The 57,671-nt window shown below is 50.0% G+C and carries 50 protein-coding genes and 1 pseudogene (2 of these 51 only partly in view); 10 read left to right on the top strand and 41 right to left on the bottom strand.

What is annotated here, in order from left to right; all coding sequences use genetic code 11:
- From gltA to DWY63_RS02255, 9 genes are all read right to left on the bottom strand, one after another.
- On the bottom strand, positions 1–270 hold the 5' portion of the coding sequence (gltA, locus tag DWY63_RS02295) for an NADPH-dependent glutamate synthase (protein ID WP_022462566.1). Its footprint begins 1,125 nt before the window's first position; the window shows 270 of its 1,395 coding nt (coding positions 1–270); its start codon is at positions 268–270; its stop codon lies beyond the left edge, outside the window.
- Entirely contained in the window at positions 270–1,157 is an 888-nt protein-coding gene (locus tag DWY63_RS02290; RefSeq protein WP_055217977.1) for a sulfide/dihydroorotate dehydrogenase-like FAD/NAD-binding protein, read from the bottom strand. Before DWY63_RS02290 ends, gltA begins: the two co-directional genes overlap by 1 nt.
- 123 nt (positions 1,158–1,280) lie before the next feature.
- On the bottom strand, positions 1,281–3,821 hold the full coding sequence (locus tag DWY63_RS02285) for an FtsK/SpoIIIE family DNA translocase (RefSeq protein ID WP_117801099.1): 2,541 nt from the start codon (positions 3,819–3,821) through the stop codon (positions 1,281–1,283).
- A gap of 24 nt (positions 3,822–3,845) precedes the next feature.
- Positions 3,846–4,712, bottom strand: coding sequence for an undecaprenyl-diphosphate phosphatase (locus DWY63_RS02280; RefSeq protein ID WP_117801097.1), 867 nt, complete (start codon positions 4,710–4,712; stop codon positions 3,846–3,848).
- A gap of 121 nt (positions 4,713–4,833) precedes the next feature.
- Entirely contained in the window at positions 4,834–5,493 is a 660-nt protein-coding gene (locus tag DWY63_RS02275; protein WP_022462570.1) for a ClpP family protease, read from the bottom strand.
- An 83-nt stretch (positions 5,494–5,576) separates the two neighbouring features.
- Positions 5,577–6,305 carry a YebC/PmpR family DNA-binding transcriptional regulator gene (locus DWY63_RS02270; RefSeq protein ID WP_022462571.1) on the bottom strand — a complete coding sequence of 243 codons (729 nt, stop codon included), beginning with the start codon at positions 6,303–6,305 and terminating at the stop codon, positions 5,577–5,579.
- A 137-nt stretch (positions 6,306–6,442) separates the two neighbouring features.
- The gene (locus tag DWY63_RS02265) at positions 6,443–6,790 is read right to left on the bottom strand and encodes a type II toxin-antitoxin system PemK/MazF family toxin (protein WP_022462572.1); all 348 of its coding nucleotides are present in this window, start codon (positions 6,788–6,790) and stop codon (positions 6,443–6,445) included.
- Positions 6,791–6,982: 192 nt separating this feature from the next.
- Positions 6,983–8,491 carry a bifunctional ADP-dependent NAD(P)H-hydrate dehydratase/NAD(P)H-hydrate epimerase gene (locus tag DWY63_RS02260; RefSeq protein WP_022462573.1) on the bottom strand — a complete coding sequence of 503 codons (1,509 nt, stop codon included), beginning with the start codon at positions 8,489–8,491 and terminating at the stop codon, positions 6,983–6,985.
- Between the two features lie 89 nt (positions 8,492–8,580).
- Positions 8,581–9,237 carry a redox-sensing transcriptional repressor Rex gene (locus DWY63_RS02255; RefSeq protein WP_022462574.1) on the bottom strand — a complete coding sequence of 219 codons (657 nt, stop codon included), beginning with the start codon at positions 9,235–9,237 and terminating at the stop codon, positions 8,581–8,583.
- Positions 9,238–9,391: 154 nt separating this feature from the next.
- Here DWY63_RS02255 and DWY63_RS02250 point away from each other — a divergent pair, with 154 nt between their 5' ends.
- Entirely contained in the window at positions 9,392–11,317 is a 1,926-nt protein-coding gene (locus DWY63_RS02250; protein ID WP_117801095.1) for an ABC-F family ATP-binding cassette domain-containing protein, read from the top strand.
- A gap of 99 nt (positions 11,318–11,416) precedes the next feature.
- On the opposite strand, the gene DWY63_RS02245 is transcribed toward DWY63_RS02250, so the two are convergent.
- The 3 genes from DWY63_RS02245 to DWY63_RS02235 all read right to left on the bottom strand — a co-directional run bounded on the left by DWY63_RS02245 (position 11,417) and on the right by DWY63_RS02235 (position 15,128).
- A complete protein-coding gene (locus DWY63_RS02245; protein WP_055217983.1) occupies positions 11,417–12,619 on the bottom strand; it encodes an NADP-dependent isocitrate dehydrogenase in 1,203 nt (400 codons plus the stop codon).
- A 165-nt stretch (positions 12,620–12,784) separates the two neighbouring features.
- Positions 12,785–13,630: a S8 family peptidase gene (locus DWY63_RS02240; protein WP_055217985.1), complete on the bottom strand. Its 846-nt coding sequence runs from the start codon at positions 13,628–13,630 to the stop codon at positions 12,785–12,787.
- A gap of 112 nt (positions 13,631–13,742) precedes the next feature.
- Entirely contained in the window at positions 13,743–15,128 is a 1,386-nt protein-coding gene (locus DWY63_RS02235) for an MATE family efflux transporter (RefSeq protein WP_117801093.1), read from the bottom strand.
- Positions 15,129–15,255: 127 nt separating this feature from the next.
- On the opposite strand from DWY63_RS02235, the gene DWY63_RS02230 reads away from it, so the two are divergent.
- Positions 15,256–16,107 carry a LysR family transcriptional regulator gene (locus DWY63_RS02230; protein ID WP_117801090.1) on the top strand — a complete coding sequence of 284 codons (852 nt, stop codon included), beginning with the start codon at positions 15,256–15,258 and terminating at the stop codon, positions 16,105–16,107.
- Between the two features lie 346 nt (positions 16,108–16,453).
- The gene (locus DWY63_RS02225) at positions 16,454–18,190 is read left to right on the top strand and encodes a hypothetical protein (protein WP_117801087.1); all 1,737 of its coding nucleotides are present in this window, start codon (positions 16,454–16,456) and stop codon (positions 18,188–18,190) included.
- 4 nt (positions 18,191–18,194) lie between these two features.
- Here DWY63_RS02225 and DWY63_RS02220 read toward each other — a convergent pair whose 3' ends face one another.
- A complete protein-coding gene (locus DWY63_RS02220; protein ID WP_117801084.1) occupies positions 18,195–19,394 on the bottom strand; it encodes a hypothetical protein in 1,200 nt (399 codons plus the stop codon).
- Positions 19,395–19,566: 172 nt separating this feature from the next.
- On the opposite strand from DWY63_RS02220, the gene DWY63_RS02215 reads away from it, so the two are divergent.
- Positions 19,567–20,052 (top strand): hypothetical protein, encoded by a 486-nt coding sequence (locus DWY63_RS02215; protein ID WP_117801081.1) that lies wholly within the window; start codon positions 19,567–19,569, stop codon positions 20,050–20,052.
- Between the two features lie 6 nt (positions 20,053–20,058).
- On the top strand, positions 20,059–22,779 hold the full coding sequence (locus tag DWY63_RS02210) for a transglutaminase-like domain-containing protein (RefSeq protein WP_117801078.1): 2,721 nt from the start codon (positions 20,059–20,061) through the stop codon (positions 22,777–22,779).
- A gap of 113 nt (positions 22,780–22,892) precedes the next feature.
- On the opposite strand, the gene DWY63_RS02205 is transcribed toward DWY63_RS02210, so the two are convergent.
- The 5 genes from DWY63_RS02205 to pfkB all read right to left on the bottom strand — a co-directional run bounded on the left by DWY63_RS02205 (position 22,893) and on the right by pfkB (position 28,718).
- On the bottom strand, positions 22,893–23,648 hold the full coding sequence (locus DWY63_RS02205; protein ID WP_117801075.1) for a DeoR/GlpR family DNA-binding transcription regulator: 756 nt from the start codon (positions 23,646–23,648) through the stop codon (positions 22,893–22,895).
- A complete protein-coding gene (ptsP, locus tag DWY63_RS02200; protein WP_117801072.1) occupies positions 23,642–25,291 on the bottom strand; it encodes a phosphoenolpyruvate--protein phosphotransferase in 1,650 nt (549 codons plus the stop codon). The genes DWY63_RS02205 and ptsP overlap by 7 nt, the downstream gene beginning before the upstream one ends.
- Positions 25,292–25,554: 263 nt before the next feature.
- A complete protein-coding gene (locus DWY63_RS02195; RefSeq protein WP_022463097.1) occupies positions 25,555–25,812 on the bottom strand; it encodes an HPr family phosphocarrier protein in 258 nt (85 codons plus the stop codon).
- Positions 25,813–25,880: 68 nt separating this feature from the next.
- The gene (locus DWY63_RS02190) at positions 25,881–27,794 is read right to left on the bottom strand and encodes a PTS fructose transporter subunit IIABC (RefSeq protein ID WP_117801067.1); all 1,914 of its coding nucleotides are present in this window, start codon (positions 27,792–27,794) and stop codon (positions 25,881–25,883) included.
- A gap of 15 nt (positions 27,795–27,809) precedes the next feature.
- Positions 27,810–28,718: a 1-phosphofructokinase gene (gene pfkB / locus DWY63_RS02185; RefSeq protein WP_117801064.1), complete on the bottom strand. Its 909-nt coding sequence runs from the start codon at positions 28,716–28,718 to the stop codon at positions 27,810–27,812.
- 354 nt (positions 28,719–29,072) lie between these two features.
- Between pfkB and DWY63_RS02180 the strand changes: the two genes are divergently transcribed.
- Complete coding sequence (locus tag DWY63_RS02180; RefSeq protein ID WP_055226353.1) at positions 29,073–29,864, top strand: hypothetical protein; 792 nt, start codon at positions 29,073–29,075, stop codon at positions 29,862–29,864.
- A 96-nt stretch (positions 29,865–29,960) separates the two neighbouring features.
- Here DWY63_RS02180 and feoB read toward each other — a convergent pair whose 3' ends face one another.
- On the bottom strand, positions 29,961–32,306 hold the full coding sequence (gene feoB, locus DWY63_RS02175; RefSeq protein WP_117801061.1) for a ferrous iron transport protein B: 2,346 nt from the start codon (positions 32,304–32,306) through the stop codon (positions 29,961–29,963).
- An 80-nt stretch (positions 32,307–32,386) separates the two neighbouring features.
- Positions 32,387–33,910, bottom strand: a complete 1,524-nt coding sequence (locus DWY63_RS02170) for an ASKHA domain-containing protein (protein ID WP_117801057.1) — start codon at positions 33,908–33,910, stop codon at positions 32,387–32,389.
- A 213-nt stretch (positions 33,911–34,123) separates the two neighbouring features.
- Between DWY63_RS02170 and DWY63_RS02165 the strand changes: the two genes are divergently transcribed.
- Positions 34,124–35,602: a S1C family serine protease gene (locus DWY63_RS02165; protein ID WP_117801054.1), complete on the top strand. Its 1,479-nt coding sequence runs from the start codon at positions 34,124–34,126 to the stop codon at positions 35,600–35,602.
- A gap of 118 nt (positions 35,603–35,720) precedes the next feature.
- On the opposite strand, the gene DWY63_RS02160 is transcribed toward DWY63_RS02165, so the two are convergent.
- Positions 35,721–37,382 carry a Na/Pi cotransporter family protein gene (locus DWY63_RS02160; protein WP_117508987.1) on the bottom strand — a complete coding sequence of 554 codons (1,662 nt, stop codon included), beginning with the start codon at positions 37,380–37,382 and terminating at the stop codon, positions 35,721–35,723.
- A gap of 312 nt (positions 37,383–37,694) precedes the next feature.
- Between DWY63_RS02160 and DWY63_RS02155 the strand changes: the two genes are divergently transcribed.
- Entirely contained in the window at positions 37,695–39,110 is a 1,416-nt protein-coding gene (locus DWY63_RS02155; RefSeq protein ID WP_117509154.1) for an NCS2 family permease, read from the top strand.
- Positions 39,111–39,211: 101 nt separating this feature from the next.
- On the opposite strand, the pseudogene hisI reads toward DWY63_RS02155, so the two are convergent.
- The 14 genes and pseudogenes from hisI to DWY63_RS02085 all read right to left on the bottom strand — a co-directional run.
- Positions 39,212–39,523: pseudogene (hisI, locus tag DWY63_RS02150) on the bottom strand (phosphoribosyl-AMP cyclohydrolase); the annotation flags it as partial.
- A 55-nt stretch (positions 39,524–39,578) separates the two neighbouring features.
- Positions 39,579–40,115: an imidazoleglycerol-phosphate dehydratase HisB gene (hisB, locus tag DWY63_RS02145; protein ID WP_055218350.1), complete on the bottom strand. Its 537-nt coding sequence runs from the start codon at positions 40,113–40,115 to the stop codon at positions 39,579–39,581.
- A gap of 54 nt (positions 40,116–40,169) precedes the next feature.
- A complete protein-coding gene (gene hisD / locus DWY63_RS02140; protein WP_055226357.1) occupies positions 40,170–41,468 on the bottom strand; it encodes a histidinol dehydrogenase in 1,299 nt (432 codons plus the stop codon).
- A complete protein-coding gene (gene hisG, locus DWY63_RS02135; RefSeq protein ID WP_022461875.1) occupies positions 41,465–42,103 on the bottom strand; it encodes an ATP phosphoribosyltransferase in 639 nt (212 codons plus the stop codon). Before hisG ends, hisD begins: the two co-directional genes overlap by 4 nt.
- Positions 42,104–42,124: 21 nt before the next feature.
- Positions 42,125–43,366: an ATP phosphoribosyltransferase regulatory subunit gene (gene hisZ, locus DWY63_RS02130; RefSeq protein WP_117801051.1), complete on the bottom strand. Its 1,242-nt coding sequence runs from the start codon at positions 43,364–43,366 to the stop codon at positions 42,125–42,127.
- Positions 43,367–43,473: 107 nt separating this feature from the next.
- A complete protein-coding gene (locus DWY63_RS02125; RefSeq protein ID WP_117509155.1) occupies positions 43,474–44,022 on the bottom strand; it encodes a Holliday junction resolvase RecU in 549 nt (182 codons plus the stop codon).
- A 25-nt stretch (positions 44,023–44,047) separates the two neighbouring features.
- On the bottom strand, positions 44,048–44,626 hold the full coding sequence (gene lepB / locus DWY63_RS02120; protein WP_055265187.1) for a signal peptidase I: 579 nt from the start codon (positions 44,624–44,626) through the stop codon (positions 44,048–44,050).
- Entirely contained in the window at positions 44,623–45,609 is a 987-nt protein-coding gene (locus DWY63_RS02115) for an RluA family pseudouridine synthase (RefSeq protein ID WP_117801048.1), read from the bottom strand. Before DWY63_RS02115 ends, lepB begins: the two co-directional genes overlap by 4 nt.
- 12 nt (positions 45,610–45,621) lie before the next feature.
- On the bottom strand, positions 45,622–46,239 hold the full coding sequence (locus tag DWY63_RS02110) for a DUF4191 family protein (protein WP_022461880.1): 618 nt from the start codon (positions 46,237–46,239) through the stop codon (positions 45,622–45,624).
- A 51-nt stretch (positions 46,240–46,290) separates the two neighbouring features.
- Positions 46,291–48,234 (bottom strand): YgiQ family radical SAM protein, encoded by a 1,944-nt coding sequence (locus DWY63_RS02105; RefSeq protein WP_055226360.1) that lies wholly within the window; start codon positions 48,232–48,234, stop codon positions 46,291–46,293.
- A 3-nt stretch (positions 48,235–48,237) separates the two neighbouring features.
- Positions 48,238–48,996 (bottom strand): pseudouridine synthase, encoded by a 759-nt coding sequence (locus DWY63_RS02100; RefSeq protein ID WP_117801045.1) that lies wholly within the window; start codon positions 48,994–48,996, stop codon positions 48,238–48,240.
- Positions 48,993–50,366 (bottom strand): RsmB/NOP family class I SAM-dependent RNA methyltransferase, encoded by a 1,374-nt coding sequence (locus DWY63_RS02095; RefSeq protein ID WP_117509156.1) that lies wholly within the window; start codon positions 50,364–50,366, stop codon positions 48,993–48,995. Before DWY63_RS02095 ends, DWY63_RS02100 begins: the two co-directional genes overlap by 4 nt.
- A gap of 24 nt (positions 50,367–50,390) precedes the next feature.
- Complete coding sequence (locus DWY63_RS02090) at positions 50,391–51,203, bottom strand: GTP pyrophosphokinase (protein WP_055218019.1); 813 nt, start codon at positions 51,201–51,203, stop codon at positions 50,391–50,393.
- A gap of 158 nt (positions 51,204–51,361) precedes the next feature.
- The gene (locus tag DWY63_RS02085) at positions 51,362–52,822 is read right to left on the bottom strand and encodes an aminoacyl-histidine dipeptidase (protein WP_117801042.1); all 1,461 of its coding nucleotides are present in this window, start codon (positions 52,820–52,822) and stop codon (positions 51,362–51,364) included.
- Between the two features lie 76 nt (positions 52,823–52,898).
- Here DWY63_RS02085 and DWY63_RS02080 point away from each other — a divergent pair, with 76 nt between their 5' ends.
- Positions 52,899–53,849: a nucleoside recognition domain-containing protein gene (locus DWY63_RS02080; protein ID WP_117801039.1), complete on the top strand. Its 951-nt coding sequence runs from the start codon at positions 52,899–52,901 to the stop codon at positions 53,847–53,849.
- Here DWY63_RS02080 and DWY63_RS02075 read toward each other — a convergent pair.
- From DWY63_RS02075 to DWY63_RS02060, 4 genes are read right to left on the bottom strand one after another with little or no spacing between them, the layout of a single operon-like run.
- Positions 53,823–54,446 (bottom strand): ATPase, encoded by a 624-nt coding sequence (locus tag DWY63_RS02075; RefSeq protein WP_117801036.1) that lies wholly within the window; start codon positions 54,444–54,446, stop codon positions 53,823–53,825. The genes DWY63_RS02080 and DWY63_RS02075 overlap by 27 nt on opposite strands.
- A gap of 11 nt (positions 54,447–54,457) precedes the next feature.
- The gene (gene coaD, locus DWY63_RS02070; RefSeq protein WP_055265195.1) at positions 54,458–54,970 is read right to left on the bottom strand and encodes a pantetheine-phosphate adenylyltransferase; all 513 of its coding nucleotides are present in this window, start codon (positions 54,968–54,970) and stop codon (positions 54,458–54,460) included.
- Positions 54,967–55,545 carry a 16S rRNA (guanine(966)-N(2))-methyltransferase RsmD gene (rsmD, locus tag DWY63_RS02065; protein ID WP_022461889.1) on the bottom strand — a complete coding sequence of 193 codons (579 nt, stop codon included), beginning with the start codon at positions 55,543–55,545 and terminating at the stop codon, positions 54,967–54,969. Before rsmD ends, coaD begins: the two co-directional genes overlap by 4 nt.
- 40 nt (positions 55,546–55,585) lie before the next feature.
- Positions 55,586–55,987, bottom strand: coding sequence for a methylglyoxal synthase (locus DWY63_RS02060; protein ID WP_022461890.1), 402 nt, complete (start codon positions 55,985–55,987; stop codon positions 55,586–55,588).
- A gap of 296 nt (positions 55,988–56,283) precedes the next feature.
- On the opposite strand from DWY63_RS02060, the gene DWY63_RS02050 reads away from it, so the two are divergent.
- Positions 56,284–56,505 (top strand): alpha/beta-type small acid-soluble spore protein, encoded by a 222-nt coding sequence (locus DWY63_RS02050; protein ID WP_022461891.1) that lies wholly within the window; start codon positions 56,284–56,286, stop codon positions 56,503–56,505.
- 112 nt (positions 56,506–56,617) lie between these two features.
- Here the strand turns inward: DWY63_RS02050 and DWY63_RS02045 are convergent, their stop codons facing one another.
- Positions 56,618–57,136 (bottom strand): DUF6465 family protein, encoded by a 519-nt coding sequence (locus tag DWY63_RS02045; protein ID WP_055265199.1) that lies wholly within the window; start codon positions 57,134–57,136, stop codon positions 56,618–56,620.
- A 263-nt stretch (positions 57,137–57,399) separates the two neighbouring features.
- Positions 57,400–57,671: the 3' end of an ATP-dependent DNA helicase RecG gene (recG, locus tag DWY63_RS02040; RefSeq protein ID WP_117508994.1), read on the bottom strand. The gene runs 1,783 nt beyond the window's last position; the window shows 272 of its 2,055 coding nt (coding positions 1,784–2,055); its start codon lies beyond the right edge, outside the window — the gene reads right to left on this strand; the stop codon is at positions 57,400–57,402.

Raw genomic sequence — 57,671 nt, 5'->3', positions numbered from 1 at the left:
ACGGCCGCAGACTGCCGGGAGTGCACTGGACTCACCGATAATTTTGTATGCTTCCTCGAAGTTTCCTTCTTTTACCTGTGCAATGAATGCCGGAATGTTGATATTAACCGGGCATCCTGTGATACATTTTGCATTTTTACAGCCCAGGCAGCGCTGTGCTTCTTCTACTGCTTCGTCTTTGTTGTATCCAAGACATACCTCGTCAAAATTTGTGGCACGTACCTTCGGCTCCTGCTCACGTACCGGTACTCTGTTTAATCCCTTTGCCATTATTTGTCACCTCCGCACTGGCCGCATCCACCGTGATGGGTTGCGCCTTCCTGGTATCTTAAGAGAGCTCTTCCCTCTTCTGTCTTATACATCTGCTGACGTTTCATAGCCAGGTCGAAGTCTACCAGATGACCGTCAAACTCCGGTCCGTCTACGCAGGCAAATTTTACTTCATTACCTACCATCAGACGACAGGCACCGCACATACCGGTTCCGTCTACCATGATCGGGTTCATGCTGACAACGGTCGGGATGTTCAGTTCTTTTGTCAGAAGACATACGAATTTCATCATGATCATCGGTCCGATGGCAACACAGACATCATACTGTTTGCCCTGGTTCTGTACAAGGTCGCGGAGTACATCGGTACCCATACCTTTTCTTACGTAAGAACCATCGTCTGTGGTTATGTACAGATTGCTGACAGCAGACATTTCTTTCTCGAGAATAACGAGATCTTTTGTCTTTGCTCCGACAATGGCGTCAGCAGTGATTCCATGCTCATGCAGCCATTTTAACTGCGGGTAAACCGGTGCAGTTCCAACACCGCCGGCTACGAATACGATCCGTTTTTTCTTCAGTTCTTCGATATCTTCGCTGCAGAACTCGGACGGCTGCCCCAGAGGTCCTACGAAATCCATGAAAGCATCTCCCGCTTTGAGATCTTTCATTTTTTTGGTAGATTCTCCGATCGGCATGAATACGATGGTGATAGTTCCTGCTTCTCTATCGTAATCACAAATGGTCAGAGGAATTCTTTCTCCTTCTTCATCTGCCTTGACAATAACAAACTGTCCAGGGAGGCAGTGCTGTGCTACTCGCGGTGCTTCTACTACCATACGGTAGATGTTATTCGCGAGCATTTCCGCTTCTTGAATCTTGTACATAATATCCTCCTAATCTTGTTAGAAATATTTTAACAAAAGCACGACTTGGATTTTCGCGCATTTTATGTTAATACTTTATCACGTTTCCGGTTATTTGTAAACAACGGACAACATCTTTTCCCATCATCCGTGTTCCTCCAGATAATTTTCGAACTGTTCCATGGACATCAGAACTTTTCTCGGCTTAGTTCCTTCCTCCGGTCCTACGACACCGGCATCCGCGAGCTGGTCCATGATTCTGGCCGCGCGGTTGAAACCGATTTTCAGCACTCTCTGGAGCATGCCGATCGATGCCTTATCTTTTTCGATGATAAATTTTCCGGCTTCCACGAAGTAATTATCGCGGTTATCTCCGCCGCCTGCGGCAGAACCGCCATCCAGGCTTACGGTGTGAATCCGTTTTTCGATATCCGGATCATAAGCGTTCTCGCCGTAGTGATCTTTTAAGTAGGCAACGACATCGCTGACCTCTTTATCCGAAACAAAGGATCCCTGCAGACGGGCCGGTTTCTGGTAATCCTGCGGCTTGTAGAGCATATCGCCTTTTCCAAGCAGTTTTTCCGCACCTCCCATGTCGAGGATCGTACGGGAATCTACGCTGGAAGAAACCGAGAATGCAATACGGGACGGCATATTTGCCTTGATAAGACCAGTGATGACATTGACGGAAGGTCTCTGTGTTGCAATAATCAGATGGATGCCGGCCGCACGGGCAAGCTGTGCCAGACGGCAGATCGCATCCTCCACTTCTCCCGGCGCAACCATCATCAGGTCGGCAAGCTCATCCACGATAATGACGATCTGCGGCAGTTTTTCCGGTTTTTTGCCGTTTTCATCCGGCGGCAGCTCGGCAACTTTTGCATTGTAGCCTTTCATATCGCGCACGTTGAATTCCGCAAATTTGTTATAACGGTCTGTCATCTCCGCAACCGCCCAGTTCAGAGCTCCGGAAGCCTTTTTCGGGTCTGTGACAACAGGAATAAAAAGGTGCGGAATGCCGTTATAAACAGAAAGCTCAACGACCTTCGGGTCGATCATGATCAGTTTGACGTCTTCCGGTTTTGCCTTATAAATAATACTCATAATCAGTGTGTTGATGCAGACCGATTTACCGGAACCGGTCGCACCGGCGATCAGAAGATGAGGCATTTTCGCGATATCTGCGATGACCGGCTGACCGGAGATGTCTTTTCCGACAGCAAAGGCCAGATTCGAAGAAAAGTTCTTAAACTCCGGTGTTTCAAGAAGATCACGCAGCATCACGGCCGTGTTCGTCTTATTTGGAACCTCGATTCCGACTGCGGATTTTCCCGGGATCGGTGCCTCAATGCGGACATCTGCTGCTGCAAGACTCAGCTTGATATCGTCGGTCAATCCGACAATCCGGCTTACTTTCACGCCCTGTTCCGGCATCAGCTCATACCGTGTGACGGTCGGTCCGCAGCTTACGTTATTGACTGTAACTTTGACACCGAAGCTGTCCAGCGTCTCCTCCAGTTTCCGCGCTACTTCCCGCAGATGCGCATCGGAATCGCCCATGGCACCGCGCGTCCCTTTTTTCAGTAGATTCATCGGCGGTGTTTTGTACTCCGGCCGCTTTTCCTCTGCTTTTTTCCCGATTTCCTGACGAATGCCGTCTATATCCGCCTCGATCTCTTCACAGGAAGACCGCGGATTTCTCGTATGATCCGCAGACGTTTTCTCTTTTTTCGCCTCTTCTGCAGCTTGCCGTGTCATCTCCGGTTCTGTCTTTTCCGGCTCTTCAGCCGGCACAGAACCACGGTGAATCGAAAGCTCCGGCATCTCCATCTGATGGGTATCGTCGTTTTCGTTTAAATCAGCCTTCGATTCCACATGAGAAAGAAGGCGGGATTTCTTTTTCTTCCCGGCTTTTTTCGGTTCCTCCACTGGCTCAAGAATCAGCTCTTTTCCTTCCTCTTCCTCCATCGCAGCTTGGCGCGCCAGACGCTCCTGGCGGCGCTCCTCCGCCATCCGGCGGTGGTCATTCGTCTTTTCATGGATCGGCGCGAGAATCGGCTTCTGCGTCATCACGATCACGGAAATCACGATGGCGATCACAATAATCACCCACGCGCCGATCTGGCCGAATCCCATGCCGAGAATTTTCACGACAGACCCTCCTAAGATTCCTCCGCCGAGATGATCGTAGGCGCTGTCAAAATAGTAATCCAGAAATGTCGTATCTCTCGTATAGCCGGACGCCAGAAGCTGCATAAAAGCGCAGAAAAAGACGAAGCAGCTGATCGCTCCCCCGGTTTTCCGCACAATTAAAAAGTTCTGTCTGTTTGCTATGTAAAATGCTGTTCCAAAGAAGATCAGAACCGGTGCTGCCCACTCTGTCACGCCGAAAAGGCCGAAAAAGAAGTCGCAGACAGCCTGTCCGATCACGCCGCCCATACCGAAATTACTGAGCATCAGCAGAATCGAAACAGCAAGCACGGAAAGCAGAATAATTTCTGCGCGCACTCCCTCGTCCATCGGCTCACGGACTGTGTTTTTCCTTGTGCCGGAGGTACGTTTTGCGGTACTGCTCTTTTTCGCCGTTGTTTTTCTGGCCGTTGTTTGGGTCTGTTTCTTTTTTGCTGTTCCGGAAGCAGAAGTTTTTTTCTTTGTCTTCCCGCTTCCCTTTGTTGTATTTGCCATGCAGAACTTCTCCCCTTTCTCGTATTACAGCAGAAAATATCCTGCAATGGAGAATGTCCCGACAAGAAGACAGTACAAAGCAAAATATTTCAGTTTCCGTTTTTTCACCATACGCATCAGAATGCGGATCGTAAAGTAACCGGCAAGTGCCGCCATGAAAACGCCGACCAGATATACCGGATGAAAAACAATTTTATTTTTTCCCATGGTCGCAAGTTCAACGATCGTTGCCCCGATAATCGCCGGAACACTCACAATCAGAGAGTATTTCACAGCGTACGAACGGGTCATGCCGCCGATCACACACGCAGAAATAGTCGAACCAAGACGGGAAAGACCCGGAATCGTGGAAAAGCCTTGGAAGAATCCGGCAATCAGTGCATCTTTCGGCTTTAAATTTTTCTGCGTTTTTTCTCCCTCCGGAAGCATATCTGCCACCACAAGCAGAATCGCCGTCAGATACAGACCAACGCCAGGTGCCAGCAGATTCGAGGAGGTCAGTGTGACAAGGCTCTGAATCATGCCGCCGATTACAGCAGTCGGGATGGTGGTCAGAATCAGCAGGAAAGCAAGCATACGGTAGTTGCTGCCGAGCACCTTCCGGTACTGCTTTCCCTCCTGATGCTGACTGGAAAAGTGTTCTTTTAAATTATGAAACAGATCGATTATGATTCCGCACAACGCGAGGAAGAGACGTTTCCATTCCTTCGAAAATGTGAGCAGAATTGCAATCATGGAGCCAAAGTGCAAAAGCACATTGAAAAACACCGTCTGCGTATCTTCGATCTTCATAAAGTGACGGAAGATAATCAGATGTGCGGAGCTGCTGATCGGCAGGAATTCCGTGATTCCCTGGATCAGGCCCAGAAATAAAGCTTCTATTACTGTCATTTTTTTATCCTGTTCCCTTATTTTTCTCTTTTGTGAAAGTCCGGACAAAACTTCCGTTCGAATTTTCACAGCGAACTCATTCTAACACAAAATCCCCTGAAACACAAGCCGCGCCGTGAAGTCAATTTTCTGTCCCTGCTGCCTTTTTCATCAGCTCATTCAGCTTTTCGAGCGCGCGGGCAATGCCGCCGACCTCGTCGATCAGGCCTTCTTCCACTGCCTGCGGGCCGTCCAGCATTGTTCCGACATCCTTGACCAGCATTTTCGTATCGAGCATCAGCTCCTCGAGCCGTTCCTTGGTGATTTTAGAATGGGCCGATACAAAACCTGTGATCCGATCCTGCGTCTTTTCCATATTACGGTACGTCTGTGCAACACCGATGAACATGCCGTTTGTACGCACCGGGTGAATGACCATGGTGGCACTCGGCACGATCAGCGAATAGTCTGCTGCAACTGCGAGCGGGACACCGATCGAATGACCGCCCCCTAAAACGAGCGATACCGCAGGCTTTCGCATGGACGCAATCATCTCTGCAATTGCAAGACCGGCCTCCACATCTCCGCCTACGGTATTCAGGAGAATCAGAAGACCATCAATACTTTTGTCCTCCTCGGCACGGGCAAGAGCAGGGAGAATGTGCTCATAGCGCGTCGCTTTCGTGCGCTCGCCGAGTGATTCATGCCCCTCCACCTCGCCGATGATGGACAGCAGATAAATGTTGGTCTTCAGTTCTACAATATTTTCTTTTTCTGTCTGGTTTTTCTGTGATTCTGCCATACGGATTTCCTCTTTTCTGCTATTCCAAAATAGCTTCATCAGTATGCGCAGATTCTTATGATTCTATGTAATTTCCAGCGAAATTACTCGTCCAGATTGGTGTATACGTACTGTACGTCGTCGTCGTCATCCAGCAGATCCAGGGTACGGTTCAGATCTTTTAATGCCTGCGGATCGGTCAGCTCTACGTAGGTCTGTGGGATCATGGTAACGTCTGCCTCTGCCATGGCGATACCGTCTTTCTCCAGAGCCTCACGTACTGCGGAGAAGTCATCCGGATCGGTAATGATTTCGTAGCTGTCCTCTTCGTCTGCGAAGTCTTCTGCGCCTGCATCCAGAGCAAGCATCATCAGATCGTCAGCATCCATTTCGCACTCTTCTTTGTCGATGATGATCTGGCCTTTTTTGTCGAACATGTAGGATACGCATCCCGGTGTTCCAACGCTTCCGTTTCCTTTGGTGAAAGCGCTTCTTACGTTTGCTGCGGTACGGTTCTTGTTGTCGGTCAGAGTCTCTACGATGATCGCGATACCATTCGGGCCATAACCTTCGTAGGTGATACGCTCGTAGTTGTCTGCGTTTGCATCTCCGGCAGCTTTTTTAATACCGCGGTCGATGGTATCGTTCGGCATGTTGTTTGCTTTTGCTTTTGCGATAACGTCACGCAGCTTGCTGTTGTTTGCCGGATCCGGTCCGCCCTCTTTGACAGCGATTACGATCTCACGGCCGATGATGGTAAAGATTTTACCTTTTTTTGCGTCGTTTTTTTCTTTCTTATGCTTAATATTGGCAAATTTTGAATGTCCTGACATACCTCTTTTGTCTCCTTTATTTAAAGTATTACTTTTCTGTAAAAAGGTTTCCCCGAAAAACGGCAGAAGCCCATATAATATAGAATATAGCACGATCTTTCTCATTCGTCAACCGTGAACCGCGCCAAAAATACCCCTTATGTAGGCAGATCCAGGCTGATTTTCAGTGCTTCGTTCACAAGGGCCAGCTGTTCCGGCGTCAGATGACAGATTTTATCTTTCAGCCTTCTCTTATCGATCGTCCGAAGCTGTTCCAGTAAAATAACAGAATCCCGTACAATCCCATAGGCGGACGCTTCGATCTCAATGTGCGTCGGCAGCTTCGCCTTATTCATCCTCGATGTAATCGCCGCACAGATCACCGTCGGACTGTGCCGGTTGCCGATGTCATTCTGAATGATCAGCACCGGACGGACACCGCCCTGCTCACTTCCCACAACGGGCCGCAGGTCGGCATAATATACATCGCCACGCTTGATTACCACTTGTGCTCACTCTCCGATTCTTTCCGTTTTGCTTTCCCATACGATAACGATCCGGCGTTTTACGCCTTTTAAAATCGTTTCCATGTATTTAATATTGCCTGTTTTTCCGGAGGTATTCACAAATTTCATCCGGCGCTTCAAAAAAGTCCGCCCGGAGTCCTTTTGGGAACCCGTGATTCTGATCTGCTTTGCTCAGATTGACTGCAATCCTCTGATAATCTCGGATGCTGTTACATAGGAAGCACTGCTTTTTTCTTCCGCAGCCTCTCCCGCCTTTCCATGCGCATATGCCGCCAGTGCCGCTGTTTTGGCAAGGCTGATTTTTTTCTCGTTTTTTTCACACTGACGTTTTGCTGCAAAGGCGCCTGTGATTCCCGCGAGCACATCGCCGCTTCCCGCCGTCGCAAGCGCACTGCTTCCGCTTGTGTTTATGTAATACTGCTCACGCCCTTCCTCTGCTGTCACGGTTACGGAATCCTTTCGTACACAGCAGGCCTGGTATTTTTCGGCTGCCCTTCCGGCGCTTCCTGCCGGGTCACGCTGGCATTCTGCAATGGTCATGTGCAGCAGCCGTGCAAGCTCTCCTACATGAGGCGTTAAAATTTTTTCTGCCCGGCAGCCCGAAAGAATCTCTGCATCTTCTGCAATCAGGTTCAGCGCATCTGCATCCAGAACAAGAGGAACTTCTGTGTGCTGCACCGTAAAAACGAGCAGTTCTTTTGCCGTCCGGCTTTTGGAAAGTCCCGGTCCCGCAACAACAGCGTCCGCCCAGGCGAGATCCTGCAGCAGGGCTTCTTCCGGAAGCGGCTCATCCTCCTTCCAGAAATCCGCCATTGCTTCCGGCAGGGCACAGAAAAGCGGCGTACGGTTTCTTTCCTCTGTCACAACCTTTACCATGCCGGCACCGGATGCAAGGACTGCCCTGGCACACAAAACAGCGGCTCCGCACATGGCACCGGAACCGGCAAGTACCAGCACCTTTCCGAAGGTTCCCTTATTTCCCATCGGCGTGCGGGTAAGAAACCGGTCCAGATCTTCTTTTTCCACTGAACCGTACCAGGGCGTCTCCTCTTCTCCTGCATCAAAGCCGATTCCGATATCACGGACCAGGACCTCTCCGGCATATCGTTTTCCGGGATCAAAGAGAAGCCCTGGCTTTGCACAGGCAAATGTCACCGTGGCTCTGGCTTTCACCGCCGCATCAAGGACCTCTCCGGTATCCGTGTGGATCCCCGAAGGGATGTCCACGGCAAGAACAGGAACACCGCTTGCGCAGATTGCTTCCACTGCCCTCCGGTACTCCCCTGCCAGCGGACGGGATACGCCAATTCCAAAGATGGCATCTATGATAACAGTATATTCCCGGAAATCCGGATTCTTAACCTCACGGACCCCATAATTTTCCGCAATTTTCTTCTGTGCTCTCATGCCTTCACTGTATTTTTCCGGATTTCCAAGACAGAACAGTTCCGCATCCACCCCTTTCGTCTTTAAAATCCGTGCAATTGCCGCACCGTCCCCTCCATTATTTCCGGGACCGCACACAGCAAGGACTTTTCCTGTATCCCATGTTCCATTTTGAAGCTCCTCCACGCAGGACAGCGCTGCGCGCTCCATCAGTACCAGGGACGGTACCCCCATGGTTTCGATCGTATTGCGGTCTGCCTGCTTCATCTGTGCTGCTGTAAGAATCCGTTTCATCGCTTTTCCTCCTTTTCCTGCCTTATCCGGAAAGTGAACAGAAAAAGTCTCCGGTTTCCCGAAGACTCTCCTGCTTTTGTTTTGGTTTCTTAATTGTTCTTTGGATGCTCCGCCTCATATCTGGTCAGATTGTAGGAGAGACGCATCAGACTTTCGGAAAGATGGACGTTCTCGACGATCACATCTTTCGGAAGTTTTAAGTTTAGATCGGTATGTGCAAAATTCCAGATTGCTTTTACACCGTTGTCCACGAGAATCTCTGCCATCTCTACCGCTTTTGCTTTTGGCAGTGTCAAAGCCGCAATCTCTACATGGTGTTCCTTGATAAATTCCGGAAGCTCGTCCGCCATGCGGATTTCAATTCCGCGCACGGAGATTCCTTTTAATACCGGGTTGACGTCAAAAATACCGACCGTTTTGAATCCGCTTCTTTCAAAGGCCGCATAATTAGCAAGCGCCTGTCCCAGATTTCCGGCTCCGACAAAAATCATATTGTGGACTCTGTCCAGACCTAAAATTTTTCCAATCTCGCTGTACAGATACCGCACGTTATAACCATACCCCTGCTGGCCGAAGCCGCCGAAATTATTTAAATCCTGGCGAATCTGGGAAGCTGTCACTTTCATCCGCTCGCTCAGCTCACCGGAAGAGATCCGTTCTACTCCGTCCTCCAGCAATTCGCCCAGGTAACGATAATATCTAGGAAGTCTTTTGATAACTGCCCGCGAAATTCCTTTTTCTTCCAAGATAAATTCCTCCTTATTTACACCTGCATATATTCATATTATATATGGTTGATAGAAAATTGTCAAAGATTTCTTGAAATTTTGTGTATTACTCTCTATAATAAGGATGGTGTATTATGTCAAAATACAGAAATATGTTATCTGGAGGAACCACATGATTCTTGCATGTCAGAATATCTCGAAAGCATTCGGGACAACGGAAATTATCAAAAATGCATCTTTTCATATAGAAGAACGCGAAAAAGCCGCACTGGTCGGCATCAACGGTGCCGGAAAATCGACGCTGTTAAAAATCATCATCGGCGAAATGAGGGCCGATGAGGGAGAGGTCATCCTCTCCAAAGGGAAGACGATGGGCTATCTCGCCCAGCATCAGGATCTGACCGGACACCTTTCCATTTACCAGGAAGTGCTGACCGCGAAACAGAATCTGATCGATATGGAGGAACGCCTCCGTCAGATGGAAAGTGATATGAATACAAAATCCGGTGCAGAGCTGGATGAACTTCTTTCCACCTACACCCGCCTCTCCCATACCTTTGAACTGGAAAACGGATACGCGTACCGCAGTGAAGTCGTCGGTGTTTTAAAAGGTCTTGGCTTTTCCGAGAGCGATTTTGAAAAACAGGTGGACTCCCTCTCCGGCGGTCAGAAGACCCGCGTGGCACTTGGTAAACTGCTGCTCACCAAACCGGACATCATTCTGCTCGACGAGCCGACCAACCACCTCGATATGGACTCGATCTCCTGGCTCGAAACGTATCTTTTAAATTACAGCGGAGCCGTCCTGATCGTCTCCCATGACCGTTACTTTCTCGACCGCGTTGTCACAAAAGTCGTTGAAGTGGACAATAAAAAAGTAACAACTTTTGAGGGAAACTATACCGCCTACAGTCAGAAAAAAGCAATGCTCCGTGAAGCCGCTTACCATGCCTGGGTCAACCAGCAGCAGGAAATCCACCATCAAGAAGAAGTCATTGCAAAGCTGAAATCTTTCAACCGCGAGAAATCCATCAAACGCGCCGAGAGCCGTGAAAAAATGCTGGACAAAATGGATGTGCTGGAAAAGCCGACCGAAGTACGCTCCGATATGCGGATCCGTCTGGAACCGCGCATCACAAGCGGAAACGATGTGCTGACCGTCGAGCACCTCTCCAAAGCCTTCCCGGGACAGACGCTTTTCCAGGATCTGAATTTCGAAATCAAGCGCGGCGAGCGCGTGGCAATCATCGGAAACAACGGAACGGGAAAAACGACGATCTTAAAGATCTTAAACGAAGTCATCCGCCCGGATACCGGCTCTTTTACACTTGGAAGCCGTGTACAGATCGGTTACTACGATCAGGAGCATCAGGTGCTCCACATGGAAAAGACCATTTTCCAGGAGATTTCCGACGCGTATCTGTATCTGACAAACACCGAAATCCGAAATGTGCTGGCCGCCTTCCTGTTTACAAACGACGATGTCTTCCAACCGATTCATACCTTGAGCGGCGGTGAGCGCGGACGAATTTCTCTTGCCAAGCTGATGCTCTCGAACGCCAACTTCCTGATCCTCGACGAGCCGACCAACCACCTCGATATCGTATCAAAGGAGATTCTGGAAAACGCGCTGAAGGATTACACTGGAACGGTACTGTACGTTTCCCACGACCGTTACTTTATCAATCAGACTGCAACCCGGATTCTGGAGCTGACGGGACAGACACTCGTCAACTATATCGGAAATTACGATTACTATCTGGAGAAAAAAGAAGAGCTGACCCGCATCTATGCTCCTGCTGCCGATGCCGCCGCTCCGGAAGAAACAGCGGCTCCTTCCGAAGCCTCCTCCACAAAGCTGGACTGGAAAGCGCAGAAAGAAGAACAGGCACGTCTCCGCAAGAAAGAAAACGAACTGAAAAAGACGGAGAAACGAATTGAAGAGCTTGAGACACGCGATTCGGAAATTGATGAGGAAATGTCGAAACCGGAAGTCGCAACGAATGTGGCAGAGTGTGTGAAATTAAGCAAAGAGAAAGCAGAGATTGCCGCGGAACTCGAAGAGCTGTATGAAAAATGGGAAGAGCTTGCCGAATAGACCTGGTTTTCCCCGGAAAAATTCAAAACAGAAAAAGCCGGTCCGGCGCATCCCTTTTTGCGGGAATGCCGGATCGGCTTTCTTTTTTGCTTCGTTTAATTATTTCTCCAGCTCCTCGCGTATGGCCAGGATGAAATCACGGCTGTTTAATACGGTCGGATTTTCCATGGTGGTGATCAGCGCAAGGTCTTTTGTCATTTTTCCGCTCTCGATCGTTGCGATCGTTGCTTTTTCCAGACGGTCTGCAAATGCGGAAAGTTCTGCGTTTCCATCCATTTCCCCGCGTTTTCTGAGTGCGCCGGTCCATGCAAAAATGGTGGCCACGGAGTTGGTGGATGTCTCCTCACCTTTTAAGTGACGGTAATAGTGGCGCTGTACGGTTCCGTGCGCAGCCTCGTACTCGTAATATCCGTGCGGGGATACGAGAACAGAAGTCATCATCGCAAGGGAACCGAAGGCGGAGGATACCATGTCGCTCATGACATCGCCGTCGTAGTTCTTGCAGGCCCAGATAAAGCCGCCCTCTGCTTTCATGATGCGGGCAACGGCGTCGTCGATCAGAGTGTAGAAGTAGGTAATGCCTGCTTCTGCAAATTTCTCTTTGTACTCTGCATCGAAGATCTCCTGGAAGATATCCTTGAAGCGGTGATCATACTTCTTGGAAATCGTATCCTTGCTTGCAAACCACAGATCCTGTTTCGTGGACAGTGCGTACTCGAAACAGCTTCTCGCAAAGCTTTCTATGGAGTTATCCAGATTGTGCATGCCCTGAATGACACCGGCGCCGGTGAAGTTGTGGATCAGCTCTCTTGTCTCGGTGCCATCCTCAGCCGTATAAACCAGCTCTGCTTTTCCCGGTCCCGGAATGCGCATTTCTGCATTTTTATAGACATCTCCGTATGCATGACGGGCAATCGTGATCGGTTTTTTCCAGTTGCGCACGCACGGCTCGATGCCTTTTACGACAATCGGGGTACGGAAAACGGTTCCGTCGAGCATGGCACGGATCGTTCCGTTCGGGCTCTTCCACATTTCTTTCAGATTGTACTCGGTCATACGCGCTGCATTCGGCGTAATGGTGGCACATTTGACTGCTACACCGTATTTCTTGGTAGCGTTTGCGGAATCTACGGTTACCTGATCGTTCGTCTCGTTTCTGTGTTCCAGTCCCAGATCGTAATATTCCGTTTTCAGGTCAATAAACGGGAGAAGCAGCTCATCTTTGATCATTTTCCAGAGAATTCTGGTCATCTCATCTCCATCCATCTCTACCAGAGGAGTGGTCATCTGAATTTTTTCCATAGTAGGCCTCCTTTTTCTATTCCCGTTTATTGTATAAAGTATCCTATAGCTTGTCAAGTCAAAATCCACCTGATTTTTTGGTATTTTCCCATAAATTCACACAATTTTTGCAGGATGAGAGGTGTTTTCCTTCATTTTTCTTTTTTTATGCTGCCGCACAGTGCCTCACAGAAGAGACAGAAAACGGTCTGTTTGAAGCATCCCATGCCCCTGACGGTTGCGCGGAAGGCCAAGGTCTCTCGCCGATTCGCAAAGCAGCATTTTCGCCTGGACATTTGTAAGATCCGGAACCCGTTCAAGTGCCAAAGCCACGGCTCCGGACACCCGCGGTGCCGCCATCGAGGTGCCGCTCTTCACCACATATTCCTTCCTGCTTCTTCCAGGCGCGCAGGAAATGAGACGTTTTCCAGGCGCGACAAGATCCGGTTTGCAGACGCAGTCCCGTGTCGGGCCGCATCCGGAGATTCCTCTTCTTGGCTCCAGCAGATCGCCCGCTCCCACGGTGATCACTTTTCTGCTGCTCCCCGGCGCCGTAATACTGCCCGGAGCGGGCCCCAGATTTCCGGCCGCTGTCACAACTGTGATCCCGTCATCCCAGGCGCGCTCCACCGCCTGCACGAGCAGATCATCCACCGTTTTTTCCTGCTCTGTTGTTCCCACTGAAATATTTAAAATGCGGATATTAAGTCTTATTCGCTCTTTGCACACCCAGTCAATCGCCGCAAGGATATCCTGCTTTCTGCCGTTTCCCCTGCGGTCGAGAATTTTTGCTACCACAAATCTGCATTCCGGTGCCGTACCCCGGTACTTCCCGCCGGATGCTCTTCCGCTTCCACCGAGGATTCCGCAGACATGCGTCCCATGCCCATTATCATCGTAAGGCGTCTCCCGCCCGTACACCAGATCCCGGAACGCCGCAATCCGATTATCAAAATCAATATGCGGAAAAATCCCTGTATCCAGCACCGCCACGGTAATTCCTTTTCCTGTCAGAATTTTCTGCTCGTTCATCGCAAAGCTCCGGCGTATTCTTATTTTATGGTATGCAAAAAAGGACTTTCCTTTGCAAAGAACAATCAAAAGAAACCCCACAGAGTTTGGGTCTCCATGGGGTCTGCAGATTCTATTTTTTATATCCTGCCGTATTCTGTTTTTCCATCCGCTTCAGCTCCGGCAGAACCGTGAGAAGCATGGTCACGAAGCACAAACCTCCTCCGATTACATTGGATACCGGCTCTGCGAGGAAGACACCGTCAGTTCCCATATGGAATGCGTACGGCATCAGATAGGTGAGCGGCACGACAATCACAACTTTACGGAGCAGAGAAAAAAAGATTGCCTGTTTCTTTTTATTCAGCGACTTGAATACCGTCTGACCGATGTACTGACAGTCCATAAAAATAAACGCTCCAAAGTACTGTTTCAGTGCCGGTACCGCATCCTGGATCAGCACTGCGTCCGAGCTGAAAATGCCGATCAGCACATGCGGAATCAAAATAATAACGCTCCACATCACTGCCGTGTAGCCAAGAATCATCACACTCATGACGCACATGGCCTTTCGCACGCGGGCAGGGCGGCGAGCGCCGTAGTTATAGCTTAAGATCGGGGAGGTTCCCTCATTCATAGCGTAGATCGGGGTCTCGACGAGCTGGCGGACACTCGATACAATCGTCATAACAGATATGTAAATATCACCGCCGGTCACGGAAAGCACATTGTTGCAGCAGATGGTGACAAGGCTGTTGGTGAGCTGCATGATAAAACCGGCAGTACCGAGGCTTACGATATTTTTCGCATAGCCTGTGCACTCGGAAATTTCATTTTTCCGCACAAACCGTACTTTCAGCTCCGCTTTCCGGGTCAGGAAGTACAGAACAAAGACGGCGGAGAGCGTCTGGGAAATGACGGTGGCAATCGCGGCACCCTGTACGCCAAAGCCAAGTACAAAGATAAACAGCGGGTCAAGCAGCAGATTTGCGACGGCTCCGATCGTAACGGAGAACATGCCGACCGTTGAATAACCCTGCGCATTGATAAACGGGTTCATGCCGGTCGCAACCATGGACGGCAGTGTTCCGATCAGGTAAATCATCATATAAGGATACGCGTAGACCATCGCATCTGCCGATGCGCCGAACAGCGTCAGCAGCGGACGGGCAAACAAAAAGCCGATGACCATAAGGACAACGGCACAGGCGCAGACCATGGAATAAGATGTATTCATGATCGTTTCTGCCTTCTGCGGATTGTTTTTTCCGCGCTCGATCGAAAACAGCGGAGCGCCGCCGCTTCCGAACAGGTTGCTGAATGCCGTGATGATAACGATCAGCGGGAAGCACAGGCCGACCGCGCCGAGCGCCGCCGTTCCCACATCTGGGATCCGCGCGATGTAAACGCGGTCTACGATGTTGTACAAAAGGCTTAAAATCTGGGCAACCAGCATCGGGAGCGCTGCTCCTAAAATGTTTCCGGTTACGGTTCCATGCTCGAAATCAATTCGTTTCATTGTTCTATCATTCCTTTTCTTTTCACTTGCTTTTCAGTATATCATGTCATATACTATATGTAAATTATTGTTTTTATATTGGATCTAAATAATTTTTATATGTTTTATCTTACAAAGGAGGATTCCCATGGAACTTCGACAGCTCGAATACTTCCGCGCCATCGTGGAGGCCGGAACCATCAGCGGGGCGGCACGCATACTGCATATGACACAGCCGCCGTTAAGCTATCAGCTTAAAATGCTCGAGGAAGAGCTTCAGGTGCCGCTTCTCGTGCGCGGTACAAAGAAAATCACACTGACTGATGCGGGAAAAACACTGTACGAGCAGGCGGGTACACTTCTGATGCTCGCGGATCTTACGAAACGCGAAGTCGTAAAATCCAGCCAGGCGGCAACTCTGCACATCGGAATGACGCCTTCCACCGTGTCCCTTCTTTCCGACTACCTGCTCCGGTTTTCAAAACAACATCCGCAGGTCCACTTCGATGTACACGAGGGTTCCACCTTTGCCCTCAAAGATCAGCTGGAAAATCATGTGATCGATCTTACTACGCTGCGCACACCGATCGTTTTAAACGGCTGTGAAACAAAAACACTCCTAAAAGAAAGCATCACCGCCATGGCACTCCCTGACCACCCGCTTTTTGCGGAGCGCGACACGCTTTCTCTTACCGAACTTGCCGAACAGCCGCTGATTCTTTCCAACCGCTACCGAAAATATATGCTCTCCGCTTTCGAACAGGCCGGTCTGTTCTGCGACATCTATCTGACCTGTGAGGATGCCCGCACGGCAATGACGATGGCGGAAAAAGGGCTTGGCATTGCTCTTCTGCCCGCCTCCATGCTGCCGCTTTCCCATCAATTAAAGGCCTGCGCCATCACGGACGCAGACCTTACAACGGAAATCCTGCTCGCCTGGCGCAAAGGGCGCCTTCCATCCGAGCTTCGGGATTTTCTGAAAATGTGGGATGAAACCTGACATATTAAAACTGCTTATCTTTTTGCCGGTTCTAGATGCAGAATCCGGTCGTAGCCGGTCAGGGTGCTGTTTCGGTGGGAAATCAAAAGCATGATTCTTTTCCCCCCCATTTTTATGATCCAGGTTAGTTTTTACTAACCATCTGTCATACAAAAAGCCGCCGAAAGGGCAGCCTTTTTGCTTTTTTCTTATTATACGTATCTGGAAAAGGAATGTCAAGGAAACCTCCCTCTTCAAATTTCCAAAATGGCATGTTCCAAAGCGGAAACTGCTGTCCATTTCCATCATTTCCCTGTATAATAAAGTCACAGAAATTACCTGTCTTTCAGAAGAAACGAGGTGTGTAATGAACTTTCATGAAAAATTAAACGAATACATCCAGATGTTTCCCTGCACGGCGAAAGAATTAAGTAAGCTTTCCGGTCTGTCCGCGGCTACGCTCAGCCGCTACCGCTCTGGAGAACGCGTTCCGGATATGCGCTCTTCCGCCTTTTCCCAGCTCTGTTCTTCCATTGCCAGGATCTCGGAACAAAAGGGAAATTCCACGCTTACAGCCGATGCAGTACGGGAGAGCTTCCTCTCCTGCGAGGATCTTGTCACTGTTGACCGTGAGCAGCTCCGGTATAATTTCAATACGTTGATCTCACTGCTGAACATCAACATCTCCCGGCTATGCCAGTACACGAACTACGATACCTCCACCATTTTCCGTTTCCGCAGCGGCTCCCGCCAGATTGCAGAGCCGGAAAAATTTGCTGCTGTAATTGCGGGGTATATCGCCAAAGAAATGGATTCCGCCTCAGAAAAAGCTGTCCTTGCTGAGCTATTTGGCTGCACGGCCGAATCCCTTGCCGATCCTTCCGTCCGTTTTCAGAAGCTTCAGACGTATCTGCTGGAAACAAAAGAAAAACGGGAAGACAGCGTCTCACATTTTCTTTCGAAGCTTGATGCCTTCGATCTGAATGAATATATCAAAGCAATCCATTTCGATGAACTGAAGCTCCCGCCCGCCATGCCGTTCCACCTCCCGACCTCGAAATCGTACTTCGGCATCCACGACATGATGGAAAGTGAGCTTGACTTCTTAAAAGCCACGGTTCTGTCGCGCTCAATGGAGTCCGTGATTATGTACAGTGATATGCCGATGAGCGAGATGGCAAAAGACCCTGACTTTCCCAAAAAGTGGATGTTCGGCATGGCGATGATGCTGAAAAAAGGCCTTCATCTCCACCAGATCCACAACCTCGACCGGTCGTTTGACGAAATGATGCTCGGACTGGAAAGCTGGATTCCGATGTATATGACGGGCCAGATTTCGCCGTACTACTTAAAAGGCGTGCAGAACAGCGTATTTCTGCATTTTCTGAAAGTCTCCGGCCCGGCGGCGCTGACCGGTGAAGCGATCAGCGGTTTTCACAGTGACGGAAAGTATTACCTGACAAAATCAAAAGAGGAAGTCGCCTATTACCGGAAGCGGGCCGAAGAACTCTTAAAGAATGCCAGTCCGCTGATGGATATTTACCTTGCGGATAAGGCGGGTGCTTTGCAGGCTTTTCTCGTAGCAGATTCCCACCAGAACGGAAACCGCAGGAATATTCTGTCCGCACTCCCCCTCTATACGATGGACGCTACTTTTTTAGAAACGTTTCTTTCCGCCCGCGGTATTCCATCTTCTGACCGGCGCACCATTTTATCCTATGCCGCCGCCCAGCGCCAGATACAGGAGGAAATTTTAAAAACCAGTCCGTTTGAGGATGAATTTTCTCTTCCCGATTTGGCAGAGTTCGCACAGTACCCAATGTGTCTTTCCCTCTCCGGCCTGTTTTATCCGAAACAGCTGTTCTACACCTTTGCAGAATACCAGGCGCATCTGGCACAGACCCGCGCTTATGCGGCTTCCCATGCAAATTACACATTTACCGAAACGTCCTCCTGCACCTTCCGCAATCTGCAGATTCAAATCCACGAAGGAAAATGGGCGATGATTTCGAAGAATACGGCGCCGACGATTCACTTTGTCATTCATCATCCGAAGCTTCTGAGTGCAATTGAAAACTTTATTCCGCCGCTTGTGGAAAATTAGATCTCTATCCTCGTTTCAGTTCCTCCCACTCCGGGCCGAGATCAACACTCCCGTTTTTACTTCCGGCAAATGTATCATCCCCGTGACGGTAGACGTGGTCATACGCAACATCCGCCTCGTACTGCCGCCCGGTGGAATCGGTGTAGGAATTGACACCGCGGACCGCCTCGGAATTTTTCTCCCACACGCGGTCCATCCGCTCGCTCCGGTCCCAGTACGCCTGATTGACGATGTCCGATGTTTCGGAGAGGGTGCGGGAAATCTGCTGAGAGGAGCGGATCGCATTCTGCTGCCGCTGCATCGCACCGTTGATCTGAACTTGCTCGGTTCTTCGAAGTTCCGCCTCCTGCATGGCATAGTAATACGGGCTGTAGGCAATCGTCCGCAGAAATTCATCAAAAATCATCTCATATTCCGCCGGGTCTCCTTCCGGAGTAAGGAGCAGAACGTCGAACGCTTTGCCCCAGTCGTAGGATGCCATTCCGCCGATGCCGTACATAGCACCTAAAAATGCCATTCCTTTTTTGAGAAAGTCTCTCCCGGCATCCGTCCTGGTCCGCTCTCCCGGATCCAGATAGGCCTGAACCGTGGCAAAGTAGCCTCGGAAACTCCTTCCCTCCGCAAATACCTGCACGCGGAATTTTCCCTGTTCGGTGTGTACGGCTCCCTGCAGCTTCTGTCCAGCTTCCCTTCCAAACCAGGCTGCCTTTTCCTTCAGAACCCCAGCGTCCATCGGCTCTACGCGAAGTTGGGTTGTCTTTGTTATCGCGGCGATGCGTTCATATGCATACTGCGGCAGCGCGGCACGTTTCCGGTACCGCACCAGCGACATTCCATCAAACTGCTCGCCTGGCACCGACTGCGGTGAAAACGGATTGGCGCGGACTGCGGCATCTTTGTAATATGCAAACGGCAGGAACGTCATCTGCACACCACCCGGTCCGGTAAATGCAATTCCTAAGCAGACCGGGGCAAGGGAGGAAAACGATCCGTCTTCGATGATGCGGTACGTCCAGCCCGCCGGAAGAAACGCTTCAAACAGCGGATTTCCTCCGTTTCCGATCGGCTGCACTTCTCCTGCTTTTTCTTTTTTCGCAGTTCTCGTATATTCCGCTCCGCAGTACACACACCGAATCCAGGGTGCACCTTCTGCAAACTGAATCGGTTTTCCGCATTTTCTGCATTTCATTTCTTCATATGCCATTTTTCATTCCCTCCTTTGTGATTTTCTTTTTGTTTTTTCATTATAAATGGTATTTTCCAATTTGTATTCGCAATTTCCGTTATAGCTCATGACAATTCGGAAACTTTGCAGAATCTACCTGGGATTTCCTGTATAATAAAAGTAACTTCACAAAAGACGAGAGGGGATGCACATGAAAAACAACGAGAAGCCAAACATCCTGTTTCCTCTTCTGCATTTTCTTGGACTTGCATGTCTGTTGATTTCCTGCGATTCGACACCGGGTCAACAGCCGGGGCAGAACGCATCTGGAAATCTTGCCGCTTACTGCGATGCGCGGACACAGGATTTTCTGCTTCAAAAAGAAAATGCTGTTCTGCTCGAGTACCGCCATCTCGGGGAAGCAGAAGAAAGCTGTCTCTGTAAAGATCCCGAAACGGTTGCAGCGTTCCTGAATGCACTTACAGAAATTACCGTAACAGGGGAGACGTCTCTTGTTTCCTCGGATGACTCGGATCTTTTTCTCTTTACGAACGCAGACGGGGAAACGTATTCTTTTTCTTTTAACAGCCATCATTTTGAACATGGCAGAACACAGTACGAACTGTCCGGCGATGCTGCCCTCTGGCGGCTGGCAGACGATCTTCGGACACAGGATAAAACATTGGAAGGAAGGTGACAAAAGATGAAACAAATACCTATTTTTCGAGTAACCGGCACATTTCTGGTCCTGGTTTTTCTCTGTTCCGTACTCTTTGGATGCGGCGGAACAGGCAGCGCCGCAGACGATGCGTATCTGACCCAGGTGACTGCTTCTGTCACAGAAGCGCAGTCTCTCATCGACGAGATGATTTCTTTTTCCAATGAGATGACCGAGGCAACCGGTACCTTTTCCGAAAACAAGGACAGCGATGCTTACGTGGAACAGTGCCGCACAAAGCTGACACTTCTCGAAGAAAAAGTCGCTGCCGTGCAGGAACTGCAGCAGCAGATTGAAAAGAGCGGTGCGCCGTCCTCCGATTTTGGAAAGGCTATCGAACAGGAACAGAAGGAATATTTTGAAGACATGCTTTTGTATCTGAATGCCATGCAGGAAACTCTGACTTTCTATACGGCGCAGTACGATGCTTCCCTCGAACTTCTGGAAGCAGCAAATCCCGCACAGAGCAGTTTTCAGCAGTACCTTGGTGATCTGTATTCCACGACGGTCCGCGTCAAGGAAAATCTGCTTGCCCTTACGACACCGTCCTATCTTTCCACGCTCTGGACGCATTACGTAGGTGCTTTTGATATGCTGACCAGCTATCTGCAGTCTGTATCGTCGGCAGCGGCAGGAGATGTCCTTCTCTCCTACTCTGCCGATCAGATTATCAGCCGCGTGACTATCGAAGGAAATGCATACGAAAAACAAATCGCGGATCTGATGGTGCGGGAATATGTGCACAGCGCGGATGTCCTGAAAAACAATCTGAAGGTTTTTGGAAGTGAAATTCTCTCTTCCTGCGAAAAGAAGAAAGTTCCGGAAAACAGTTATGTTTCGCAGGATTCGATCGTTTTTATTTATCATTCGCTGGTCGATGAGATTTACCCGAACCTGTATCCGGCTGCGGATTCTGCCGTCAATCTGCTGATGTATACCGACAAATCCTACTGTGATGTTCTGGTCACGGCGGAGATCCCCGGCTTTACCCAGGTTTATGAACAGAAAGTCACGCTTTCCCCGGAAATGACGTATCTGATGATCAAGCCGCCCATTTTAAGCGAGCTCCCGAATCTCTCCTCGACAAAGGAAACGCAGCTGATTCTGAAAGTGACCGACTGTGCAACCGGCGATGTTCTGGCCCAGGAGAGCAAGGCAATCAAGCTCTACAGCATTTACGATTACAAAACATACAGCGATGAGTTCGGTGTCGTGCAGAACGATAATCTGCTCGCCTGGATGACACCGGATTCAGACGGCGTGCTTGCCGTCCGGCGGAATGCAATTTCCTGGCTGGAAAATAACTTTGGACGGGACTATGGGAAACTTCCCGGCTATCAGTACAGCTACGGTTTCGGACAGGGGCAGGAAGCATACGTTACTTTTTATCAGGTAGCCGCGATCCAGAGTGCCATCAGCGCGATGGGCGTTCGCTACAATATGGGCCCGTACTCGTTTGATGCCACGCAACGCGTGCTGATGCCGGACGCCGTTTTAAACAGCAAGTCCGGAATCTGTATTGAGACGGCCGTTCTGATGGCCAGCGTCCTGCAGTCCGCCAATATGCATCCGTTTCTGATCCTTACACCGGGCCATGCACAGGTGGCGGTCGAGACGTGGGAAAATTCGGGACAGTATTTTCTGATTGAGACAACAACGCTTCCATTTGATGCAACGACGGATGACAACAGCGGGGTGATTATCCAGCTTGATTCTCAGGGATGGGATGAATATCTCTCCCAGAAAAAACAGCAGTCCCAGCAGTCGGGCGGACTCTTTTATCTGGTGGACTGCAGTCTTGCGAAGGTGCTGAACATCCGCGGCCTTGCAGCAGACTCCTATACTGCGGATGTGACGCTTCCATCATCACCATCCTCCTCCAGCGACTCCGGTTCCCAGCCATCTTCCGGTGATGCATCCTCTGTAGCACCTGCTCCATCATCTTCCTCGTCTTCCGGCACGTATACGCTGGAATCCTACGACGGCGGCAACTTTACGATGCAGCTCCCGAAAGGCTGGACCATCGAGACCGGCGGCGCCTATGCAGGCTTCTGCTTCCGTGCTTATGATCCGCAGAACCCGGATGCACAGATTTTCTTTTACGGAGAGCTTGGACCGTATTTTAAGAGTCAGGAAGGAAAGGACGGATATCTTGCGATGAGCGGCGGAAATGACTATCTGAGTGACCTTCCTGTTCTCGAACTGGGTACGCTGACCGCGTGCCTTGACGGGCTCGATGAATATGAAGCGGCCTACTACACGATTATGGGATCTTCCTATAACTTTGCGGATGTCCATAATCTCTCCAACATCGTCGAGCAACCCGTCACAACATTTCTGTCGCCGTATGCCGTTTCGGAGTCGATGCTGAAAGCTGACCTCACTTCCGTCACAGGCGCGCCCTGTAAGGGAATTTTCCAGGGATCGATTGTCGATGCCGGTTCCTATGAAATCGGCGGTGTTGACATCACACCAAGCCGTGGTGCCATGGATCTGTTCGGCGTGATTGCCCCGTCCGACCAGTTTGACAATGTCGCCGACACATTAATTGCATCACTTGGCAGTTTCCGCTTCACGGAAGAATATATCCAGGCCGGCATTGATCAGACTAACCAGATCGGTCAGAGCGCCCTGGAATACTCCCGCCAGAATATGGAACTGATGGACCGCGTGATGCAGGACTTCAGCGAGTATATCCGGCAGTAAACGCTTTTCACACACAGCAGATAAATAAAGTGAAAAAGTCCCTGACTCTGCAAACAATTCCTTTGCAGATCAGGGACTCTTCTCTCTTTATGTGTGTGTAAGATATTGGCCTTTTATTTCTGTTCTTCGTCGCACGCGATGATATGTTTGCTCTTCTCATATCCGATCACTTTCCGGTCGGTGATGAAGATTGGTTTTTCGAAGTCTGCGAAGGTGACGGAGCTGATGCTGTTAAATTTGCTTGCGTCGCAGAGGACGTAGCACTGGCGGCACTGTTCCATGGCGGTCTTTTTGGTGACGGCCTCGTTGACGTCCTGGGTTGTGCAGCCGCTTCTTCGGGTTACGCCATTTGTTCCGAAAAAGCCTTTGGTGAAATGATACTCCTGGATCGTGCGGATTGCCTGGTTTCCGACGACGGCTTCTGTGGAGCTTTTGAGCTCGCCGCCTACCAGAATGACCTTAAACCCGCGTGATGCCAGCCGCCGTGCGTGGTCAACGGCGTTTGTCACGAAAACGGCGGAGGTTGCCCGGATGAAATCGATCATATGCGCCGTTGTCGTTCCCGCGTCGAGAAAGACGAAATCGTCCGGCTCGATGAGGGATGCCGCATATTCTGCGATTTTCCGTTTGGCATCGCAGTTCAGCTCATTTTTCTGTGCAACGGTGTACTCGTGTGCCGTCACCTTCTGGCCGGCTTCCACGGCGCCGCCGAATACCTTTTCCAGCTTGCCCTCCTTGTCGAGCGCTGTGATATCGCGGCGTACCGTGGACTCCGATGTATCGAGAAGATCCCGGACTTCCGTCACGGTGATGCTTCCCTTTTCCTTTAACAGTTTCAAAATTATCTCATGTCTCTGCTGTGTTAACATTTCTTTCCTGCCTTATATTCTGCCACGTTTGTTTCCAGAATGATCTTGCGGAGCGGAAGGATGCTTCCCGGAGAAACGGAAAGTTCATCTACGCCCATCGCAAGGAACTCTTTTGTCAGCTCCTGGTCAGCGCCGAGTTCGCCGCAGATACCGGCCCAGATGCCGGCTTTGTGTGCATTCTCCACAACCATCTGAATCATGCGCAGGATCGCCGGGTGATGCGGATCAAAGAACGGATCCAGCTTTGTGTTCTGGCGGTCGATCGCGAGGGTGTACTGACTGAGGTCGTTCGTTCCGATACTGAAGAAATCAACCTCTTTTGCCAGCTCATCGCTGATGATGGCAGCCGCCGGGGTCTCGATCATGATACCCTGCTCTGGATTTCCGTACTCAATGCCCTGCTCAGCGAGAGAAGCTTTTACTTCCTCCACAATCGCTTTGATCTGGCGAACCTCGCCGACACTTGTGATCATTGGATACATAATGGCAATTTTTCCATATGCGCTTGCGCGGAACAGCGCGCGAAGCTGTGTCTTGAAGATCTCCGGCCGCGTCAGGCAGATGCGGATCGCACGGCAGCCAAGTGCCGGATTCTCCTCTTTTTCCATCTCGAAATAATCGCACTGTTTATCGGCACCGATATCGAGGGTACGGATGATGACGCGTTTTCCCGCCATCGTCTCTGCTGCCTGTTTGTAGATACGGAACTGCTCCTCCTCTGTTGGATAGTGATCCTGCTCAAGATAGATAAACTCGCTTCGGAACAGGCCGATGCCGCCCGCGTCGTTCTGCATGACAGCCGCAAGGTCTTTGATGTTTCCGATATTAGCATACAGCAGAATTTTCTGTCCGTCCAGTGTAATATTCTCTTTTCCCTTTAAGGTGAGGAGCAGTTTTTTCTTTTCCTCCTCCTCGGTGCGGCGCTTCTGCATGGCAGCAAGAGTCTCCTCGTCCGGATCAACATAGATGGTTCCATCGGATCCGTCTACGATGCCGAGCTTTCCGTCTACGCTCTCATCCAGCGGAAGCGGTGTTCCGACCAGTGCCGGAATTGCCATGGTTCTCGCAAGGATGGCAGTGTGGGAATTTAAAGAACCGTGTACGGTAACAAAAGAAAGAACTTTATCTTTATCCATCTGTACCGTCTCAGACGGCACAAGGTCATCTGCCACGATGATTGCCGGTTCGTCGTTTAAGGATGCGTCAGTGTTGTCTCCATTTAAGATGGAGATCAGACGCTCGGAAATATCCTTTACGTCTGCCGCGCGCTCTCTCATGTAATCATCGTCCATGGCAGAAAACATCTGCGCAAAGTTGTCGCCTGTCGTTGCAACGGCATACTCAGCGTTGACGCCCTGGCTCTTGATGATGTTCTCGACGGACTCATTGTAGCCGTCATCCTCCATCATCATCTGATGCACTTCGAAGATCGCTGCATTTGCCTCGCCGACCTCTTTGCATGCTTTTTCATACAGAACGCCAAGCTGGGCGATTCCTTTTGCCTTTGCTTCCTCAAACCGTGCCATCTCCGCATCCGGATTTTCCACTTTCACACGTTTTACCTGACGCTCATTCTTTTTGTATACGCGGATCTTTCCGATCGCAATGCCGGAAAATACGCTTTTTCCCTGATAAATCTGCATAAGTTTTCTCCACCTTTGTTCTCGATATCCGAATTTTCTGTCCAGACAGCCGGAGCGTGTTTAAAAAGGATTTCTTAGTTTCAGAAAGTTTTTCAAACACGCTCCTGCCGATTACTATATTGTAATTCTCCAGAGCCCCATCTCAATTCCGCTTACGCTCCATTTCGATGTGGCTTCTCGCCATATGGAATTCCAGAAAAAAGCACTCATTCATGCAAGCATGATTCGCACTTTTTTCTTCCATTCCGCATGGCTCTGTAGAATTACAAGTTCTCTTTCATGAAATTGCTGATTGCTTCGTATGCAGCATCTTCATCTGCTCCATCGAAGGTCAGGGTAACTTCTTCGCCCTGTTTTACAGCCAGTCCCATGATGCCGAAGATGGCTTTGCAGTTCATGGCTTTTCCGTCTTTTGCGATCTTGATATCACAGGAAAATTCTTTGACTGCTTTTACCAGCATTCCTGCCGGACGAGCGTGGATTCCTTCTGGATCTGTTACAACATACTTAAATTCTTTCATGATTTTTTCCTCCCATAGGATCTTTGATATTTTTATTTTACTTTGTTTTCTGTCTTTTTTCTACTCTTTTATGCAACTTTTTTCTTTAAAACTCCAAGCAGAACTGCGGATACCACTGTTCCGATGACAACTGCCACCAGATAAAGCAGCGCATTTCCCATAACCGGTACAACGAAGATGCCGCCGTGCGGTGCCATTAAGGTACAGCCAAATGCCATGGAGAGCGCACCTGCGAGGCCAGAGCCGATGATGCAGGCCGGAAGAACGTGGATCGGGTCTGCTGCTGCGAATGGAATCGCACCCTCGGTGATGAAGGCGAGTCCCATGATGAAGTTGGTCGGACCGGATTCTCTTTCTTCTTTTGTAAATTTATCTTTGAACAGCAGGGTTGCAAGTGCAATCGCACACGGAGGAACCATACCGCCGATCATAACGGATGCCATAATGTCGTAGTTTCCTGCTGCGATGGCTGCTGTTCCGAATACGTAAGCTGCTTTGTTGAACGGGCCGCCCATGTCGATGGCCATCATGCCGCCGAGGATCATGCCAAGGATCAGCTTGCTGGATCCGCCCATGGAAGCAAGACCATTGTTCAGTACCGTGTTGACGGTTCCCATGATCGGCTCTACAATGAAGAGCATCAGAAGTCCCATCGCAAGGATGCCGACTACCGGGTAAATCAGAACCGGCGCAATCTTTTCGAGTGCTTCCGGAAGTTTCTCACATGCTTTGCGGAGGACAAGGATAATGTAGCCTGCTGCAAAACCGGCAACAAGTGCTCCAAGGAAACCGGAGGTTCCGCTCGATGCCATCATACCGCCGACAAAACCAAGGGCAAGTGCCGGCCGGTCGCCGATTGCCATGGCGATGTAGCCTGCAAGAACCGGGAGCATGAAGCCGAATGCCACGCCGCCGATCTGTTTGAACATCGCTGCAGCCGGGGTAATCGTACCGAAGTTTGATCTGGCTGCGGCATCAAGGGAGTTCATATCAACAAGAAGTCCGTCGATCAGGAATGCAATTGCGATCAGAATACCGCCGCCGACAACGAACGGAAGCATATGGGAAACACCATTCATCAGCTGGGTGTACAGCTGGTGGCCGATACCGCCGCTGTTCTTCTTCGTGCTTGCTGCGGCTGTCTGCGCATTGCCGCTCTTGTAAACCGGTGCGTTTCCGGACATCGCAAGCTCGATCAGCTCATCTGCTTTGCTGATACCGTCGGATACCTGGCGCTGGATGACTTTCTTTCCGTCGAAACGATCCATCGGAACCTGTGCGTCGGCTGCAACGATGATGCAGTCCGCATCGGCGATTTCCTGTGCAGTCAGCACGTTTTTCGCTCCGCCGGAGCCTCGTGTCTCGACTTTTACGAAGCATCCTTTTGCTTTCGCTGCTTTCTCGATTCCCTCGGCTGCCATGTAAGTGTGGGCAATACCGGTCGGGCAGGAAGTAACGGCGAGAATCTTCACCTGATTTTCTTTTGCTTCCACCGGCTCTGCAAGACGCTCATCTACGCTCTTTTTCTCTTCATCGGCGCGGTCGATAATGGCAAGGAACTCTTCCGGTGTCCTTGCGTTTCGAAGGCTCTTGGTGAACTCTTCATCCATCAGCATCATGGAAAGTTTACTTAAGACATCGAGGTGAACGTTGTCTTTTGTGTTCGGCGCTGCGATGAGGAACAGCAGGGTGACCGGCTCTCCATCGAGAGAATCAAAATCAACGCCGTTCAGGATCACCATGGCTGCAAGGCCCGGTTTGTTTACTGCATCACATTTTCCGTGCGGAATCGCAATTCCCTCTCCGATTCCTGTGGTGCTCTCTTCTTCTCTTGCGTAAACCTGTGCACGGTACGCATCTTCGTCTGTGATCTTTCCGCTTTTGACCATCAGCGCTACGGCTGCATCAAGCGTTTCCTGTTTGCTTTTCGGTGCGGCATCCAGCGCAATACTGCGGATGTCCAGCAACTCTGTGATTCTCATGAGACGTCCTCCCTTTTATTTTGTAATCTGTTTGTAGACAGATGCAATTTCCTCCCGGGTTGCAAGGTTTTCAGAAAAAGCACTTGCACTTCCCGCTGCGATTCCCATATGGAACGCAAGGAGGTAATCTTCTTTTTCCATGTAGCCTGCCATGAATCCGGCTACCATCGAGTCTCCTGCGCCGACGCCGTTGATAAGCTTTCCTTTCGGGGCCGGAGCTTCAAAGACCTCACCGGATGCGGCAACGAGAACGGCTCCTTCGCCTGCCATGGAAACCAGAACGTTCTGTGCGCCCTTTTTCTGCAGCTGTTTTGCATACGGAACAACCGACTCTCTTGTCTTTAATTCCACACCGAAAATCTCGCCGAGTTCGTGATTGTTCGGTTTGATGAGGAACGGGTGGTACGGCAGAACCTTCATCAGCAGATCACGGGTCGCGTCTACGACGATGCGGACGCCCTTGCCGTCGAGCATTTCCATAATTTTCTGATAGGCATCATCTGCCATGGATGACGGGATGCTGCCTGCGAGGAAGAGAACGTCGCCCTCGCCGAGTGCGGAAAGCTGTTTCATCAGCTCTTCCACTTTTTTCTCCGGGATTTCGGGTCCCTGTCCGTTGATCTCAGTTCCGTCAATGCTCTTTAATTTGACGTTGATGCGGGAATATCCTTCTTCCAGCCAGATGCAGCCGTTTTTAATTCCCATCTGGTCGAGCCGTCCCGCGATTTCTTTTCCGGTAAAGCCTGCCAGAAATCCGAGCGCTGTGCTCTCAATTCCAAGGTTTCCAAGTACGGTCGATACGTTGATTCCTTTTCCGCCCGGAAGCATCAGCTCGGAGCTTGTGCGGTTGGTAAGGCCGAGCTTGAAGTCTTCCACCGATACAATGTAGTCCAGAGACGGATTGAATGTCACTGTGTAAATCATATTTCCCTCCTGCTTTATTTTGATCGTTTTTGCTTTGATAAGATTATCATATCGTCATATTCATTCAAAATCAATCATTAATATTTCATGAATTTTCCCTTCTCTTTTTGTCACATTTGCATAAGTTTAGAGTTTTGTGACGGATTTTCCCGGTTTATCGCCCTGTTTTGACCGACTTTGACTGATCGTCATCTTTTCTTCCCTGTCACGCATTGATCACTTTATTCTCTCCATTTCGGTCATTTTTTATCAGACACTTTCTTTCTGTTCTCATTTTTGTACTTTACTTTTTCCGGATTTGGTACTAAAGTGAAGAGAAATCAAAAAAAGAATTTCCAGAAGAGGTGATTTTATTTGAAACGATACTATATTCTTCACTATTTTGATCCCGCCAATGTGGGCAGTTTTCTGCTTGTCTCACTGCTCGGCCTGATTCTGGTGCTTGCCCTTGTGCTTCTGATTGCAAAATTGCAGATTCAGCGGCAGCTAAAAGAGGAGACAGAGGAAAAAGCGAAAAAAATACGCCGGAAGAAACACCAGCGCAGGCAGTATCAGATTGTGGAAAGCTTTTATGAGCTGGTTTTCTCCGGCACTTCGATTCTTCTCTTCCTCTCCCTCTATTACATTATCGATGAGCGTCTGCCGCAGATTTCGATGTACTGGGAGAAATATCAGGATGTGGTGCTTCTTGTCTTTATCGTGCTCTCCGTCTTTCTGACGAGCTGGCTCGATGTGGTTCTGGTAAAGCTCACGCACCTTGACCCGGAGCAGAAGGCGTCGGTGCGGCTGATTTCGGTCTTCTATATTGTACTGATTCTTCTGTACATCCGCTTTATCTACGAGGACACGAATTACGACGGCCTGATTCTCTATTTCCTGACACTGACGGTCGGCCGCTTCCTGTATTTCGACTTTACGGTCAAGAGTTTTCTTGAAACGATGCGGGGCGTGTTGGAAAATCTACCGCTTCTTGTCATCATGAGCGCCTACTCCGGTTTCGTGTGCTGGTATGGGTTCCATGTCGGCTTTCTGCTGAAATCAAATGGCGTCATTTTGAGCACCTTTCTTGCCCATCTGTTTATGGACTGCTCGATCTTTCTGCTCCACAAGACAAGAATTTTAAAGCATGTGATACGAAAAATTTAAAACCGGCATTTTTTTACCAGCCATATATCAAAAGCTCTGCAGATCAGAATTTTGCATTTTCTGTTCTGCAGAGCTTTTCTTATTTAATGTTCTTTTTTACATGCCAAACAGCAGTGCAAAGCCATGTACGACAAAAGCTGCCAGCCAGGCGATCACACACTGGGAAACGACAACACCGGCTGCCCATCTGCCGCCAAGCTCCCGCTTGATGGAAGCGACTGCCGCCACACACGGCGTATAGAGGAGGCAGAAAACCAGAAGGCTTAATGCGGAAACCGGTGTCAGAATTTCGGTCAGCTGCGCGGTCGTGCCGAACAGTACGGAAAGTGTGGAGACGACACTCTCCTTTGCCATAAATCCGGTTAGAAGGGCGGTCGATACTCTCCAGTCTCCAAATCCAAGCGGCCGAAAAACCGGGGCGAGACGGCCGGAGACAACGGCGAGAATGCTGTCCTTGGAGTCCTCCACGACATTGAGATGCGTTCCAAAGGTCTGTAAAAACCAGATCACAATCGTGGCAACAAAAATGACGGTGAATGCCCGCTGCAGGAAGTCTTTTGCCTTATCCCACAAAAGCTGTCCGACATTTTTTGCCCCCGGCATGCGGTAGTTTGGAAGCTCCATGACAAACGGAACGGCTTCCCCCTGGAATAAAGTTCCCTGCATCAGCATCGCCATCAGGACAGCCATGAAGATACCACCGAAATACAGAAGAACCATCACAAGGGCACTGTATTTCGGGAAGAATGCGGCGGTAAAGAACGCGTAAATCGGAAGTTTTGCCGAACAGCTCATAAACGGAGTTAATAGGATCGTCATTTTCCGGTCACGCTCGGAAGGCAGGGTGCGGCTCGCCATGACGCCCGGCACGGTACAGCCAAAACCGACCAGCATCGGCACGATACTGCGGCCGGAGAGGCCGATTTTCCGGAGCAGCTTATCCATCACAAATGCCACGCGCGCCATATAGCCGCTGTCTTCCAGAATGGACAGGAAGAAAAACAGGGTGACGATGATCGGAAGGAAGCTTAAGACACTTCCGACGCCGTTAAAAATACCGTCAATCACAAGGGAATGAAGCACCGGATTGACGCCCCATGCTGTCATGGCGCTGTCCACGAGCTCGGTCAGTTTTCCGATCAGAATCTCCAGCACACTCTGCAGCGATGCTCCGATCACATGGAAGGTCAGGAAAAAGACAGCCGCCATAATCCCGGCAAAACATGGCAGAGCCGTATATTTTCCGGTCAGCACACGGTCAATTTCTGTGCTCCGCACATGCTCGCGGCTCTCTTTTGGTTTTACCACGGTCTCACGGCAGACTTTTTCAATAAAATTAAAACGCATATCCGCAATCGCCGCCGCGCGGTCCAGGCCGCGCTCCGTCTCCATCTGACAGACGATATGTTCGAGCATCTCTTTCTCGTTTTCATCGAGGGCCAGCTGCTCCAGGATCAGCGCATCGCCCTCTGCCAGCTTGCTCGCCGCAAACCGCACCGGAATATCCGCCCTTGCGGCGTGATCCTCGATCAGATGCATGATGGCGTGTAGCGCACGGTGGACGGCACCGCCGTGGTCATTCGCCTCACAGAAGTCCTTTCTGCCCGGTTTTTCCTGGTATTTGGCCACATGGACAGCATGGGCAACCAGTTCATCGATTCCCTCGTTTTTTGCAGCGGAAATCGGGATAACCGGGATGCCAAGTCTCTCTTCCATCTGGTTCACGAGCACAGAACCGCCGTTTTCGCGTACCTCATCCATCATGTTGAGGGCCAGTACCATCGGAATGTCGAGTTCCATCAGCTGCATCGTCAGATACAGATTCCGTTCGATATTCGTCGCATCTACGATATTAATGATGCCGCGCGGATGCTCGTTCAGCACAAAATTTCGCGTGACAATCTCTTCACTGGAGTACGGCGACATGGAATAGATACCGGGAAGGTCCGTGACCAGCGTGTTCTTCTGACCGCGGATTTCACCATCCTTCCGGTCCACCGTCACGCCCGGGAAATTTCCGACATGCTGATTCGATCCCGTCAGCTGGTTGAACAACGTAGTCTTGCCGCAGTTCTGGTTTCCTGCCAGTGCAAAGGACAGCAGCTCTCCTTCCGGCAGTGGATGCTCCTCTGCCTTATTGTGATACTTTCCGCCCTCTCCAAAACCGGGATGCGGAATCGCTCTGGCATCCGGCTGCTCCTTTTCTTTTACGGTATCCCGCACCTCATCAATTTCAATCCGTCCGGCATCGTCAAGGCGAAGTGTCAACTCATAGCTGTGAATCCGTACTTCCACAGGATCTCCCATCGGTGCGTACTTTACCATCGTTACCTCCGCACCTGGAATGATTCCCATATCGAGGAAGTGCTGCCGCAGCGCACCCTCTCCTCCTACAGTGCGGACAGTCGCCGTTTTTCCGATCGGCAGTTCTTTCAATGTCATATCTGTCTCTCCTTGTTGATTCTCATTATCAACAACAAGTATATGACACAATTCGACTGCGGTCAAGCGCCTGCCGCCATTTACTGTTTTCTTTCTTCCAGTTTTTTCTGTACACTTGGAAACCGCTCGAGATCCGTGTGTGGAATTGCCTGGGCGGCTGCCATCATGGAAATAAAGTCAGAGACCTGGCCAAACTGAATATAAACCATCTCCTCGAGAATCCGGTCAATCTCTTCGATTCGGGTTCTGTCCAGCAGAATTTTTTCCGCTCCCTCTAACGACGTATTTCCAGCACAGATGAGGCGTTCCCGGTCCATATCCGGGTACATGCCGATTGTGATGGCAGACTCCTTCGAGACGTGTTTTCCAAACGCACCAGCCGCGTAAAACCGGTCAATTTCTTCCATGGAAATGCCGGATTCACGCATCATGTACTCAACCATCGTGTAGGCCGCTGACTTTGTACGAAGGAATTCGGCGATATCACTCTGATAGAAGCACAGCCCTTCACTATATTCAACGCACCACTCTCCCGTCTCCGGGTCTTCCTTGATCTTTTCGGACCGCTCCGGCTGCAGGGTACCGAACAGGTTGATCCATCCATTTAGGAATAATTCCGCGAGCAGATCGATAATGCCGGAACCGCAGATGCCCTTTGGCTTACCCTCTCCGATTACATGGCACTGGATTTTCCCGTCTTCTATTTTTACCGTATCAACAGCGCCTTCTGCAGCTCGCATGCCGGTTTTGACCACGCCGCCCTCGAGCGCCGGACCGGCAGCGCCTGCGCCGCAGAGCAGAAATTCCCGGTTTCCGACGACAAGCTCGCCGTTCGTTCCGATATCAAAAAAAACGCTGATCGTTTCTTTTTTATAGAGTTCCGTTGCGATCATACCGCTTAATATATCACCGCCCAGGTAATTGGATTTTCCCGGCACGCAGTAGACACATCCCTTCATGGGAAATCCCATCTCTTTCGCCGGAAGGAATCCGACGCGGTCTGCGCGCACGGCGTACGGGGATGAAAAGACGCAGAACGGATCCAGTCCCAGCAGGAAATGGATCATCGTTGTGTTGCCGGATACGACCATTGAGAGAACATCCGACGGCGCAATTCCTGTCTTTTGGCGAAGTTTTTCAAAGAGCAGTGTAAATGTCTCCATCGTACACGCACGGATGTCCTGCAGTACCTCCGGTTTATCCTTACAGGCAAAGATTCTCGTCAGAATATCGGTTCCATAGGCAGTCTGGCGGTTGTATTCGCTCTCTTCGGCAAGCACGGTACCGTCGCTGCAGTTTACCAAGCGCACAACGACGGTCGTACTTCCAAGATCAGCGGCATAGCCGTAATGCTCTGCTGCTGTATCGCCCGCTTCCAGATCAACCGCCTGCCAGATGCTTCCATTCCATGCGAGGGAAACCGTTATGTTATAGTCTGCCTCATCGCAGATGGGATACAGTTTCTGCAGCGCTGGAAGGGTAAATGATGCGGTGATTCCTTTCTCTTTTAATGCATCCAGTATCCGCATCTGGCTGGAGCGGGCGTCCTCCTCCGTCGGCGGGACCAACTCCAGATACTGTTTCTGTGCTATTCCTCTATTCATTATTACTTCCTCATTTCCTGATCATTTTTCTGTTTCTTATTGTAGCACTTTTCTCTTTTCCAGAGAACTTATTTTTTTCACATTTTTACTACATTTCCATCACAGATTCCCATTATACTGCAAAGCATAGAAACAAAAAAGGAAGCAAACAAAACCGGAAGCCGATTCCGGAACACAGTTTAAAATACAAATACCAGAAAGGAAGTATTTATTATGATGGACTACAGAAACAACTACAATAACGAAAACGAAACCAATAATGAGAACATGATGGCAGCAAAGCAGAACAGCTTCAACGGAAAGAAACCTTCTTCCAAAAATAAAAAAGCTGCTAAGCTTGCAAAGAAAATCGGAGCCATCGCCTTAAGCGCAGTTCTGTTCGGCGGTGTTGCCGGCGGTACCTTCCAGGCAGTCAACCACTTTGCCGGAAGCACGACAGCCGCTGCAACAACAACCACTGCACAGCAGACGACTTCCAACAGCAGCCTCTTAAAAGCCGCTGCCACATCCTCAAGCTCCACTTCCACCGGAACGATGGATGTTTCCACGATTGCGAAAAACGCAATGCCGTCGATCGTCTCCATCACAAACCAGTCCGTACAGGAAGTACAGAACTACTTCAGCATGTTCGGTTACGGTGCCCAGACTCCGCAGACCGAGGAGACCACAAGCTGCGGTTCCGGTATCATCATCGGAAAGAATGACACCGAGCTTCTGATCGTCACCAATAACCATGTAGTAGAAGATGCCGATACTCTTTCTGTTAGTTTTGTAAACAATCAGGTCTGCAAGGCAAATATCAAAGGTACCGATGCCGATAACGATCTTGCCGTCATCGCCGTTCCGCTCTCCGAGATCCCGGATGACACGATGAGCAGCATCGCTGTTGCCACGATGGGCGATTCTGATTCCGTTGAGGTCGGCGAGCAGGTCGTTGCGATCGGCAACGCACTCGGCTACGGCCAGTCCGTTACGACCGGTATCATCAGTGCTGCAAACCGTGTGATCGACAGCGATTCCTCTTCTGACGGAAGCTCCGATGGAACAACTGCAGATACTTCTTCCACTGATACAACCGGAAAGACCTACTTACAGACCGATGCAGCCATCAACCCTGGCAACAGCGGCGGCGCTCTTCTGAACATGAACGGAGAGGTCATCGGTATCAACTCCGCAAAACTTGCTTCTACAGAGGTAGAGGGCATGGGCTATGCAATCCCGGTCTCCCGTGTTTCCGATATCATTGAAAATCTGATGAATGAGCAGACCAGAACAAAGGTTGCCGCAGAAGATCAGGGAACGATCGGCATCAAATGCCTCGATGTCAGCAGCCAGATCCAGCAGGCATACAATATGCCGGCCGGCATCTATATCTCCGAAGTAACCTCCGGCGGTGCCGCTGAAAATGCAGGTCTGAAATCCGGATACGTTCTGACCAGCTTTGACGGACATTCCATCACCTCCACCAGCGAGCTGAAATCCCTGCTGCAGTATTACTCTGCCGGCGAAACCGTTGAGGTGGAAGTACAGGTTCCAGACAACGGATCCTATGAGACAAAGACCTTCTCACTGACCCTCGGAACGAGCATCAGCTCTTCAGATGATCAGCAGAGCGATTCCCAGCAGAATGCGGGTTCATCCCGCTCTGCAGAGGGTGGAAATACCCTGACCTCCGCTACTCCTTCGATCTGACTGCCCGCTCTCCCGTGAAAGAAATCCATAAATAAAAAACATCATAAGCATGAAAGAAAGGCCCCGAAACATAACTCCAATGTTTCGGGGCCTTTCTCCTATTCTCTTAATCCATTTCTTATTTTTCTGCTCCTGCAACTGCCTCGCGGGCTGCTTTCTCTTCCGGATCTTCATCCAGAATGGAGAATGCAATATTGGTTGCATGGTCCGCGACACGCTCGAGTCCGGATACAAGATCGGAGAAGATCATGCCGGCTTCCGGCGTACATTCGTTGCGGGTCAGACGCTCTACATGCTTCTGCTGCAGATCCCGCTCCTCCTGATCAATGGAATTTTCAATATCAATGATCTCCTGCAGGTGCTGCAGATCATTCTTTGCAAACATTTCGATCGACTCATCGAGAATTTTTAATACCATATCCAGCATCTCGGAAAGATCCAGTTCGCCCTGTTTGCTGAAGGTCACATTGTCATTCGTCATCTGCACAGCAGAATCTGCGACATTCTCGGCATGATCACCAATCCGCTCGATATCATTGACCACATGGAACAGCGCACCGATGCGCATAACGTCTGATGTCGGCAGCGATGCCTGATTTAAGTGAACCAGATAGTTCGTAATCTCTTTGTTCAGGAAATTAATATTTTCCTCGACACGGTAGACCTCGTCGATTTCTTTCTGATCGCGGGTCACCAACGTATTCATCGCGCGAATCAGGTTGGTCTCTGCCATCTGTGCCATACGCTCCATCTCACGGACAGCCTGCAGAACTGCAGTCGTCGGGGACATCGCATGTTTCGAGCTGATGTAGGCAAGCTCGAACTTTTTGTCTTCCTCGTCATTTCCGCGGATGATAAAGTACGTTGCCTTCACCAGAAGCGGGGTAAACGGCAGCATCAGGAGTACCTGGCATACTTTGATGATCGAGTTTGCATTTGCGATCATACGGCCTGCTTCGTTTCCGGAAATACCCATAAAGAAGTCAACTACCTGATTTCCAAACAGCAGGAAAATAATGGAGCAGACAATCGTTCCGGAGATGTTGAACAGCAGGTGGACACATGCCGCACGTTTTGCATCTTTTTTGCAGCCGAAGCTGGCAAGAATAGCGGACATCGTACATCCGATGTTGCATCCAAGCATCATAAACAGACAGATCGGAAGTCCCATCAGACCTTCTCTTGCAAGAAGCATGATGATTCCGACCGTTGCAGAGTTACTCTGCAGAATCGCGGTAGCCACCCAGCCGACTAAGAACGCAAGAAACGGATTCGTCAGGGATCCGAGGGCGTTGACGACTGCCGGGATCTCTTTTGCTTCGTTCAGGGCTCCTGAGATACCGGAGATACCCATAAACAGAATACCAAATCCCAAGATAACCTCGCCGAGACGGCTGATCGTCAGATTGTTCTTTACGAACATAACCATCAGAACACCGATGATGACAAACAGCGGCGCGATATCCGCAAGGTCAAACGCAATCAGCTGTCCGGTAACTGTCGTACCGATGTTTGCTCCGAGGATAATTCCAGGAGCCTGTGCCAGTTTCATCAGACCGGAGTTTACGAAGCTGACCACCATAACGGTTGTAGCGTTGGAGGACTGAATCAGCGCGGTAAAGAAAATACCGACCAGAAGACCGATCACACGGTTCTTCGTAAATACCTCCAAAATGCTTCTCATCTTGGATCCGGCAACCTTCTGCAGTCCTTCACTCATCAGCTTCATTCCATATAAGAAGAAGCCCAGACCGCCCATCAAAGACACTATTACACTCATATTCTTTTTTCTTCCTTGTCTTTTTCTGATGTCTTTTCAAAATCCCTGTCAAAGCATTTTCATGTTTTGGTCTCAATATTTTACATTTCCTTAACGCAGATTTTACAAGACACCTTTTTTATCATAAAAGAAATCATGACATTTGTCTATAGAAAAATTAAAAATTTCGACAAGAAATTTTCAGATTCTTTTCGTTTCTTTCTTGCATTCTACTTGATAATATTGTAACATTTAGGATGTTTCCATATTATGAGGCGACATTTCCGCCTACAAAATTCAAAAGGAGAGAAAACTATGGAAAAGTTTAGCAAGCTGATGGAAAACACATTCAAGCTGCGGGAAAATGGAACAACGGTCAAAACCGAGATCATCGCCGGTGTCACCACGTTCATGACGATGGCGTACATTCTTGCCGTCAACCCGAACATCCTTTCCTCCACCGGCATGGACCACGGCGCTGTCTTTACCGCAACGGCTCTGGCAGCCTTCCTTGGCACCCTGCTGATGGCACTTTTTGCCAATTATCCATTCGCTCTGGCACCTGGAATGGGCCTCAACGCCTATTTCGCCTACACCGTTGTTCTCGGATACGGATATAGCTGGCAGGCAGCCCTGACCGCCGTTTTTGCAGAAGGTATCATCTTTATTGTACTTTCTCTGACCAACGTCCGTGAGGCGATCTTCAACTCCATTCCGGTCAGCCTGAAATCTGCAGTCAGCGTCGGCATCGGTCTGTTCATCGCATTCATCGGACTTCAGAATGCAAAAATTGTACTGCCGAACTCTTCAACCGTGGCAGGCCTCTATTCCCTGTCTTCCTACAATGCCAACCTGCAGTCTGCAGCCACATTAAACGGAACAGAGTATGTGGCAGGAACGTTTAACGATGTCGGAATCACCGTTCTGCTCGCAGTCATCGGTGTTATCCTCACCGCCGTTCTTGTCGTACGCAATGTAAAGGGAAACATCCTCTGGGGAATTCTTGCAACCTGGATCCTCGGCATGATCTGCCAGGCATGCGGTCTCTACGTTCCGAACCCGGCAAACGGCTTCTACAGCCTGTTCCCGGATTTTTCCAACGGACTTTCCATTCCAAGCCTTGCCCCGATTTTCGGAAAACTGGATTTCTCCATTCTGAAAACAGGCGAGTTCTTCGTGATCATGTTTGCATTCCTGTTTGTCGATATGTTTGATACCATCGGAACTCTGATCGGTGTATCTTCCAAGGCAAACATGCTCGACAAAAACGGAAAACTTCCGCGCATCAAGGGCGCGCTGATGGCAGATGCTGTTGCTACCTGCGCAGGTGCTGTTCTTGGTACTTCTACCACAACAACTTTCGTTGAGAGTGCTTCCGGCGTTTCCGAAGGCGGCCGTACCGGTCTTACCGCTGTTACCACTGCAATCCTCTTCGGCCTCGCTCTGTTCCTCTCCCCGATCTTCCTTGCCATCCCGTCCTTTGCAACGGCTCCGGCACTGATCGTGGTAGGCTTCTACATGCTGACCAACGTAGTCAACATTGATTTCAGTGATCTTTCCGAGGCGATTCCGTGCTACATCTGCATCGGAGCAATGCCATTCTTCTACAGCATTTCCGAAGGTATTGCCATGGGAGTTATCTCCTACGTTGCAATCCAGATCCTGAGCGGAAAAGCAAAAGAAAAAAAGATCAGCGTGATCATGTACATCCTGGCTGTTCTGTTTATCTTAAAATACCTTCTTCTGTAATGGCTTTTTAACGATACAGAACTGCATAAAAAGGCTCCTGTCCCACAGATTTTATTCTGTGAAACAGGAGCTCTTTTTATGCTCTGAATCAAAAATTTTTATTCTGCCAGGGTCCGGTAAAAGCAGGTGCGGTTTCCGGTGTGGCACGCTGCGCCGACCTGTTCTACTTTGGCAAGAATTGTATCGTTGTCGCAGTCGATCAGAAGCTGTTTTACATACTGCACATGGCCGGAGCTCAGTCCTTTCGTCCAGAGCTCATTGCGGCTTCTGCTCCAGTACGTCATTTTTCCAAGGCGCAGTGTCGTCTCAAACGCTTCTTCATTCATGTAGGCGAGCATCAGCACTTCGTCATTTTCCGCATCCTGTACAACAACCGGAACCATGCCGTCGCTGTTTGTCTTAAAATCCGCCCAGGTAAAATCACATTTTAATGCTTGTTTCATCTCTTGTTCTCCTCTTTTTCTGCTCTTACAGGCTGCCCTTGGTCGAGAGCACGCCGGCAATTCTCGGATCGAAGGAAGTTGCCTCATCGAGTGCCTTCGCAAATGCTTTGAACATCGCCTCGATGATGTGGTGGTTATTTCCGCCGTCAAGCACTTTGATATGCAGATTCATCTGCGCCGCATAGGAAACGGCGTAGAAGAATTCTTTTACCATCTCGGTCTCCATCTCTCCTACTTTCTCCCGTGTAAATTCTGCCTGGAAAGAGAGATACGGTCTGCCGCAGAGGTCAACGGCCGAGAGCACCAGTGTCTCGTCCATCGGAAGGATTCTGTCGCCGTAGCGGCGGATGCCCTGTTTGTCGCCGACTGCCTCGCGGATTGCAGTTCCGAGCACGATACCGGTGTCCTCGATCGTGTGGTGGCCGTCTACATCAAGATCTCCGTCTACAGAAACGGAAAGGTCGAAAAGACCGTGGCGGGCAAAGCCGTCGAGCATATGGTCAAAAAAGCCGATGCCGGTGTGGATGTCGCTCTTTCCCGTTCCATCCAGATTTAATGTCATGCGGATCTTTGTTTCTTTTGTCACGCGTTCTACGCTGGCTGTTCTGTTCTCCACTTACTCTTCCCCCTCAAAACGGACGGCAATCGAATTGGCGTGTGCCGTCAGGCTCTCTGATTTTGCAAAGCTCTCGATATCCTCGTGGATCTCGGAAAGGGCTTCTCTGGAATAATAGATGATGCTGGATTTCTTCACGAAATCGTCTACGGACAGCGGTGAGAAGAATTTTGCGGTTCCGTTCGTCGGCAGGATATGGTTCGGGCCGGCAAAATAGTCACCGAGAGGCTCGCTGGAGTTCTCGCCGAGGAAAATAGCACCGGCGTTATGTACCTTCATCATATCCTCAAACGGGTTCTTCGTCACGATCTCGAGGTGCTCCGGTGCGATGGCATCTACGGTGTCGATCGCTTCCTGATGCGAATCGGTGACAAGGATGTAGCCGAAGTTGTCCAGTGATTTGGAGATGATGTCGCTTCTGGAGAGGACTTTTAAGAAACCGTCTACCTCTTCACTTACCTTCTCTGCCAGTTCCTGGGAGGTGGTAATGAGGATCGCACTTGCAAGCTCATCATGCTCAGCCTGGCTTAAGAGATCGGCTGCCACGAACCGCGGATTTGCAGTCTCATCAGCAAGGACAAGAATCTCACTTGGGCCTGCGATGGAGTCGATGCTGACATTTCCGTATACGGCTTTCTTTGCAAGGGCAACGTAGATGTTTCCAGGTCCTACGATTTTATCGACTTTCGGAATGCTCTCGGTTCCGTAAGCAAGGGCTGCAATTGCCTGTGCACCGCCGATTTTAAAGACGCGGTCCGCACCGGCTTCTTTTGCTGCCGCAAGGACAACCGGGTTGACTTTTCCGTCTCTGCCGCACGGCGTTGTCATGCAGATTTCTTTGACTCCTGCCACTTTTGCCGGAAGAATGTTCATCAGAACAGAGGACGGATACGCTGCCTTTCCTCCCGGAACGTATACGCCGACACGGTTCAGGGCGGTCAGCTTCTGGCCAAGCATCGTTCCGTTCTCGGTAGAGGTGAACCAGCTGTTCTGTTTCTGTTTTTCGTGGAACTCACGGATATTTTTCATGGATCTGCGGATGACACCGATCAGCTCTGGATCTACGATGTTGTACGCTTCATCAATCTCTTCCTGTGTTACTTCTACGGTAGAAGCATCGAGTACCGCGTGGTCGAATTTCTCGGTATATTCGAAAACGGCTGCGTCTTTTCTTGTTTTTACATTCTCAATGATCTCCTGCACGGAAGCCTCGTACGTTCCGTACTGTGTCGGGCTTCGTTTCAGCATATTCTCCAGAATATTTTCTGTAGTCTCTTTTGTCAGTTTTACGATTCTCATACCAGTGCTCCTTTCAGATCCTGAATTAATTTAGTAATTCTCTCATTTTCCATCCGCATGCTCACCTGGTTGACAACCATGCGCGCAGACAGCGGGCAGACCTCCTCGAGAACGGTCAGGCCGTTTTCCCGTAAAGTGCTTCCTGTCTCTACAATATCCACAATCACTTCGGAAAGTCCGACAATCGGTGCCAGCTCGATCGAGCCGTTCAGCTTGATCATCTCAACGGTCTGGTGCTTGCGGTTGTAGAAGTAATCCTTGGCAATGTTTGGGTACTTCGTTGCCACACGGATCTGCTGGTTGTGCTGCAGCAGCTCACGCGCGGATTCCGGTCCGCAGACACACATGCGGCACTTGCCGTAGCCAAGGTCCAATACCTCGTAGAGGCGTCTTCCTTCCTCCAGAATCGTGTCCTTTCCGACGATTCCGATATCCGCTGCGCCGTACTCCACATAGGTCGGCACATCCGGACCTTTGGCGAGGAAGAAACGGAGCTTATGCTCTTCGTCCGTGAAAATCAGCTTTCTCGTATCTTTATTTTTCATTTCATCGCAGGTGATGCCGACTTTTTCCAGCAGCTCCAGCGTCTGGTACGCCAGGCGTCCTTTTGTCAGTGCAATGGTCAAATATCTCATCTTTTTCGTACCCTTCCTCTCCTACAGCTCCACCTGCTGTACTTCTCCTGTCGACAAATCGATGGCAAGCACCGAATCGCTCTTCTGAATATAGACAATGCCGCCGAACTGGTTCTTTCTGCCGTATTCTTCATAATCTGCAAGAACCTTGTCCCTTGCAAAGCAGACCAGCGCGACATCCATGCCCTTGTTTCTGTGCTCGTTGGCAAGTTTTACGGCCAGCGGCTGAAGGAAATCCGGGTAGAGCAGCATCGTTTTCGTATTGGCAATCGGAAGAGAAATTTTCTGGCGCTCCAGTGCATTCATCAGAGATTCCATGACAGTACAGAATCCGATCGCCGGCGCTTTCTTTCCGAAGTGCTGCAGCAGTGCATCGTAGCGGCCGCCTTTTACGATCGGCTCGCCGGTGCCGTAGGTGTAGGCCTGGAAAATAATACCGGTGTAGTAATGGAATTTGCTTAAAAGGCCGAGATCGAAGAAGACGTATTTTTCATAGCCGTAATCTTTAACGATCTCATAGATCGTAGCCAGACGATCGAGTGCCTCTCTTGCCGCCGGATTTCTTGTAAGGCCTTTTGCCTTTTCGAGAATCTCTGCATTTCCGAACAGCTGCGGAACATCACGGAGTGCTTCAAACAGATCACTTCGAAGGTTCTGTTTTGCCAGCAGCTCCTCGGCGCCAAAATGATTTTTAATGGAAATCAGTTCTTTTAATTCGTTCAGAACATCCTCGGCGAGCGCAGCTTCCTCGGCGAGCGCCTGGAAGAAACCTACGTGGCCGATGCTGATCTGGAAATCGGTAAGACCGGCATCCAGCATAACTTTTACGGTCATCGCAATGATCTCTGCGTCTGCCATTGCGGAATCATCGTTTAAGAGCTCGACGCCCATCTGGGTGGACTCTTTTAAGCGGCCCTGATAGCTGCTGCTGTTGACGAAGCTGCTTCCTCTGTAGCAAAGGCGGATCGGCATCGTCTCTTCCATGAAATACATGGAGGCTGCGCGTGCAATCGACGGGGTAAAGTCCGGACGGAGCACAAGGGTGTTGCCGTCGCGGTCAAAGAATTTGTAGAGCTCGCGGGACGGTGTTGTTCCCACTTCTCTTCCGAATACATCAAAAAACTCGAACGTCGGTGTTTCAATATCCTGATATCCAAACGCATGAAATACCTGCTCAATCTGATTCTCCAGGTATAATTTTTTCGTACATTCCTGATTGTAGACATCCCGGACGCCTTCCGGGGTATGAATTAATCGATCCATGTTTTGTTGTCCTCACTTTTTCGCTTTAGTTCACTACCATATTACCATATTGAATTTAAAACTATGGTTAGTATATCGGAAAACATTTTCCCTGTCAACTCAAAATTTTAATCCGCTTTCGAATCCCGTATCTCCAGATCCTTCTGGATTCCGTTCAGGTACGGGACGAGAACGCTGCTTCCCGTTCTGGGAAGGAAGAATGACGTTTCAAGCTCGGTGTAGGAAAAATGCTTCTTTCCGCCGTTCTGTCCGCGGTCCCAGAAGGTTTTCATCGTCTCATACCGCAGGTAATAATATTCATCCCGCGCCGTAAAATACAGCAGCAGGAAGGAAATCCCCCCCTGCTGCTCGAAATCTTTCATAAACGTGACCTGGTGCTCGTGGATGTTTGCGAGCGGAAAGGAATCCGTTTTGCACTCTTTGGCATCGAAGCAGACGGGAATGCCCTGTACAGCACCGATGTAATCAACGGTACTCTTCTTTTCAAAATAAGCCAGCGTGATGTGTCTGCTCTCCTTATCTATTTTGATCGGGGTGATCGGCGTCGGCACCTTCTGGATCAGTGCCAGATGCTTGTCACGGTACTGCTCGTTTGTGCGGTTGATCATTTCCTCCAGCGTTGATCCGCGGAGTCCCCTCGATGTCCATGCCATAATTCCTGTCCTCGTCTTTGTTCTGTTCTTATTCAATCAGAGAAATTTTGTTCAGCGGCCAGTAGCGCAGAAAGGCCTTGCCGATGATCTTGTCTTTCTCTACGTATGGATTCAGCCAGTAGCGGGAATCCTTTGATACGTTCCGGTTGTCGCCGAGCATAAAGTAGCAGCCCTCCGGCACCTCATACGGTCCGAAATCGCCGACCGGTGTTTCCGGGCAGAAATCATCGCGCAGCGGATCGGTGGAATCGTTGATATACACCTTTCCGTCGCGGATCGTAACCGTCTCTCCCGGCAGTCCGATGACGCGCTTGATAAACTTCTGCTTCTCGTCGTCCGGATAATAGAAAATAACGATGTCATACCGCTGCGGATCGCTCTTTACATAAGCAAGGCGGTTACCGAAGATCTGGTCTCCGGTCATAATCGTGTTTTCCATGGAAGGAGATGGGATTCTTGCGTTGATGACAATGACCTGCTCCACAAAAACAACGACTGCCACGACAATGGCGATCATTTTTACATATTCCCAGATTTCCCGTCCGATGCTCGTCTCCTCCGTTTTTCTTGGTTTTGTTTCTTTCTTTTCGTTGTCTTTTCGGCTCATAATCCTTCTCCCGTCAAATGTTCTCCCTGTAAAATCCGGCGCACGGATGATGGCAGGGGCGCTGTAAAGGTTTTTCCGGACAGATCCGATAAGGTGCCCGTAAGCTCTGGAAATACCGCCTTCCACGAATGGAGAAGTTGGTATTTCAGTCCGTATTTTTCCCGGAAGCGGCGGTTAAACTCCGCATCCCCGTATTTCGTATCTCCCGCAAGCGGATGACCGATGCTCGCGAGATGGCTGCGGATCTGATGGCTCTTTCCGGTCACCAGCTCAACCTCCAGCAGCGTACAGCCTCTTCCGGCACAGAGCGGCCGGTATGCGGTTTCTATGTAAACAGCATCTCCCTGCTGCTCTCTCTGAATCGAAACACGGTTTGTCCTCTCATTTTTTGTGAGGTATCCGCGGATCCGCTCTGTCTCTGTCACGGTTCCTTTTACAACCGCCAGATAGTATTTTCCAACAGCCCGCTCTGCGATCAGTTCTGAAAGCTGCTGCGTCGCCGCAACGGTTTTTCCGGCAAGAATCAGACCGCTGGTGTTCCGGTCCAGACGATTGCAGAGTCCGGCGCGGAACATGGTCTCCTCCCCGGCATTTTTTTCCGAAAGATAGGCGCCGAGCGCTTCGGTAAGGCTCACATCCGTCTCTTTCGCCTTCTGTGAGAGGACACCTGCCGGCTTGTTCAGGAAAATTACTTTTTCGTCTTCATAGACGATATCCAGCTTCGGATACTTTACCTGTTTTCCAGCCGCCGGTTTTTCCGGTGTTTTCCGAAATTTTTCGATGGTCTCTTCCGCCAGATACAGCCGGATCGTATCGCCTGTTTTCAGCTTTTCACTGCCGTCCGCCTTTTTCTGGTTCAGCACAATGTTTTTCTTTCGCAGCATTTTATAGAAGAAACTCTTTGGCGCCTCCTCCATATATTTGGACAGATATTTGATGAGCTGCTGCGCGCAGTCTTTTTCTGACACGGTCAGTTCTCTCATAGCAATGGTCTCCTACAGTGCCAGCGCCAGCATCGTGTGTTTCACCAGTTCCGTGCGGGACAGATCCGGGTACCGCTCATCCGGTTTGAAGTTTTCACTGGCGCTCTTTTCCAGCTCATCGTAGTTGCGGTTCAGGGAATCGAGGCGCTCCAGAAATGCTTTTTCCCGATCAAAAATCTTCACATGGCATTTGTAGCCGTTGGCACGGATGATCTTGTTCAGATACGTAGTGCAGTCCTCGATCTGTTTCTGGTCTTTGGCGCGCGTGGTGTAGCAGGCGATCTCCTCACCGCAGAACGCCGCTGCTTCGATCATCAGACTCGATTTTTCCTGTGTGATATACATTTCATATCCCATCAGCAGTTTTCCTTTTTTTGCCTCAATGGCATCGTACACTGCTTTGTCCACTGGCTTTTGCATAACCATCATGATAAAACCGACGGCGGCGCGGCAGCCCGGCAGACAGCCTACTACGGCGACAACCGTAAAAATGTTGCTCTTGTTTCCGTCTGCAAGCACAAGCCCGACAATAAAAACGATGGCCGGAAGGACGAACAGTCCCAGTGTCACAAGCAGTCTTTTTTTCTTTTCCCGGCGGATATAGCCGTAATCCCCTTTTCTGATCTTCATTCTTCTGTCATTTCCCTTCTTCGATAAGATCCCCGCTCATCTTCTGCGTGTTTATTTCTTTTTGTGCACGTTGCGGAGCGTCTTTTTCGGCCGTCCGCCTGTTTTGGCTTTTCCCTGTCCGGAACGGTCATTCGCCGTCTTCTGGCCAAAGCCTTTTCCGTTGGACCCTTTTCCTCTTGACGGTTTTCCTGCCTCCCCGGCCATCTTTCTCGGCCGTACGAGACATTTCGGTCCGAATCCGATCAGATCCTCCCGGTGTGTCCGGCGCAGTGCCTCGCAGACGAGCTCATAGTTCTCCGGATTCCGGTACTGAATCAGCGCACGCTGCATCGCCTTCTCATGCGGCGATTTCGGCACGTAAACCGGATCCATCGTCCGCGGGTCAAGACCGGTATAGTACATACAGGTGGAAAGTGTGGAAGGCGTCGGATAGAAGTCCTGTGCCTGCTCCGGGATAAATCCCATATCGCGGATGTACTCGGCAAGCTCCACCGCATCCTCCAAGTCACACCCCGGATGGGACGACATAAAATACGGAAGTGCGTACTGCTGCTTCCCCGTCTTTTTGTTGCACGCATCGAAGCGGCGGATAAATTCCTGATATACTTCGTGGCGCGGTTTTCCCATATAGGAAAGCACACGGTTCGAAACGTGCTCCGGCGCAACGCGGAGCTGACCGCTGACGTGATCCTTTACCAGCTCGGAAAGGAACGTCTGGTCTTTATCGGCCAGGACATAGTCAAAACGGATGCCGGAGCGGATAAAGACTTTCTTCACGCCCGGAATGTCTTTTAATTCCCGCAGCAGCTTCACATAATCTCTGTGATCTGCCACCATATTTTTACACGGCTCCGGGAAGAGACAGTTCCGGTTCGGGCAGGCGCCTTTGGTGAGCTGCTTTTTGCATGCCGGACCGCGGAAATCCGCCGTCGGGCCGCCGACATCGTGAATATAGCCTTTAAATTCTTTTTCCTGAACCATCTGCCGCGCTTCCGCCAGAATGGATTCGTGGCTTCTTGTCTGCACAACGCGTCCCTCGTGGAACGTCAGCGCGCAGAAACTGCAGGACCCAAAGCAGCCGCGGTTGCTCGTCAGACTGTATTTGATTTCCCCAAGCGCCGGCACACCGCCGTCTTTTTCATAGCTTGGGTGATAGGCGCGCATGTATGGAAGCGCATAGACATCATCCATCTCCTGCTCTGTCAAAGGACGGGAAGGCGGATTCTGTACAATGTAGCCCTGGCCCTCATACGGCTCTGCCATCGGCTTCGCATTGATGGCATCGGTATTTTTATACTGAATCGCAAAGCTCTCCGCATACGTCCGCTTGCTCTCCCGCACCTCCTCGAATGACGGCAGCACCACCGGGTCAATCAGGTGATCCAGCGTTTTGCTCCGATAAACGGTTCCCGGAATAAAGGTGACATCATGAACGTCAATGCCAGCCGCAAGTGCATCTGCAATCGCTACGATCGAAAGTTCTCCCATTCCGTACGAAATCAGATCCGCACCGGAATCGAGAAGGACGGAGCGGCGCACCTGGTCAGACCAGTAATCGTAATGCGAAAGGCGCCGGAGCGATGCCTCGATGCCGCCGAGGATCATCGGTGTATGTTTATACGTTCTCCGAATCAGATTGCCGTACACGGTAACCGCGCGGTCCGGCCGTTTTCCCATGACACCGCCCGGCGTAAAGGCATCTGTTTTTCGGTGCTTTTTCGCCACGGTATAATGGTTGACCATGGAATCCATATTTCCGGAAGAGACAAGAAAGCCAAGACGCGGTTCACCGAAAATCGAAATGCTGTTCTCGTCCTTCCAGTCCGGCTGTGAGATGATGCCGACGGAATAGCCGTTCGCCTCGAGCACACGGCTGATGATTGCCGGTCCGAACGAGGAATGGTCCACGTAGGCATCTCCGATGACATAGACAAAGTCAAACTGTTCGATTCCCCGTTCCTTCATCTCTTCTCTTGTAATTGGTAAAAAAGGCATGCTTTACTTTCCTTTCTGTGTTTCGGCGTCCGCTATGCCAAGCGCCGCTTTTTCTTTCTGCGTCAGGAGACGGGCACTGCCCTTTGGCAGCGCCGGATCAAGTTCCAGGCTCCCCATCGACAGCCGTTTCAAATAGACGACCGTTTTTCCGACCTTCTCAAACATGCGCTTGATCTGGTGGAAGCGGCCCTCACAGATGGTAATGCGGATCCTGCTTTCAAAAATGCCAGGCTCTTTTTCTGTCGTTTCCAGAATGGTAAGCTCGGCCGGAAGTGTCGGTTTGTCGTCCCCAATGTCGAGCCCTTCGGCAAATGCCTGCCGATCTTCTTCTGTCACTTTTCCGTCAATCACGGCCTCATACACTTTCGAGACATGCGATTTCGGAGAGAGCAGCCGGTGGGAAAGGGCTCCGTCGTTCGTAATCAGCAGCAGCCCTTCGGTGTCCTTGTCGAGCCGTCCGACCGGAAAGAGGTCTTTTCTTGCCGCACCACTTAAAAGATCGAGTACGGTCCGGTCACGGCGGTCCTCCGTCGCAGAGACGACACCCGCCGGTTTGTGGAGCATCCAGTATTCCATTTTCACATAGGAAATGCTGTTTCCGTCCACAGTCACCTGCGCTTCATCCGGGTCGACTTTCAGTTCCGGGGCTTTTGCCGTAATTCCGTCTACGGCCACCCGTCCCTTCCGGACCAGGGCCTTTACTTCCTGGCGTGTTCCCACACCCATGTCCGCCAGATATTTATCGAGTCGTAATTTACTCATACCATCCGCCATCCTGCATAATATTTATTCTTTAACGTTCCGTTGTTTATTTTTCCCCAGCCAAGTGGGAAATCATCCAGGCACACAAGCACCCAGTCCTTTTTCCCCTGACACTCTTCCTCGGAAAACGAGAGTGTCTCACCCTTTAAGTAGCGCATGACACGGTCATCTCCCTTGGGAATGGTCAAACACGAAACGTATTCTTCTTTTTTCAGATACGCCGCCAGCGCCTGGGACGGCTCGAAGCGGTTTTTCTTAACGGTGCCAAGCGAAAGTCCGGTCCGCAGATAGCGCAGACCCTTTGCCGCACAGACACCTTCCGGCAGAAAATAGAGCTGGTCTTTCACAAGGGCAAACGAACCATTCTTCCAGTCCATGCGCACGCCAGCAAGAAACTCTTCCGCCTCTTTCGGCAGCTTCTTTGTCGTTTCCAAAAGGCGGGAAGGCTGCCGTTTCCGGCTCTCTCCCTGCTTTTTCAGGAGCGCCACGAAATGGCCTTCTCCCTCCATCCGCTGCGGGAAAATATGAACGCACCGGGAAAGATCGCGGCCATTCACGGATACTCCCGGCGCAAACCCTTCGTAACCCGGGGTAATTTCCTGCACTTCCATATCCGGATGCGCATCCAGCAGCCCTGCGATGACCTCTTCGTTCTCCTTTACAGAAAACGTACAGGTAGAGTACAGCAGCTCTCCGCCCTCTGCAAGCATCTGATACGCCTGCTCGATCAGTTTTTTCTGGATCGGCACATAATGCTCCGGCCCATTTTCACTGTAGTAGCGCAGCATTGAGCTCTCTTTTCGGAACATGCCCTCCCCAGAGCACGGCGCGTCAAGAAGGATCTTGTCAAAAAAGGCCGGATACAAGGTTACTAATTTTTCCGGATCCTCGCTCGTCACGAGAAGACGTCCCACTCCCTGGATTTCCAGGTTGCGCAGCAGCGCCTTCGCCCGCGAATTGCTGATATCGTTTGCCAGCAGCATGCCGCCCTCACCGATCCGGCTTCCCAGCTCCGTTGCCTTTCCGCCCGGTGCCGCACAGAGATCGAGCACACGGTCATCCGGCTCAATTGGAAGGCGGGATGCCGGTGTCATCGCACTCGGCTCCTGCAGATAATACAGGCCCGCATAGTAATCGGCATCCTTTGCCGGATTGCAGCTCTCTTCATCGTAATAAAATCCATTGGGGATCCACGGAACCTTCTTAAGCGGAATATCGGTCCGCCTAAGAAACTCTTCTGTCGAAATTTTTCCGTTGTTTACCCGCAGTCCTCTATGTACCGCCTCGTCAAATGTCTTGCGGTATGCCTCATATTCTTCCTCACCGAGCAGCTGTTTCATCTCCTGCTCAAAGGCTTCCGGCAGTGTGATCATATCCGTTTATCCCCTTTTGTTCTAAAGTTCGTCTGTAATTGCCTGTGCGCGGTATCCCTCTGCAATCAGATCCAGTTCTTTGTGGAACCGTTTTAACTCCTGCAGATCGTTCTGCGCATAGATGTGATAAAACTCATCCTGAATTTTTTCTACTTCGCGTTTGTTCGTCACCTTGTAAAGATTCTCGATATTATTCAGGATATCCGTGATCAGATTCCGCTGTATCTGGGAGGAATTCTGTGCATCCATAATCTCACTCCGCACAGAGGACATCTCATTATCCAGCACAATAATCGCCTTTGCAGCTGCACTTAAGCGCTCCCGGATGTGATCCGGAATGTTTGCCTTATATTTGTACTGCAGCGAGTGCTCAATCGTCGCCCAGAAATCCATCGCCATCGTGCGGATCTGGATTTCCACCTGGATGCGCTTCGGGCCGTTCATCGTCTCCACGGTATAGTAAACAATGAGGTGATAGCTCCGGTAACCGCTGTCCTTCATGTGGCGGATGTAGTCTTTCTCGCTCTTAATCTCAATATCCGACCGCTTCTGGATCAGGTCGGCAACCTTTTCGATATCTTCAACGAACTGGCAGATGATGCGGATGCCCGCGATATCCTCCACCTGCTCCTCCATCTCTTCGGGCACAATGCCCTTTCTCTGCATTTTTTCCAGAATACTGGAAACACTCTTCACACGGCCGCTCACGCTCTCGATCGGTGAGTACAGCCCTTTTCCGTGGTGCTCCTTGATCAGATGCCGGAATTTCACCTGTAATTCCTTGACAGCCAGCTCGTATGGTTCCAGAATCTCATGCCATAACAGTATATCCATGTCCCCTAATCTCCTTTTTTGCTCCTGCTTTCAGCCATTTTTCTTATCGGATGGTAAACGCTTTGGAAATTCAATCCCCACCCTGTTACTTTATGCCTGTCTTTTCTGTTTTATGACTGTTTTTCAGAAACTTTTTTGAAATAGACACGGGCAGTTTTTTATGCCTGCCGTTTCGAAAGCTGCTCCAGAACGCGGCACAGGTACTGATACGTTCTCTCCACGGAGGAAATCGAAAGCCGCTCCTCGGTCGTGTGGATTGCTTTCATGTTCGGGCCGAAAGATACACAGTCAAGACCGGAAAGCTTTTCATAGAACAGACCGCATTCCAGTCCGGCATGAATCGCTTCCACTGCCGGTTTCTGTCCATACATGGCTTCATATTCCACCACCATCAGATCGCGGAGGGCAGAATCCTCTTTATACTCCCATGCCGGGTACGCGCCCTCTACGTGGAACTCACCGCCCAGGAAACCGATCAGATACTCCAGCTTGTCGGAAAGGGCTTCTTTTGCACTTCCCACGGAGCTCCGCACACTCGCACACGCATGCAGGTGATCCGGCTCTAATTTCAGAATACCGAGGTTCAGGGATGTTTCCACCAGTCCCGGGATCTGGCCGCTCATCTTCTGTACCCCGTTCGGAAGATTCATCAGGAAAAAGACGGTTTTCTGCAGGCTGACCGGATGAAGCGCCGGTGCAGCGCCCTCGCCTGTTTTCTCTACCGTAACGCTAATACCGTCATCTGTTCCGCTGTACTCTCTGCAAAGATTTTCGGTGAAGCGTGATGCTTCCTCTTTTAAGATCTCTTTCTCTCCGCCGTCGATGGCAAGAAGCATGCGGGTTGTCCGCGGAATGGCGTTGTCTTTTAAACCGCCCTCCAGCTCGATCAGGGCATAATCCATCTTTCCTGCCAGTTCGTACAGGAAACGGCCCGCCAGAATGTTGGAGTTGGCACGGTTTTTGTGGATTTCCGTACCGGAATGGCCACCGGCAAGACCGGAAATCGTCACTTCCATCTGCTCACCCATCACTTCGCTTCTGCGCACCGGCAGATCCATCATGGCTGTCATACCGCCTGCGCACGATACGGTGAGAATGCCTTCCTCTTCAGAATCCATATTTAACAGTGTTCTTCCCTTTAATTCATTCCCGTTTAATGCTGCTGCGCCGAGCAGTCCGATCTCTTCATCCGTCGTAATCAGTGCCTCGATGGCCGGAAGCTGCAGATCATCCGATTCCAGCACAGCCAGCATATAGGCAACGGCAATTCCGTCGTCTCCGCCAAGCGTCGTGTCCCTGGCATAAATCTCATCGCCGTCGATGTGAAGCTCAAGGCCGTCCTTCGTAAAATCGTGGCTGCTGCCCGGCTTCTTCTCGCAGACCATATCGCAGTGGCCCTGCAGAATCACAGTCGGAGCCAATTCACATCCCTTCGATGCCGGGCGGCGGATGATCACGTTGTTGGACGCATCCTGATACCAGGATAATTCATGGTCCCTTGCAAACTGAACCAGATAGTCGCTCACTTCTTTTGTGTTTCCGGAGCCGTGCGGAATGCGGCAGAGCTCTTCAAAATAATAAAATACCCGTTCCGGTTTTAATCCTGCTAATACGCTCATTTTTTCTTCTCCCATCTTCTTTTTTTCAAAGCTTCGTCATACTCTATTTTAGAAAGCGGGAGGAGGTTCGAACGTCATGAAAAAATCACTTTTATTTCTCTCTTCCCTGCTTCTTTTTTTCTGTCTTCTTATCTTTCCCGCGCGGACTTTTTTCTATGCCTGCGAGGGTGTCAATCTCTGGTTTCATACCATTCTTCCGTCACTTCTGCCGTTTCTGATTCTGACATCTCTTCTTCTGGAAACAGGAGCCGCGCGGCGGATCTCTGCCCGTGCAGAAGTTTTTTTTCAAACGGTTTTCGGTCTTTCCCCGGCTGGGTTTTATGCACTTTTTCTCGGTCTTTTCTGCGGTTTTCCCATGGGAGCGCGCATCACTGCCCAGCTCTATGAGGCAGAAGAAATTGACCGGAACGAAGCGTGCTATCTTTTAACCTTCTGCAGCAGTCCGAGTCCTGCTTTTCTGTCTTCCTATGTTATCTTAACTGCGTTTTCCGGACAGATCCATCCCGGGTTCGTCTTCGGCGTACTCTACGGTTCCAATTTTCTAACTGGTTTTCTGTTCCGGCTTGTTTTCCGCCGCTTCCGCCTGCACCGGCACACCGCCCATCGGACACATTCCGTGGAAAAAAAAGAGATGTCAAAACAGACTTCCAAAGGAAACCTGCTGGACACCTCTATCATGAACGGATTTGAAATCATTACACAGCTTGGCGGATACATCATCCTGTTTTCCATTCTGTCCGGACTTCTGATGGATCTGCATCCGTTTGGTTCCGCCTCGCCCCTGCTCTGCGGCGTGCTGGAAATCACGACGGGAATCGCACAGCTTGCCGCGTCCTCTCTTCCTTACGCCGGAAAAGTCTCTGCTGTCCTTACCTGCGCCGCCTTCGGCGGTCTCTCTGTCGCTGCCCAGACAAACTGTATGATCCATAACAGCGGTCTGCCCCTCTGGCCTTATCTTGCCGGGAAGCTCTGCTGTGCTGCTTTCGCAGGAACGCTTGGTTTATTCCTCTTCGCTTTCCTCTTCTGATGCCGGATCATATTCCGGTACGACAACTTCTTCCTCTGGCTGCTCTTCTTCCGGAGCACCCTGCGGGGAGAGCTCACTTCTGTTCTGAACAACGGTATTGTAGCAGCTTGTCAGGGATTCTACAAAGCTGTTGTATTTCTCTCCTGCATCGTTTAATGCAGTCGTCATAATATTGCTTAAGTTGGCAAGCATATCATCGGTATATCCGATGGCACCGAGACGGATGCTGTTGGCATCGTTGGTTGCAGCATCCAGGATTTCCTGTGCCTGCTGATTTGCATTGTTGACGGTCTCATTTGCCTGTGCGTATGCTGACTGCATCACTTCACTCTGCTCTACCATCTCTCTTGCCTTTGCCTGTGCCTCTGCAATGATGACATCTGCCTTGTTCTGTGCATCTGCCAGAATCGCATCTTTGTTGCTGATGATCTTCTGGTACCGTTTGATCTCGTCCGGTGTTTTCAGACGGAGCTCACGGAGAAGCTCTTCTAATTCTTCTTTATTTACAACGATTTTGGTGGTAGACAGCGGCTGATATTTACAGCTCTCTACATACTCCTCAATTTCTTCGATGATCTGTTCAATTCTGCTGCTCATTTTAATTCTCCTTATCTTTTATCCTGCGGCATTCCTTCTGAATTTCGGGCGGCATACTTTGCGCGGATTTCTTTTTCCACAAAATCCGGAACAAATTTGTGAATGTCGCCGCCAAAAGCAGCTACTTCTTTTACTACCGTGGAGCTGAGGTACGCATACTCCAGCGAGGTAATCAGAAACGTGGTATCTACTTCCGGTTCCAGAACGCGGTTCGTCTGTGCCATCTGCAGTTCATATTCAAAGTCTGTGATCGCGCGGAGTCCGCGGACGATCGTATGCGCCTGGCATTCCTTCGCAAAATCAACAGCGAGCCCGCTGAAAGAACGGACTTCGACATTTGGAATGTCCTGGGTCGCTTTCTTTAGTATATTAACACGTTCTTCCACAGAAAACAACGGAGATTTTGAGGAATTATGTAAAACTCCCACGATTACGCGGTCAAAAAGCTTGGATGCACGCAAGATAACATCCAGATGACCATACGTTACAGGGTCAAAAGTTCCCGGGTATACGGCTGTCTTCATGATTCTTTTACTCCTTCGTGTTTGCTTTTCGGGGTAAGGAATACATGGACATTTGTCTTATAGATTTTTTTCTTCAGAATTTCGTATCCGGCATCCTCCGCCCAGTCGAAATCAGTATTCAGCGATGCTTCTACAATAATTAAGGTATCCTCACCGATAAAAGAGGCGTCGCGGAACGCATACAGCACATCCTTTTCCAGTCCCTTATCGTATGGCGGGTCCATAAAAATGCAGTCAAAAGGCTCCTGTCCCTGAAGCGACTGCAGAGCTGCATGCGCTTCCATGGGCAGGAGCACTGCCTGCTGTTCCAGCTTCGTAAATTTTAAATTCTGCCGGATACAGTCTGCTGCAGCTTTGTTCTGCTCTACGAACCACGCGCGCTCGGCGCCGCGGCTCAACGCCTCGATTCCGATCGCCCCGCTTCCGGCGAACAAATCGAGAAAACGCGCATCCGGCAGATACGGCTGAAGCATATTAAATAAGGTTTCTTTGATCCGGTCCGTCGTCGGCCGGGTCTGTCTGCCGGGAACCGTCTTTAATGGAAGACTCCGGCATTTTCCTGCTATTACTCTCATGTTGGTCTTATTTTCGTCCTTACTGTTTTTGTTTGATGGATCAGTCGGCTTTCAACTGCTCTCTCCAGTCCAAATCTCCTCTTGCAAGTCCCAAAATCAGAGACTCCGCAGTTCCGATATTTGTTGCAATCGGGATATTGTACTGGTCGCAGGTACGGATAATTTTGTAGACATCCGGCTCTTTCGGATTGATCATCGTCGGATTGTAAAAGAAAATTACCATATCCATATCGCCGCGTTCAATCATCTCGGTAAACTGTTTGTCTCCGCCTACGCTTCCAGGCAGAAACTTGTGTACATGAAGGTTCGTCACCTCTTCAATCCGCCGTCCGGTGGTTCCGGTGGCGTACACCTCATGTTTCATGAGGATTCCCTTGTATGCAATACAGAAATCCTCGATCAGACTCTTCTTGCTGTTGTGTGCTATGATTCCAATATTCATTACTGCAAACCGCCCCTTCTCCTGTTTTTACTACCATGTACAGCAATTATAACAAATTTATTTTCAATACGCAATTCTTTTTGTGAATTTTTTACACAGTTTTTATATTTTTTTCTGACGTTCCATTTTTCTTTCTTCTTTTACTTTCTCCGCTTTTCCGGAAAAAATACAGAATCTGGAAGTTTATTTTTGTTTTCTTTCCACATACTATGACCGTAGCAGAACAGATGAAAAACACATCCGGATCTGCTTCACAGCAGCTTTTAACAAGCACAAAGATAAAGGAGGGAATGAACATGGCGAATCGTTCATCGAATACCGCAGCAGTACCAGAAGCAAAAGGCGCTCTGGACAAATTCAAATTTGAGGTGGCAAGCGAACTCGGCGTGCCGCTCAGTGATGGCTACAACGGTAACCTGACTTCCAAACAGAATGGTTCTGTCGGAGGTTATATGGTCAAAAAGATGATTGAGCAGCAGGAACGCCAGATGTCCGGCGGTTCTTCTGGCCAGTACTAATCATCCCGGTATAACATCCTGATGCCGGAACAGGCATCAAAAAGCGTGAGCTCTTTTCTTTTCGGAAAAGCTCACGCTTTTTTCTTGCTCCTGCAGAGCTGGTACATAATACTTACAGATCAATGCTTCCGGTTACATCATCATTGATTACGTAGTAAGCAGTAAATTCCTCCGGTTTTACATAAACCTTCAGGCTCTTTAATTCTTCTGCTTTCTTGCCATATCCTTCGATCCAGATCTGCTGGATTCTCTCGTACAGATCTTTCTCCTTGATTTCTCTTCCGCCGAACTGCAGAATCATCTCCTGCTCCGCTTCTTTCTTTGCTGCTTTTGCAGGTGATTTTTTCTCTGCCGGCTTTTTCACTGCTGCTGGTTTTTTCGGTGCAGCCGCTTTCTTTGTCGTTGTTTTCTTTGCTGTTGTGCGGGTTGTTTTTGCAGCTTTTGCTGCCGGTTTTTCTTCTGCTTTTGCAGGTGCTTCCTCTGCTGCTGCAGTTTCCTTTACAACTTCTTTTGCAACTTCTTTTACAGCTTCTTTCTCTGCTGCGGTTGTTTTTTCTGCTGCTTTGGTCTCTACTTTTACTGTCTCGTTCTCTGCTGTCTTAGCCTGGGCAGCTGGTTTTTTCTTTACCATATCTGTTTCCTCCCATTTGGACCGGCCCTGTATATTTTGGAAGAGCCGTCCTGCGAACTATCATTCAGGCGAACGCTTGACACTCACGGTCCGCACATTTTTTGATTCCTTGTTTATAATACATGAATTTTTTTGGCATTTCAAGTAATATCTGATTTCGCACGAATTTTCCACGAAATTGTACAGTCATTTTCCGTACTATCCAATCAGGCTGTTACTTTTATCCGATTTTGCATTTTAAAGCCGGATTTTTTTGTAATTTTTCACAATCCAATGTCGTGGTTTTCCAGATCAAGATACGATTTCATTACCTTTTTCAGCAGTTCATGCTCCGGTTTTTCAAAATAAGGATCGTCGGCAAGCAGTTCTGAAGCCGCCTCACTCGCTTTCTGCAGGATATCGGCATCCCGGAAAATATCTGCCATCTGGAATTCCATATCCCCGCTCTGGCGCGTTCCCAGCAGATCGCCGCTGCCGCGCAGTTTCAAATCTTCCGAAGCAATATAAAACCCGTCGTTCGAATGGTTCAGGATTT

The organism is Blautia sp. AF26-2 (assembly GCF_003460955.1).
Taxonomy (GTDB): Bacteria; Bacillota; Clostridia; order Lachnospirales; family Lachnospiraceae; genus Fusicatenibacter; species Fusicatenibacter saccharivorans.
Note: the sequence above shows the minus strand (reverse complement) of the source record. Positions and strands in the feature narration are given on the sequence as shown.

Coding starts and splice junctions, on each gene's coding strand:
- lepB (WP_055265187.1), bottom strand. CDS start 44,626: ATGAGCCGAAAAGACAACGAAAAGAAAGAAACAAAACCAAGAAAAACG.
- feoB (WP_117801061.1), bottom strand. CDS start 32,306: ATGACATTGAAAGAACTGCCGATCGGAAAAACGGCGACTGTCCGCACT.
- DWY63_RS02045 (WP_055265199.1), bottom strand. CDS start 57,136: ATGGTAAAGAAAAAACCAGCTGCCCAGGCTAAGACAGCAGAGAACGAG.
- DWY63_RS02060 (WP_022461890.1), bottom strand. CDS start 55,987: ATGAATATTGGAATCATAGCACACAACAGCAAGAAGAGTCTGATCGAG.
- DWY63_RS02160 (WP_117508987.1), bottom strand. CDS start 37,382: ATGAGTGTAATAGTGTCTTTGATGGGCGGTCTGGGCTTCTTCTTATAT.
- DWY63_RS02220 (WP_117801084.1), bottom strand. CDS start 19,394: ATGGCATATGAAGAAATGAAATGCAGAAAATGCGGAAAACCGATTCAG.
- DWY63_RS02205 (WP_117801075.1), bottom strand. CDS start 23,648: ATGTTAACACAGCAGAGACATGAGATAATTTTGAAACTGTTAAAGGAA.
- hisB (WP_055218350.1), bottom strand. CDS start 40,115: ATGACATTAAATCTGGATGGAACGGGAAAGAGCGACATCCACACCGGC.
- rsmD (WP_022461889.1), bottom strand. CDS start 55,545: ATGAGAGTAATAGCAGGAAAATGCCGGAGTCTTCCATTAAAGACGGTT.
- DWY63_RS02275 (WP_022462570.1), bottom strand. CDS start 5,493: ATGGCAGAATCACAGAAAAACCAGACAGAAAAAGAAAATATTGTAGAA.
- DWY63_RS02245 (WP_055217983.1), bottom strand. CDS start 12,619: ATGGAAAAAATTCAGATGACCACTCCTCTGGTAGAGATGGATGGAGAT.
- DWY63_RS02110 (WP_022461880.1), bottom strand. CDS start 46,239: ATGAAGATCAGAAAAGGGGATTACGGCTATATCCGCCGGGAAAAGAAA.
- DWY63_RS02105 (WP_055226360.1), bottom strand. CDS start 48,234: ATGCCTTTTTTACCAATTACAAGAGAAGAGATGAAGGAACGGGGAATC.
- DWY63_RS02080 (WP_117801039.1), top strand. CDS start 52,899: ATGAAAAAATCACTTTTATTTCTCTCTTCCCTGCTTCTTTTTTTCTGT.
- hisZ (WP_117801051.1), bottom strand. CDS start 43,366: ATGGATCGATTAATTCATACCCCGGAAGGCGTCCGGGATGTCTACAAT.
- DWY63_RS02085 (WP_117801042.1), bottom strand. CDS start 52,822: ATGAGCGTATTAGCAGGATTAAAACCGGAACGGGTATTTTATTATTTT.
- DWY63_RS02190 (WP_117801067.1), bottom strand. CDS start 27,794: ATGAGAATCACAGAGTTGCTGGACATCCGCAGTATTGCGCTGGATGCC.
- DWY63_RS02210 (WP_117801078.1), top strand. CDS start 20,059: ATGAAACAAATACCTATTTTTCGAGTAACCGGCACATTTCTGGTCCTG.
- DWY63_RS02090 (WP_055218019.1), bottom strand. CDS start 51,203: ATGGATATACTGTTATGGCATGAGATTCTGGAACCATACGAGCTGGCT.
- coaD (WP_055265195.1), bottom strand. CDS start 54,970: ATGAAGACAGCCGTATACCCGGGAACTTTTGACCCTGTAACGTATGGT.
- DWY63_RS02100 (WP_117801045.1), bottom strand. CDS start 48,996: ATGAGTAAATTACGACTCGATAAATATCTGGCGGACATGGGTGTGGGA.
- DWY63_RS02280 (WP_117801097.1), bottom strand. CDS start 4,712: ATGACAGTAATAGAAGCTTTATTTCTGGGCCTGATCCAGGGAATCACG.
- DWY63_RS02115 (WP_117801048.1), bottom strand. CDS start 45,609: ATGAGAGAACTGACCGTGTCAGAAAAAGACTGCGCGCAGCAGCTCATC.
- pfkB (WP_117801064.1), bottom strand. CDS start 28,718: ATGATTTACACAGTGACATTCAATCCGTCTCTGGACTACATTGTATCG.
- ptsP (WP_117801072.1), bottom strand. CDS start 25,291: ATGCAGATTTATCAGGGAAAAAGCGTATTTTCCGGCATTGCGATCGGA.
- DWY63_RS02075 (WP_117801036.1), bottom strand. CDS start 54,446: ATGAGCAGCAGAATTGAACAGATCATCGAAGAAATTGAGGAGTATGTA.
- DWY63_RS02290 (WP_055217977.1), bottom strand. CDS start 1,157: ATGTACAAGATTCAAGAAGCGGAAATGCTCGCGAATAACATCTACCGT.
- DWY63_RS02050 (WP_022461891.1), top strand. CDS start 56,284: ATGGCGAATCGTTCATCGAATACCGCAGCAGTACCAGAAGCAAAAGGC.
- DWY63_RS02215 (WP_117801081.1), top strand. CDS start 19,567: ATGAAAAACAACGAGAAGCCAAACATCCTGTTTCCTCTTCTGCATTTT.
- DWY63_RS02195 (WP_022463097.1), bottom strand. CDS start 25,812: ATGAAAGAATTTAAGTATGTTGTAACAGATCCAGAAGGAATCCACGCT.
- hisG (WP_022461875.1), bottom strand. CDS start 42,103: ATGAGATATTTGACCATTGCACTGACAAAAGGACGCCTGGCGTACCAG.
- DWY63_RS02165 (WP_117801054.1), top strand. CDS start 34,124: ATGATGGACTACAGAAACAACTACAATAACGAAAACGAAACCAATAAT.
- DWY63_RS02270 (WP_022462571.1), bottom strand. CDS start 6,305: ATGTCAGGACATTCAAAATTTGCCAATATTAAGCATAAGAAAGAAAAA.
- DWY63_RS02235 (WP_117801093.1), bottom strand. CDS start 15,128: ATGAAACGAATTGATTTCGAGCATGGAACCGTAACCGGAAACATTTTA.
- DWY63_RS02170 (WP_117801057.1), bottom strand. CDS start 33,910: ATGAATAGAGGAATAGCACAGAAACAGTATCTGGAGTTGGTCCCGCCG.
- DWY63_RS02260 (WP_022462573.1), bottom strand. CDS start 8,491: ATGAAACGGATTCTTACAGCAGCACAGATGAAGCAGGCAGACCGCAAT.
- hisD (WP_055226357.1), bottom strand. CDS start 41,468: ATGAGAATCGTAAAACTGACAAAAGAGACTACAGAAAATATTCTGGAG.
- DWY63_RS02230 (WP_117801090.1), top strand. CDS start 15,256: ATGGAACTTCGACAGCTCGAATACTTCCGCGCCATCGTGGAGGCCGGA.
- DWY63_RS02225 (WP_117801087.1), top strand. CDS start 16,454: ATGAACTTTCATGAAAAATTAAACGAATACATCCAGATGTTTCCCTGC.
- DWY63_RS02240 (WP_055217985.1), bottom strand. CDS start 13,630: ATGAACGAGCAGAAAATTCTGACAGGAAAAGGAATTACCGTGGCGGTG.
- DWY63_RS02285 (WP_117801099.1), bottom strand. CDS start 3,821: ATGGCAAATACAACAAAGGGAAGCGGGAAGACAAAGAAAAAAACTTCT.
- DWY63_RS02250 (WP_117801095.1), top strand. CDS start 9,392: ATGATTCTTGCATGTCAGAATATCTCGAAAGCATTCGGGACAACGGAA.